The sequence below is a fragment of the Paraburkholderia sp. DHOC27 genome (genome assembly GCF_003429005.1).
Taxonomy (GTDB): Bacteria; Pseudomonadota; Gammaproteobacteria; order Burkholderiales; family Burkholderiaceae; genus Paraburkholderia.
The window spans coordinates 114,820-171,517 of sequence record NZ_QVQV01000005.1 but is presented as its reverse complement, the minus strand read 5'-3'; the positions used below and the strand labels follow the sequence as shown (position 1 = coordinate 171,517).

General features: G+C 63.2%; 51 protein-coding genes (2 of these 51 running past the window's edge). 18 read left to right on the top strand and 33 right to left on the bottom strand.

Annotation, left to right across the window (positions count from 1 at the left end; translation table 11 throughout):
• From D0B32_RS18625 to pdxH, 3 genes are all read right to left on the bottom strand, one after another.
• Window positions 1-850 carry the 5' portion of a DUF72 domain-containing protein gene (locus tag D0B32_RS18625; protein WP_404935564.1) on the bottom strand. The gene continues 572 nt to the left of window position 1, outside the view, so only the first 850 of its 1,422 coding nucleotides appear in the window; the start codon lies at window positions 848-850; its stop codon lies off the left edge, out of view.
• A gap of 67 nt (window positions 851-917) precedes the next feature.
• On the bottom strand, window positions 918-2,132 hold the full coding sequence (locus D0B32_RS18620) for a cyclopropane-fatty-acyl-phospholipid synthase family protein (protein WP_117335699.1): 1,215 nt from the start codon (window positions 2,130-2,132) through the stop codon (window positions 918-920).
• Window positions 2,133-2,280: 148 nt separating this feature from the next.
• Window positions 2,281-2,922 carry a pyridoxamine 5'-phosphate oxidase gene (pdxH, locus tag D0B32_RS18615; protein ID WP_117335697.1) on the bottom strand — a complete coding sequence of 214 codons (642 nt, stop codon included), beginning with the start codon at window positions 2,920-2,922 and terminating at the stop codon, window positions 2,281-2,283.
• A gap of 367 nt (window positions 2,923-3,289) precedes the next feature.
• Here pdxH and tcdA point away from each other — a divergent pair, with 367 nt between their 5' ends.
• On the top strand, window positions 3,290-4,162 hold the full coding sequence (tcdA, locus tag D0B32_RS18610) for a tRNA cyclic N6-threonylcarbamoyladenosine(37) synthase TcdA (protein ID WP_117335695.1): 873 nt from the start codon (window positions 3,290-3,292) through the stop codon (window positions 4,160-4,162).
• Here the strand turns inward: tcdA and trxA are convergent.
• Both trxA and D0B32_RS18600 read right to left on the bottom strand, forming a co-directional pair.
• Window positions 4,159-5,007, bottom strand: a complete 849-nt coding sequence (gene trxA, locus D0B32_RS18605) for a thioredoxin (RefSeq protein ID WP_117335693.1) — start codon at window positions 5,005-5,007, stop codon at window positions 4,159-4,161. The two genes, tcdA and trxA, sit on opposite strands and share 4 nt — an antisense overlap.
• A 137-nt stretch (window positions 5,008-5,144) precedes the next feature.
• Complete coding sequence (locus D0B32_RS18600) at window positions 5,145-6,026, bottom strand: pirin family protein (RefSeq protein ID WP_117335691.1); 882 nt, start codon at window positions 6,024-6,026, stop codon at window positions 5,145-5,147.
• Between the two features lie 141 nt (window positions 6,027-6,167).
• Here D0B32_RS18600 and D0B32_RS18595 point away from each other — a divergent pair, with 141 nt between their 5' ends.
• Window positions 6,168-7,049, top strand: coding sequence for an EamA family transporter (locus tag D0B32_RS18595; RefSeq protein ID WP_117335689.1), 882 nt, complete (start codon window positions 6,168-6,170; stop codon window positions 7,047-7,049).
• 125 nt (window positions 7,050-7,174) lie between these two features.
• Here D0B32_RS18595 and D0B32_RS18590 read toward each other — a convergent pair whose 3' ends face one another.
• The gene (locus D0B32_RS18590) at window positions 7,175-8,716 is read right to left on the bottom strand and encodes an N-acetylmuramoyl-L-alanine amidase (protein ID WP_117335686.1); all 1,542 of its coding nucleotides are present in this window, start codon (window positions 8,714-8,716) and stop codon (window positions 7,175-7,177) included.
• Complete coding sequence (gene tsaE / locus D0B32_RS18585; protein ID WP_117335684.1) at window positions 8,698-9,252, bottom strand: tRNA (adenosine(37)-N6)-threonylcarbamoyltransferase complex ATPase subunit type 1 TsaE; 555 nt, start codon at window positions 9,250-9,252, stop codon at window positions 8,698-8,700. Before tsaE ends, D0B32_RS18590 begins: the two co-directional genes overlap by 19 nt.
• A gap of 17 nt (window positions 9,253-9,269) precedes the next feature.
• Here tsaE and queG point away from each other — a divergent pair, with 17 nt between their 5' ends.
• The 5 genes from queG (at window position 9,270) to plsY (ending at window position 13,522) form a co-directional block, all read left to right on the top strand.
• Window positions 9,270-10,541 (top strand): tRNA epoxyqueuosine(34) reductase QueG, encoded by a 1,272-nt coding sequence (queG, locus tag D0B32_RS18580; protein WP_117335682.1) that lies wholly within the window; start codon window positions 9,270-9,272, stop codon window positions 10,539-10,541.
• 96 nt (window positions 10,542-10,637) lie between these two features.
• A complete protein-coding gene (locus tag D0B32_RS18575) occupies window positions 10,638-11,108 on the top strand; it encodes a methylated-DNA--[protein]-cysteine S-methyltransferase (RefSeq protein ID WP_117335751.1) in 471 nt (156 codons plus the stop codon).
• Window positions 11,105-12,040, top strand: coding sequence for a site-specific tyrosine recombinase XerD (xerD, locus tag D0B32_RS18570; protein WP_117335680.1), 936 nt, complete (start codon window positions 11,105-11,107; stop codon window positions 12,038-12,040). The genes D0B32_RS18575 and xerD overlap by 4 nt, the downstream gene beginning before the upstream one ends.
• Before the next feature lie 148 nt (window positions 12,041-12,188).
• On the top strand, window positions 12,189-12,680 hold the full coding sequence (ybaK, locus tag D0B32_RS18565; protein ID WP_117335678.1) for a Cys-tRNA(Pro) deacylase: 492 nt from the start codon (window positions 12,189-12,191) through the stop codon (window positions 12,678-12,680).
• A gap of 206 nt (window positions 12,681-12,886) precedes the next feature.
• Entirely contained in the window at window positions 12,887-13,522 is a 636-nt protein-coding gene (gene plsY / locus D0B32_RS18560; RefSeq protein ID WP_117335676.1) for a glycerol-3-phosphate 1-O-acyltransferase PlsY, read from the top strand.
• A 101-nt stretch (window positions 13,523-13,623) separates the two neighbouring features.
• On the opposite strand, the gene D0B32_RS18555 is transcribed toward plsY, so the two are convergent.
• Window positions 13,624-14,109, bottom strand: a complete 486-nt coding sequence (locus D0B32_RS18555) for a YajQ family cyclic di-GMP-binding protein (protein ID WP_117335674.1) — start codon at window positions 14,107-14,109, stop codon at window positions 13,624-13,626.
• Window positions 14,110-14,273: 164 nt separating this feature from the next.
• Here D0B32_RS18555 and murB point away from each other — a divergent pair, with 164 nt between their 5' ends.
• A complete protein-coding gene (gene murB, locus D0B32_RS18550) occupies window positions 14,274-15,320 on the top strand; it encodes a UDP-N-acetylmuramate dehydrogenase (RefSeq protein WP_117335672.1) in 1,047 nt (348 codons plus the stop codon).
• Between the two features lie 127 nt (window positions 15,321-15,447).
• On the opposite strand, the gene D0B32_RS18545 is transcribed toward murB, so the two are convergent.
• Complete coding sequence (locus tag D0B32_RS18545; RefSeq protein WP_117335670.1) at window positions 15,448-16,674, bottom strand: argininosuccinate synthase; 1,227 nt, start codon at window positions 16,672-16,674, stop codon at window positions 15,448-15,450.
• A 266-nt stretch (window positions 16,675-16,940) separates the two neighbouring features.
• A complete protein-coding gene (gene argF, locus D0B32_RS18540; protein WP_117335668.1) occupies window positions 16,941-17,870 on the bottom strand; it encodes an ornithine carbamoyltransferase in 930 nt (309 codons plus the stop codon).
• 419 nt (window positions 17,871-18,289) lie between these two features.
• Here argF and D0B32_RS18535 point away from each other — a divergent pair, with 419 nt between their 5' ends.
• Window positions 18,290-18,634 carry a DUF3579 domain-containing protein gene (locus D0B32_RS18535; protein WP_117335666.1) on the top strand — a complete coding sequence of 115 codons (345 nt, stop codon included), beginning with the start codon at window positions 18,290-18,292 and terminating at the stop codon, window positions 18,632-18,634.
• 286 nt (window positions 18,635-18,920) lie between these two features.
• Here D0B32_RS18535 and rpsT read toward each other — a convergent pair whose 3' ends face one another.
• Window positions 18,921-19,199: a 30S ribosomal protein S20 gene (gene rpsT, locus D0B32_RS18530; RefSeq protein WP_117335664.1), complete on the bottom strand. Its 279-nt coding sequence runs from the start codon at window positions 19,197-19,199 to the stop codon at window positions 18,921-18,923.
• Window positions 19,200-19,714: 515 nt separating this feature from the next.
• Between rpsT and murJ the strand changes: the two genes are divergently transcribed.
• Both murJ and D0B32_RS18520 read left to right on the top strand, forming a co-directional pair.
• On the top strand, window positions 19,715-21,265 hold the full coding sequence (murJ, locus tag D0B32_RS18525; RefSeq protein ID WP_117335662.1) for a murein biosynthesis integral membrane protein MurJ: 1,551 nt from the start codon (window positions 19,715-19,717) through the stop codon (window positions 21,263-21,265).
• On the top strand, window positions 21,262-22,113 hold the full coding sequence (locus tag D0B32_RS18520; RefSeq protein ID WP_117335660.1) for a SirB1 family protein: 852 nt from the start codon (window positions 21,262-21,264) through the stop codon (window positions 22,111-22,113). Before murJ ends, D0B32_RS18520 begins: the two co-directional genes overlap by 4 nt.
• Before the next feature lie 152 nt (window positions 22,114-22,265).
• Here D0B32_RS18520 and D0B32_RS18515 read toward each other — a convergent pair whose 3' ends face one another.
• The 5 genes from D0B32_RS18515 to lpxK all read right to left on the bottom strand — a co-directional run bounded on the left by D0B32_RS18515 (window position 22,266) and on the right by lpxK (window position 26,364).
• A complete protein-coding gene (locus tag D0B32_RS18515) occupies window positions 22,266-23,024 on the bottom strand; it encodes a 3-hydroxyacyl-CoA dehydrogenase (protein WP_117335658.1) in 759 nt (252 codons plus the stop codon).
• Between the two features lie 307 nt (window positions 23,025-23,331).
• Window positions 23,332-23,997: an adenylate kinase gene (adk, locus tag D0B32_RS18510; RefSeq protein ID WP_117335656.1), complete on the bottom strand. Its 666-nt coding sequence runs from the start codon at window positions 23,995-23,997 to the stop codon at window positions 23,332-23,334.
• Between the two features lie 216 nt (window positions 23,998-24,213).
• Window positions 24,214-25,023 carry a 3-deoxy-manno-octulosonate cytidylyltransferase gene (kdsB, locus tag D0B32_RS18500; protein WP_117335653.1) on the bottom strand — a complete coding sequence of 270 codons (810 nt, stop codon included), beginning with the start codon at window positions 25,021-25,023 and terminating at the stop codon, window positions 24,214-24,216.
• Between the two features lie 137 nt (window positions 25,024-25,160).
• A complete protein-coding gene (locus tag D0B32_RS18495) occupies window positions 25,161-25,367 on the bottom strand; it encodes a Trm112 family protein (protein ID WP_117335651.1) in 207 nt (68 codons plus the stop codon).
• Window positions 25,348-26,364, bottom strand: coding sequence for a tetraacyldisaccharide 4'-kinase (lpxK, locus tag D0B32_RS18490; protein WP_117335649.1), 1,017 nt, complete (start codon window positions 26,362-26,364; stop codon window positions 25,348-25,350). The genes D0B32_RS18495 and lpxK overlap by 20 nt, the downstream gene beginning before the upstream one ends.
• Before the next feature lie 544 nt (window positions 26,365-26,908).
• On the opposite strand from lpxK, the gene xseA reads away from it, so the two are divergent.
• The 3 genes from xseA to D0B32_RS18475 all read left to right on the top strand — a co-directional run bounded on the left by xseA (window position 26,909) and on the right by D0B32_RS18475 (window position 30,776).
• Complete coding sequence (xseA, locus tag D0B32_RS18485) at window positions 26,909-28,288, top strand: exodeoxyribonuclease VII large subunit (RefSeq protein WP_117335647.1); 1,380 nt, start codon at window positions 26,909-26,911, stop codon at window positions 28,286-28,288.
• 209 nt (window positions 28,289-28,497) lie between these two features.
• On the top strand, window positions 28,498-29,076 hold the full coding sequence (gene sodB / locus D0B32_RS18480) for a superoxide dismutase [Fe] (RefSeq protein ID WP_117335645.1): 579 nt from the start codon (window positions 28,498-28,500) through the stop codon (window positions 29,074-29,076).
• A gap of 581 nt (window positions 29,077-29,657) precedes the next feature.
• Window positions 29,658-30,776 carry a porin gene (locus tag D0B32_RS18475; protein ID WP_117335643.1) on the top strand — a complete coding sequence of 373 codons (1,119 nt, stop codon included), beginning with the start codon at window positions 29,658-29,660 and terminating at the stop codon, window positions 30,774-30,776.
• A gap of 178 nt (window positions 30,777-30,954) precedes the next feature.
• On the opposite strand, the gene D0B32_RS18470 is transcribed toward D0B32_RS18475, so the two are convergent.
• Both D0B32_RS18470 and clpP read right to left on the bottom strand, forming a co-directional pair.
• Entirely contained in the window at window positions 30,955-32,451 is a 1,497-nt protein-coding gene (locus D0B32_RS18470) for an NYN domain-containing protein (protein ID WP_117335641.1), read from the bottom strand.
• 106 nt (window positions 32,452-32,557) lie between these two features.
• Window positions 32,558-33,190 carry an ATP-dependent Clp endopeptidase proteolytic subunit ClpP gene (gene clpP, locus D0B32_RS18465; RefSeq protein WP_117335639.1) on the bottom strand — a complete coding sequence of 211 codons (633 nt, stop codon included), beginning with the start codon at window positions 33,188-33,190 and terminating at the stop codon, window positions 32,558-32,560.
• A gap of 301 nt (window positions 33,191-33,491) precedes the next feature.
• On the opposite strand from clpP, the gene D0B32_RS18460 reads away from it, so the two are divergent.
• Window positions 33,492-34,520, top strand: a complete 1,029-nt coding sequence (locus tag D0B32_RS18460; protein ID WP_117335637.1) for a sigma-70 family RNA polymerase sigma factor — start codon at window positions 33,492-33,494, stop codon at window positions 34,518-34,520.
• Here the strand turns inward: D0B32_RS18460 and D0B32_RS18455 are convergent.
• The 3 genes from D0B32_RS18455 to D0B32_RS18445 form a co-directional block, all read right to left on the bottom strand.
• The gene (locus D0B32_RS18455; RefSeq protein WP_117335749.1) at window positions 34,476-35,750 is read right to left on the bottom strand and encodes an EAL domain-containing protein; all 1,275 of its coding nucleotides are present in this window, start codon (window positions 35,748-35,750) and stop codon (window positions 34,476-34,478) included. The two genes, D0B32_RS18460 and D0B32_RS18455, sit on opposite strands and share 45 nt — an antisense overlap.
• 262 nt (window positions 35,751-36,012) lie before the next feature.
• Entirely contained in the window at window positions 36,013-37,473 is a 1,461-nt protein-coding gene (mdtD, locus tag D0B32_RS18450) for a multidrug transporter subunit MdtD (RefSeq protein ID WP_117335748.1), read from the bottom strand.
• A 72-nt stretch (window positions 37,474-37,545) separates the two neighbouring features.
• A complete protein-coding gene (locus D0B32_RS18445; RefSeq protein WP_117335635.1) occupies window positions 37,546-38,958 on the bottom strand; it encodes a PLP-dependent aminotransferase family protein in 1,413 nt (470 codons plus the stop codon).
• 157 nt (window positions 38,959-39,115) lie between these two features.
• Here D0B32_RS18445 and D0B32_RS18440 point away from each other — a divergent pair, with 157 nt between their 5' ends.
• Window positions 39,116-39,430 carry a DUF2917 domain-containing protein gene (locus D0B32_RS18440; RefSeq protein WP_117335633.1) on the top strand — a complete coding sequence of 105 codons (315 nt, stop codon included), beginning with the start codon at window positions 39,116-39,118 and terminating at the stop codon, window positions 39,428-39,430.
• A gap of 41 nt (window positions 39,431-39,471) precedes the next feature.
• Here D0B32_RS18440 and D0B32_RS18435 read toward each other — a convergent pair whose 3' ends face one another.
• Window positions 39,472-40,701 (bottom strand): citrate synthase family protein, encoded by a 1,230-nt coding sequence (locus D0B32_RS18435; protein ID WP_117335631.1) that lies wholly within the window; start codon window positions 40,699-40,701, stop codon window positions 39,472-39,474.
• Window positions 40,702-40,918: 217 nt separating this feature from the next.
• Here D0B32_RS18435 and D0B32_RS18430 point away from each other — a divergent pair, with 217 nt between their 5' ends.
• Window positions 40,919-42,310, top strand: coding sequence for a CoA transferase (locus tag D0B32_RS18430; protein ID WP_117335629.1), 1,392 nt, complete (start codon window positions 40,919-40,921; stop codon window positions 42,308-42,310).
• Window positions 42,311-42,368: 58 nt separating this feature from the next.
• Here the strand turns inward: D0B32_RS18430 and D0B32_RS18425 are convergent, their stop codons facing one another.
• Window positions 42,369-43,115 carry a GntR family transcriptional regulator gene (locus D0B32_RS18425; RefSeq protein WP_117335627.1) on the bottom strand — a complete coding sequence of 249 codons (747 nt, stop codon included), beginning with the start codon at window positions 43,113-43,115 and terminating at the stop codon, window positions 42,369-42,371.
• Window positions 43,116-43,337: 222 nt separating this feature from the next.
• Between D0B32_RS18425 and D0B32_RS18420 the strand changes: the two genes are divergently transcribed.
• Window positions 43,338-44,183, top strand: a complete 846-nt coding sequence (locus D0B32_RS18420; RefSeq protein WP_117335625.1) for an aldo/keto reductase — start codon at window positions 43,338-43,340, stop codon at window positions 44,181-44,183.
• A 284-nt stretch (window positions 44,184-44,467) separates the two neighbouring features.
• Here D0B32_RS18420 and D0B32_RS18415 read toward each other — a convergent pair whose 3' ends face one another.
• The 10 genes from D0B32_RS18415 to D0B32_RS18370 form a co-directional block, all read right to left on the bottom strand.
• Window positions 44,468-45,463 carry a hypothetical protein gene (locus D0B32_RS18415; RefSeq protein ID WP_117335623.1) on the bottom strand — a complete coding sequence of 332 codons (996 nt, stop codon included), beginning with the start codon at window positions 45,461-45,463 and terminating at the stop codon, window positions 44,468-44,470.
• A 538-nt stretch (window positions 45,464-46,001) separates the two neighbouring features.
• Window positions 46,002-48,083: an ABC transporter ATP-binding protein gene (locus D0B32_RS18410; protein ID WP_117335621.1), complete on the bottom strand. Its 2,082-nt coding sequence runs from the start codon at window positions 48,081-48,083 to the stop codon at window positions 46,002-46,004.
• A complete protein-coding gene (locus D0B32_RS18405) occupies window positions 48,080-48,943 on the bottom strand; it encodes an ABC transporter permease (RefSeq protein ID WP_117335619.1) in 864 nt (287 codons plus the stop codon). The genes D0B32_RS18410 and D0B32_RS18405 overlap by 4 nt, the downstream gene beginning before the upstream one ends.
• On the bottom strand, window positions 48,940-49,950 hold the full coding sequence (locus D0B32_RS18400; protein ID WP_117335617.1) for an ABC transporter permease: 1,011 nt from the start codon (window positions 49,948-49,950) through the stop codon (window positions 48,940-48,942). The genes D0B32_RS18405 and D0B32_RS18400 overlap by 4 nt, the downstream gene beginning before the upstream one ends.
• A gap of 39 nt (window positions 49,951-49,989) precedes the next feature.
• Window positions 49,990-51,645 carry an ABC transporter substrate-binding protein gene (locus tag D0B32_RS18395; protein ID WP_117335615.1) on the bottom strand — a complete coding sequence of 552 codons (1,656 nt, stop codon included), beginning with the start codon at window positions 51,643-51,645 and terminating at the stop codon, window positions 49,990-49,992.
• A gap of 318 nt (window positions 51,646-51,963) precedes the next feature.
• The gene (locus D0B32_RS18390) at window positions 51,964-52,482 is read right to left on the bottom strand and encodes a cupin domain-containing protein (RefSeq protein WP_117335613.1); all 519 of its coding nucleotides are present in this window, start codon (window positions 52,480-52,482) and stop codon (window positions 51,964-51,966) included.
• A gap of 261 nt (window positions 52,483-52,743) precedes the next feature.
• Window positions 52,744-54,849 (bottom strand): elongation factor G, encoded by a 2,106-nt coding sequence (fusA, locus tag D0B32_RS18385; RefSeq protein WP_117335611.1) that lies wholly within the window; start codon window positions 54,847-54,849, stop codon window positions 52,744-52,746.
• Window positions 54,850-55,249: 400 nt separating this feature from the next.
• Window positions 55,250-55,756 carry a DUF192 domain-containing protein gene (locus tag D0B32_RS18380; protein WP_117335609.1) on the bottom strand — a complete coding sequence of 169 codons (507 nt, stop codon included), beginning with the start codon at window positions 55,754-55,756 and terminating at the stop codon, window positions 55,250-55,252.
• A gap of 158 nt (window positions 55,757-55,914) precedes the next feature.
• Window positions 55,915-56,115, bottom strand: coding sequence for a hypothetical protein (locus D0B32_RS18375; protein ID WP_117335607.1), 201 nt, complete (start codon window positions 56,113-56,115; stop codon window positions 55,915-55,917).
• A 452-nt stretch (window positions 56,116-56,567) separates the two neighbouring features.
• Window positions 56,568-56,698, bottom strand: partial view of a pseudouridine synthase gene (locus D0B32_RS18370; RefSeq protein ID WP_117335605.1) — the 3' portion only. It continues 439 nt past the right edge of the window; the window shows 131 of its 570 coding nt (coding positions 440-570); its start codon lies beyond the right edge, outside the window; the stop codon is at window positions 56,568-56,570.

Genomic DNA, 56,698 nt, shown 5'->3' with positions numbered 1-56,698 from the left:
GCGAAAACTGGAACACCAGCGCGCCGGCTTTGGCACCGAGCCCGTCGAGACACGGCCGGACGAATTCATCGGTCGCGAGTTGCGCATTCAGGAAACACGGATTGAGCGAGACTGGCTCGCCGCGTTCGGCGCGCACGGTGGCATCCGTGACAAGGGCCGGCGCCTTGACGATGAAGCGGAACGTGTCCGGCACCTGCCCGGCGTAGCGCAGATAATCGGTGACGGTGAGCGGAGCATAAAACGAGCGGTCGATGCTGACCGTGCGCAGCAGCGGATGCGCGCCATAGGCGGTGAGGCCGTCGCGCGAGAGTTTGCTGTTGCTGTAGTCGTCGCCGTAGACGATGCCGTTCCAGCCGGGGAAGGACCATGACGAGGTACCAAGGTGCACTTGCGGCGGCAGAGCCTGGGCGAGCGCCAGTACTTCGGCAGACGGCTCGCTGGGCTGGACGTCACGCGCGCGGCGTCGGCCGGGCGCAGTCGCGACGGTGCGGGCAGGCGTGGCCTTCAGGAGCGTGTTGCTGGAGGAAGAGGGCGAAGCGTCGGCCGGTGAGTCGAACGGCGTGCTGGCGTCAACGGCGTCACCCTCGTCCTCATCTTCGTCCTGCCAAAGAGAGGCGTTGGGTTTGACGCGTGCCTGACGTGGCGACCGGCTGGGTGGTGCCGCATCGACGCTCCTGCTGTTGCTCGCCGGCTTGTCATGAGCCGGCGCGGCAACAACCGGCATCCCGAACAGATCGAATTGCCCGTCCACGGCAGCCGCTTCACACGTATCGTCGACCCGACCGGCAGCGTCGCCGCTGACCGACTCATCCGTCATTGCCGGAAATTTACCTGCCCCGCCTCGATCCATCTGTTTCCGTCTGACTGTCAAAAGTTACGCCGGAGCCGTTGCGCGGCTTCGCTCCGGCGCAACCGCGTCACAGCGGTTTGTCGTACATATAGCGGCGCGACCACGGCAAGGTCTTCGCGCTGCGACCCGCCTTGCGGCACACCACCTGGTAGATCGAAACGTCGTCGTTCTCGAACGCATACGCGCAACCGGCCAGATACACACGCCAGATGCGGAATTTCTCGTCGTCCACCAGCGTGCGGGCTTTTTCCGCGTGCGTTTCGAAGTTCTCCGCCCAGATATCGAGCGTGTGCGCATAGTGACGGCGCAGACTTTCGACGTCAACTGCTTCGAGCCCGCCGCGCTGCATGGATTCCAGCGCCAGGCTAATGTGCGGCAGCTCGCCGTCCGGGAACACATAGCGATCGATGAACTCGCCGCCGCCGAGCGACGTCTCGCCGCTGTCGGCATCCGACGACGTGATGCCGTGGTTCATCGCAACACCGTCGTCCACCAGCAGGTCGTGGATCTTCTGGAAGTACCCCGGCAGATTCTTGCGGCCGACGTGTTCGAACATCCCCACACTGGTGATGCGATCGAACTGGCCTTCGAGATCGCGATAGTCCTGCAGACGGATCTCGATCCTGTCTTCCAGACCGGCCGCCTTGACACGTGCGGTTGCCAGATCGAACTGGTTCTGCGACAAGGTGATGCCCAGGCACTTCGCGCCGAATTTCGACGCCGCGCGCATGACGAGCGCGCCCCAGCCACAGCCGATGTCGAGCAGACGCTGGCCGGGCTGCAACTGGATCTTGGTGAGGATGTGGTCGATCTTCTTGATCTGCGCCGTGGCGAGATCTTCGTCGCCGTTCTCGAAGTAGGCGCACGAGTAGACCATGTTCTCGTCGAGCCACAACTGGTAGAACTCGTTCGAGACGTCGTAGTGGTACTGAATGGCCTTTTTGTCGGAAGACTTGGAGTGATTGAAGTAGCGTCGCACGCGCGCCAGCTTGCTCGCGCTCGTCACCGTGCTGCGAGCCAGCGAGTAGCCGACATTGATGATGTCGGACAGCTTGCCCTCGATGTCGATCTTGCCCTTCACGTACGCCTCGCCCAGATTGTCGAGGCTCGGTTCGAGCAGATACGGCAGCGCGGTTGCGCTCTTCACGTGCAACGTGACCTGGGGCGCGGCAAACTGCCCGAAGTCATGTTGCTGGCCATCCCACAGCACGAGCCGTGCGGGCAGGTTGGCGTTGGCCCTTACTTCTTCCACCCACTGCGCCAGCTTCTTTTCCCAGAACATGCGATTCTCCGTGTCCGATGAAATACAAAGCAAAGCTGTACGGGTTGCTGCGTGCCCTGGCATGACTCCCATGCCGCGATGGACGCGTAACCCAGCCGGGTCCGGCGCTGCTTCTACGGCAACACGGGGCGCGGCGTTGTGTATAGGTTCAAGGCGATAGCCGGGCGATCTGCCAGTCGCTGCTATCAGCCGAACGGGTATAAAGCAGACGGTCGTGCAAACGCGACGGCCTGCCTTGCCAGAATTCTATGGCGTCCGGAATCAGACGGTAGCCGCCCCAGTGCGGCGGCCGTGGCGGATGCTCGCCGTATTGCGCGCTGATTTGCTGTTCGCGCGCTTCGAGCACTGCACGGCTTTCAATTACCTGACTCTGTTCCGACGCCCATGCCCCGATTCGCGAACCGAGCGGCCGCGAATGAAAATACCGGTCACTTTCTTCTGCGCTGGCTTTCACGACCGTGCCCTCGATGCGCACCTGGCGTTCGAGTTCGATCCAGTAAAACAGCAGGCTCGCAAAAGGGTTCTCTGCGAGTTCGCGGCCCTTGCGGCTTTCGTAATTGGTGAAGAACATGAAGCCGCGTTCGTCGACGCCCTTGATCAGCACGATGCGTGCGGAAGGGCGCCCACGCGAATCGACGGTGGCCAACGTCATCGTATTCGGCTCGGGCAACTGGGCTTCGACCGCCTGCGCAAACCATGCGTCGAACTGACGGAATGGGTTACGGTCGACGTCGGTTGCGTCCAGAGAACCGAGCGAATAATTTTTTCGAAGGTCGGCAAGTGAAGTCATGTTCTTATGCAAACACTACAGTTCGGCCAGTATAGCTAACTAACGAATTTTCTGCGTGTGGCATGACAGCGTGCGCGCCGCTGGCTGGGCCTGTCCGCACATTGCGTGGTGGTGTCCGTGCGTCCAGCGTTCTCTCGCGATCCCTCAGTATCTACTAAGGTAGCGCGATATGCGTTGTCGCGCGATCAGGCAAAATAGCGGGTTGTATCTGCGCGACTTATGAGCAGTGCCATGAGCAGTGCCGAGGCGGACGGCCGGATGCGTTTCTATCCGGCGTTTAACACCGCGCCAGTTTCGTGCTCGCCTGCCTGATTTGCCTGAGTCTGTCCGCTGATTGCCCTTGCCTGTTCACGCCGAGCCTTTGACCATGTCGACCCCAAGCCACACCGCGCCTCCCGATCTTACTACCAGCCCCGGCGGCTTAGAAGCCGCGGATCACGCGCGGCGGTTCGGCGGCATTGCACGCCTGTACGGCGCACCCGCGCTCGCGGCATTCGAAGGCGCTCATGTTGCGGTGATCGGCATTGGCGGAGTCGGTTCGTGGGTCGCCGAGGCGCTCGCGCGCAGCGCGGTGGGCGCGCTCACGCTCGTCGATCTGGACAATGTCGCGGAGAGCAACACCAACCGGCAGATTCACGCGCTCGACGGCAACTACGGCAAGCCCAAGGTCGATGCAATGGCCGAACGCATTGCTCAGATCAATCCGCAGTGCAAGGTGACGTTGATCGAAGACTTCATCGAGCCGGACAACTTCGTCACGGTGCTGGGCGGCGGCTTCGATTATGTGATCGACGCCATCGACAGCGTGCGGACCAAGACCGCGCTGATTGCCTGGTGCGTCGCCCAGCGCCAGCCGTTGATCACGGTGGGCGGCGCGGGCGGCCAGCTCGATCCGACGCGTATCCGCATCGACGATCTGGCGCACACCATTCAGGACCCGTTGCTTTCGAAGGTACGCGGGCAGTTGCGCAAGCAGCACGGCTTTCCGCGTGGCCCGAAGGCGAAGTTCAAGGTGAGCGCGGTGTATTCGGACGAGCCGCTGATTTACCCCGAAGCCGCGGCGACGGACCTCGACGAGGAAGCCGTGCACGTCACGACTTCACCGGGTCATACCGGCCCGGTGGGTTTGAACTGCGCGGGGTTTGGGTCGAGCGTGTGCGTGACGGCGAGCTTTGGCTTCGCCGCCGCCGCCCACGTGCTGCGCGCGCTGGCGCAGCGGGCGGCGAGCGCGGCGGCCTAGAACAGCGAGGCGCTCAGTTTGCGGCGCCACTGCGAGACCAGCTCCGGCTGATGCGCGGCCAGATCGAACACCGACAACATGGTCTTACGGCCGATGTCATCGCGGAAGGTCCGGTCGCGCTGCACGATGGCGAGCAGATGCTCCAGCGCGCCCGCGTAGTTGCGACGCGCAATCAGCGCGCTGGCCAGATCGAAGCGGGCTTCGAGGTCGCCGGGTTCGGCGGCAACGCGTGCTTCAAGTGCGTCGGTGGGCGGCAGATCGGCGGCGGCGTCGAGCGCGTCGAGGCGCGTCTTGATGGCGTTAAAGCGCGCGTCGATACCCTGGGTGGTTTTGGGCGACAGCAAATCCACCTCGTTGCGCGCTTCGTCGATCCGGTTATCTTCCAGTAGCAGTTCGATCAGATCCATGCGGGCTTCGTCGAAGCCCGGGTCGTAGGCGAGCGCGGCCTTCAACGCGTCGTACGCGTCCTCACGCCGGCCTTCGGCAAGCGCCACCTGCGCCTCGGCGCGGGCCGCATCCGCGCCTTGCGGCACGAGGCGGTCGAGGAACGCGCGGATCTGTCCTTCAGGCAACACGCCGACGAACTGGTCGACCGGACGGCCATCCGCGAACGCCATGACGTGCGGAATGCTGCGCACCTGGAAGTGCGCGGCGAGTTCCTGATTCTCGTCCACGTTGACCTTCACGAGCTGCCACTTGCCGGCGTACTCGGCTTCGAGCTTTTCCAGCATGGGGCCGAGGGTCTTGCACGGGCCGCACCAGGGCGCCCAGAAATCGACCAGCACAGGGGCCAGCGTCGATGCGGCAATGACATCTTTTTCGAAAGTGGCCAGAGTGGTTTCCATTGCATCCTCGTCGTATAACGGTTCGTCCGGTAGATGGGGACGAATGCGGTGGGTTCAATGTTGCCGCGTGTTCAGCCTTCAGCGCGTTTGGCGCTTCGCTTGCGCCTATCCAAGCTTCCGCCTGGTGCGGCTTGCGCTTATTGAGGCTTGCGCTCGGGCAGCGGAATCCATTCGGTTTCGCCTGGCACGTGGCCCATTTCCTGGTTCGTCCACGCGAGCTTGGCCTGCTCGATTTTTTCGCGCGAGCTGGCCACGAAATTCCATTCGATGAAGCGTTCACCGTCCAGCTTCTCGCCCCCCAGCAACATGACGGTAGCGCCGCTGCTGCTCGCGAGCGTGACGGTTTCGTCCAGCGCGAGCACGGCCATCTGGCCGGGCGCAAGCGGTTCGCCGTCGATTTCCAGATCGCCTTCCACCAGATACACGCCGCGTTCCTCGTGCTCGGGTTCGAGCGCGAACGCGCTGCCTGGCGTGAAATGCGCGGCCACATAGAGCGTGCCGGAAAAGGTCGTGACGGGCGCGGTCTCACCGAAGGCGGTGCCGGCGATCACCCGCAAGGTCACGCCATTGCGTTCGATCTCGGGCAGGCTCTCGGCCGCGTGATGTTCGAACGAAGGCTCGATGTCCTCGTCGTCGAGCGGCAGCGCGACCCACGTCTGGATGCCGTGCATGGTCAGACCGCTCGCGCGGTCTTCAACGGGTGTGCGTTCGGAATGGACGATGCCACGGCCGGCCGTCATCCAGTTCACGTCGCCGGGGACGATCTTCTGCTCCGAGCCCAGGCTGTCGCGATGCATGATCGCACCTTCGAACAGGTACGTGACGGTAGCGAGGCCGATATGAGGATGCGGACGCACGTCGAGTCCCACGCCGGGTGCGAGCGTGGCCGGGCCCATGTGGTCGAAGAAAATGAATGGCCCGATGAGCCGCGCAGCCATGGCCGGCAGCACGCGGCGCACGGTCAGGCTGCCGACGTCGCGCAGATGGGGCGTGAGGACTGCTTTGATCGAGGAGGACATGGGCAGGCTCAGTGGGTGGCGAATGAGGGTCATTCTACTGGTGCGAGGGGGATGGTGCAGGTAGGGCCGGGTGGCGCGCATGTGACGTTCCGTTAAACTGCGCCTTTTCGACCGGTCACGGTTCATCACGAGGGGACAGTCATGGCGCCGAAGGATCTGCTGCTCGCGCTGGTGGTAGTGATCGCGTGGGGCATCAACTTTGTCGTCATCAAGGTGGGGCTGCACGGCGTGCCTCCCATGCTGCTCGGCGCGCTGCGTTTCGTGCTCGCGGCGGTGCCCGCCGTGTTTTTCGTCAAACGCCCGCAGTTGCCGTGGCGCTGGCTGATCGCGTATGGCGCGACCATTTCGTTCGGCCAGTTCGCGTTTCTCTTTTCCGCCATGTATGTCGGCATGCCGGCGGGTCTCGCCTCGCTGGTGTTGCAGGCGCAGGCGTTCTTCACGCTGATCTTCGCCGGCATGTTTCTGCACGAACGCTTTCGCGCGCCCAGTCTGGCGGGACTCTTCATCGCCGCCTGCGGGCTCGCGGTGATCGGCATGCAGGGCGGTCACGCCATGACGCTGGCGGGTTTTGTGCTGACCTTGTGCGCCGCGGCGTCGTGGGCGCTCGGCAATATTGTCACGAAGAAGGTGGGCCAGATCGACCTGGTCGGCCTCGTAGTGTGGGGCAGCCTCGTGCCGCCGCTGCCGTTTTTCATTCTCTCGTATTGGTTCGAGGGCCCGCAGCGGATCGAGGCGGCGTTGTCGGGCATTGATATCACGTCGATTTTCGCCGTGGTCTACCTGGCATTCGTTGCCACGTTGCTGGGCTATAGCCTGTGGAGCCGTTTGCTGTCGCGCTATCCGGCCAGCCAGGTGGCGCCGTTTTCGCTGCTGGTGCCGATCGTGGGTCTCGCGTCCGCGTGGGGATTTCTCGGCGAGCAATTGACGGTGCCGCAAATCGTCGGCGCGCTGCTGGTGATGGCAGGACTCGCGGTCAACGTGTTCGGCACGTGGGTCATGCAGCGGCTGGCGCCGGCGCGGTGATGCTGGTTTACACAGCCGGTGTCATGCGCGGTGTGGAGCGGAGTGGCGCGTCGTTCGACGCTGTGAGGTGAGTGCAACGCGGCAGCGGGCGCGTCTCAACTGCACGTGCGCCGCTGCCGTTTCCATCACGTCATGCGGTTTTTCGCCAGCGGCGGATTGGCCGCGAAATAACGCTTGATGCCCTTCAGAATGGCGTTGGCCATCTGGTCGCGATAGGCGTCGTCGTTCAGGCGCTTCTCTTCGTCCGGATTGCTGATGAACGCGGTCTCCACGAGGATGGACGGAATGTCCGGCGCCTTCAGCACCGCAAACCCCGCCTGCTCGACCGAGCCCTTGTGCAGCTTGTTGATGTCGCCAATCTCGTTGAGCACGAAATTGCCGTAGCGCATCGAATCGCGGATCTGCGCGGTGGTGGACATATCGAACAGTGCGCGATTCACCGCGGCATCGTCCGACTTGATGTTGATGCCGCCAATCTGATCCGACGAGTTTTCCTTGTCCGCCATCCAGCGCGCCGCCGCACTCGAGGCGCCGTGCTCGGACAAGGCGAACACCGACGAGCCGCGCGCCGCCGGCGTGGTGAACGCATCCGCATGAATCGACACGAACAGGTCGGCGCCCACCCGACGCGCCTTCTGCACGCGCACGTTGAGCGGCACGAAGAAGTCGTCGTCGCGCGTCATCATGGAGCGCATGTTGGGCTGTGCGTCGATCTTTGCGCGCAGTTTCTTCGCGATGTCGAGCGCGACGTGTTTTTCGTACGTCCCGGCGCTACCGATCGCACCGGGGTCCTCGCCGCCGTGACCCGGGTCGATCGCCACGGTCAACAGACGCACCGTGTTGCTCTTGCCGGTCTTCGGGTTGGTGAAGGTGTAGGAGTCGTCGTCGTTTGCCGCGTTATTGCGTGCGATGGCAGTGGGCGGCGTGGCCGGCTTACCGAGCGAAGGCGAAGGTGAGGGCGTCGAAGTTGGCGCATGCGGAACGGGCACGACGTGCACCGGCGCGTGCGGTGTCTCCGGCGTAGCGCTGTTCTGCGCGTAGCGATCGAAAAAGGCTTCGCTGTTGTCGGCGGCGGGCGGGGTGGTGCCCGGCCCGCTCAGCGTAGCCGGCGGCGCCGCGTCTTCGTTCAGCTTCTGTTCCTTGCGCTCGGATTGCGCCAGCAGATCCATCAACGGATCGGGCGCGACCGCCGGATACAGATCGAACACCAGCCGGTACTTGTACGTGCCGACCGGCGGCAAGGTGAAAACCTGCGGCTTCACCGAACCCTTCAGGTCGAACACCATGCGCACCACGTGCGGTTGATATTGCCCGACGCGCACGGCCTCGATCTGCGGGTCATTCGGCGTGATCTTCGAGACCAGGTCCTTCAGCTCCTGATCGAGATCGAGACCGTTCAGGTCGACCACGAGGCGATCCGGTCCTTGCAGCAATTGCTGGGTGTTCTGCAGCGGCTGATCCGATTCGATCGTCACACGCGTGTAGTCGCGCGCCGGCCAGACGCGCACGCCGAGCACCGAACTCGCCCAGGCAAGGCGCGGCGCGACGAGTCCGAGCACAAGTGTGGATGCCCCGGCGCGCAGGATTTGCCGGCGCCGCCAGTTATGGGTAGCGGTCGCGGCGGATTCGATCGAGCGAAATGGCTTGATTAACATCTTTCTAGACATGCTTTTCCTGAGTCGCTGTACGCCCGGGCGATGAGCACCCGGCCGTCGCCGTCGACATCGAGCGAGAAAACGAGATCCGGCACGCCTAGCAGGCCGCCCGCGCGCTGCGGCCACTCGACGAGGCACACAGCGCCGCTGTCGAAGTACTCGCGAAAGCCGGCGTCGGCCCATTCAGCCGGATCGGTGAAACGGTAGAGATCGAAGTGATAGAGCGCAAGTTCCCCATCGGGCACGGCCACCGTATAAGGTTCGACGAGCGTATAGGTGGGACTGCGCACGCGTCCGGTGTGACCGAGGCCGCGCAAGGTGGCGCGCACGAGGGTGGTTTTGCCGGCGCCGAGGTCGCCGGTGAGCTGCACCTGCAGGCCATGAAATGCGTGGCCGCTGACCGGTTGCTGCACGTGGCGCAGGCTCTCGATGGCCTTTGCGAAGCGCACGCCGAAGGCGCTGGTGGCGGCTTCGTCCGCGAGCGTGAAATGACGTTCGAGCAGGACAGCGGCGGGCGGTTGGATCGAGAGATCGGAGTGGTCAGACATTCTCGTAAAATGGCGTGATGAACCGAAGTCCGGAGTTCCCCGTTTCCTGCACGCCTGCGTCCGATGACGATGCGCGTGCCATGCGTCCGCTCGATGAAGCGGCGCTGGCCGCACTTGCCCTGCGTATCAAGACGTGGGGCCGCGAACTGGGTTTCGGGGAGGTGGGTATCAGCGATACCGATCTCTCCGCTGCCGAAGCGCCCCTTGCTGCGTGGCTCGAAGCGGGCTGCCACGGCGAGATGGATTATATGGCTAAACATGGGATGAAACGCGCGAGGCCGGCGGAGCTTGTGGCCCATACGCGACGCGTGATCTCCGCGCGGATGGCCTATTTGCCGGCTGCCGTACTGGCGGAAGAGGGCGCGGCGAGCGCGCTGCCACATGACGCTCAAGTACCGGCAAATCCGGCCAATGCGCCCGCTACCAGCGGTGCGTGGCGCAAAAAGGAACTGGCGCGGCTGACCGATCCGTCCACGGCGGTGGTCTCGATCTACGCGCGGGGCCGCGATTATCACAAGGTCATGCGTAACCGTCTGCAACAATTGGCCGAGCGGATCGAAGCGGAAGTCGGCGCGTATGGATACCGCGTGTTCACGGATTCCGCGCCCGTCCTCGAAGTCGAACTCGCGCAAAAAGCGGGACTTGGCTGGCGCGGCAAGCACACGTTGCTGCTGGAGCGCGACGCCGGCTCGCTGTTCTTTCTCGGCGAGATCTACGTGGACCTGCCCTTGCCGACGGACGCGCAGACCGCACCGCAAGACGCCCCACAGAGCGCCGGCGCGCATTGCGGCAACTGCACGCGCTGCCTCGGCGCATGCCCGACTGGCGCGATCGTGGCGCCTTACAAGGTGGATGCGCGGCTTTGCATCTCCTACCTCACCATCGAACTGAAAGGCAGTATTCCGCCGGAGTTGCGGCCGCTGATCGGCAATCGCGTGTATGGCTGCGACGATTGCCAGCTCGTGTGTCCCTGGAACAAATTTGCGCAGGCGGCGCCGGTCGCCGATTTCGACGTGCGTCACGGGCTCGATCGCGCAAGCCTCACGGATCTCTTCGCGTGGAGCGCGGATGAGTTCGATACCCGCATGCAGGGCAGCGCGATTCGCCGCATCGGCTACGAGTGCTGGCTGCGCAATCTGGCGGTGGGCATGGGCAACGCGCTGCGTGCCGATCGGGCCAGCATCCAGAGTGGCGCGCGTGACGCCATCGTGGAGGCACTGCGCGCGCGTGCCGACGACCCGTCGCCGCTGGTGCGCGAGCATGTGGAGTGGGCGCTTGAAGCGGCCTGACGAGGCGGCGTACAGTAGCGGGATTTCCGGCGCGGCCATTGCTGCGCGCGGGGCACGCTCATGGAGCAACAACCAGGCAAAGCGGGTGAAGCCATCATGTTCAACGCAGTGATCGACGCGCCGTTCGGCAAAGTCGGCATTCGTCTCGAAGCCGACGCGGTGCGCGAGATCGTCTATTTGCCAGATTCGGCGCGTAACATCGCGCCCGACACGCCATTGGCAAAAGACGCGGTGCAGCAGATCGAGCGCTATCTGGAGCGTGCTTCCGCGCGTTTCGATCTGCCGCTCGCCGCCGTTGGCACCGCTTTTCAGCAGCGGGTATGGGCGGCGATCAGCGAGATTCCGCCCGGCGTCGTGCTCACTTACGGACAGTTGGCCAAACGCATTGGCAGTGCACCGCGCGCAGTCGGCCAGGCGTGCGGCTCGAACTATTTCCCGATCGTGATTCCCTGTCATCGTGTGGTGTCCTCGAGTGGCATTGGCGGTTTTGCTCATCACGCGGACGACGGCTTTTTCCGCAAGGTAAAGCGCTGGCTGCTCGCGCACGAAGGTGTGCCCTACGCATGAGCGAACTCCTCAACGCAGAAGACGCCGCCCAGTCACCGCTTTTTCTCAGCAGCAGCGCGTCCATCGACGCGTTCTGCGACGCCCTGTGGCTCGAACATGGCTTGTCGCGCAACACGCTCGACGCGTATCGGCGCGATCTGCGTCTCTTCTGCGAGTGGCTGGCGCAGAGCCGCAACGCGTCGCTCGATACAGCCAGCGAAGCTGATCTCACCGCCTACAGCGTGGTGAGGTTGAAGGACAAGGCGACCTCGGCGAACCGCCGCCTTTCCGTGTTCCGGCGTTACTACGCATGGGCCGTGCGTGAACACCGTGCTGCCGTGGACCCGACATTGCGCATCCGTTCGGCCAAACAGCCGGCGCGCTTTCCCGCCACCTTGAGCGAAGCCCAGGTCGAAGCGCTGCTCGGTGCACCGGATATCGACACGCCGTTGGGCCTGCGCGATCGCACCATGCTCGAACTGATGTACGCGAGCGGCCTGCGCGTCACCGAACTCGTCACGCTGAAGACCGTGGAAGTCGGTCTTAACGAAGGCGTGGTGCGCGTGATCGGCAAGGGCTCCAAGGAGCGGCTGATTCCGTTCGGCGAGGAAGCGCACGGCTGGATCGAGCGATACCTGCGCGAGGCGCGTCCGGCGTTGCTGGGCGCGCGTGCAACCGACGCGCTGTTCGTGACGACGCGGGCCGAGGGCATGACGCGTCAGCAGTTCTGGAACATCATTAAACGACACGCAGCCGCAGCCGACGTGCACGCACCGCTGTCACCGCACACGCTGCGGCACGCGTTCGCCACGCACCTGCTGAATCACGGGGCCGATCTGCGCGTGGTGCAATTGCTGCTCGGCCACACGGATATTTCGACCACGCAGATCTATACGCACGTTGCACGCGAGCGCCTGAAGTCGCTGCACGCGACGCATCATCCACGTGGTTGAGTGCCGGGGCAGGGCGCGCTTCACGTTCGATCAATGGGTACGATCGTGCCAGTTGGGCGGACGGTGCACAATTGGCCGAATGGCCTGGCCGTTTGGCTAACCCATTCGGCCAATAGCGGACACACAATCTCGCCCTTACAATGCGCCGATGAGCAAATCCAGACACGTCTCCGAAACGCCCGCCACGCAGTTTTTGCGCCGTCATGGCGTGGCATTCGGCGAGCATCCTTACGACTACGTGGAGCATGGTGGCACGGCGGAGTCGGCGCGCCAGTTGGGCGTCGACGAACATCAAGTGGTGAAGACACTGGTCATGGAAGACGAGCATGCCAAGCCGCTCATCGTGCTGATGCACGGCGACCGCACCGTCTCCACCAAGAATCTGGCGCGGCAGATCGGGGCGAAGCGGGTCGAGCCGTGCAAGCCCGAAGTGGCGAACCGGCATTCGGGCTATCTGATTGGCGGCACGTCGCCGTTCGGCACGCGCAAAGCCATGCCGGTGTACGTGGAGTCGAGCATTCTCGAACTCGACAAGATCTGGCTGAATGGGGGGCGGCGCGGCTTTCTGGTCAGCATCGCGCCTGCGGTGCTCGGTACGTTGTTGCAGGCGAAGCCCGTGCAGTGTGCGAGCGTGGACTAAATCGTTTCCGCGCTGCGCGCGTGGATTACGCTGGCAAGCGTTCGAAGCCACGTGCTGCGCGGCCGCCTGTAGAGGGTTGGTACGAACGGATTGCTACAAAGGGCCTGGCTGTGTGGGCGCGGTTCGGTAGAATGCTCGCCATTTCGTTCGTGCTGTCCCGTACCGTTTGCAACCGGTGCGCTTTCCGATACCTATAAGAGTCCCAGATGGAAAACCTGATCGTTGCCGTCGTCGCCTATCTGATCGGTTCGGTGTCGTTCGCCGTGATCGTCAGTTCCGTGATGGGGCTGGCCGACCCGCGCTCGTACGGCTCGAAAAATCCCGGCGCCACCAATGTGCTGCGCAGCGGCAACAAAACCGCCGCGATCCTGACCTTGCTCGGCGACGCCTTCAAGGGCTGGCTGGCCGTCTGGCTCGTCAGTCACTTCGGTGCGCGCTACGGGCTCGACGACGATGCGACCGCGCTCGCCGCCATCGCGGTATTTCTCGGGCATCTCTACCCGGTGTTTTTCCGCTTCAAGGGCGGCAAGGGCGTTGCCACGGCTGCGGGCGTGCTGCTCGCCATCAACCCCGTGCTTGGCCTCGCGACCATGCTGACGTGGCTGATCATCGCGTTCTTCTTCCGCTATTCGTCACTCGCCGCGCTGGCGGCAGCCGTGTTCGCACCGCTTTTCGACGGCTTTCTGTTTGGTGCGAACATCATTGCGCTGGCTATCGTCGCCATGAGTTCGCTGCTGGTCTGGCGCCACCGCGGCAACATTGCGAAGCTGATGGCGGGGCAGGAAAGCCGGATCGGCGACAAGAAGAAAGCCGAGGCGCAGGCAGGGGTCAAACGGCGCTGAGTGAGCGGCATGGCCGCCGCCCAGGGTTGAAGGCGGCGGTCTGTGGCACGGAAGCGGTCTGGCGGCTCGCGCGCCGCGCGCCCGGCTCAACGGCCTGGGACTTAGTCGCGGAAGTTGTTGAAGTCGAGCGGCGTGTCCGTCACGTCTTTACGCAGCAGGGCAATCACACTTTGCAGATCGTCGCGCTTGGTGCCCGACACGCGCACCGCGTCGCCCTGGATGCTCGCCTGAACCTTGATCTTGCTGTCCTTGACGAGGCGGACGATTTTCTTTGCCAGATCGCCCGAAACGCCTTTCTTCACGGTGACGACCTGCTTGACCTTGTCGCCGCCAATCTTCTCGATCTTGCCGTAGTCCAGGAAGCGCACGTCCACGTTACGCTTGGCCATTTTCGAAACCATCACGTCCTTGACCTGGCCGAGCTTGAAGTCGTCGTCGGCAAACAGGGTGAGTTCGTGTTCCTTGTGTTCGACACGCGCGTCCGACCCCTTGAAGTCGAAGCGGGTGGAAATTTCCTTGTTGGACTGCTCGATCGCGTTCTTGACTTCGATCATGTTCGCTTCGCAGACGACGTCAAACGATGGCATTGCTTTCTCCCAATAGTGCGGCGATGCGCGGCGCGGCCGGACGGCTGCAGACGCTGCACTCGCTATAATCACGGACCGGACGTCATTTTACCGACGCCTTTCTCTTTTGCCCAAGGCCGTCGCGCAAAGCCGCCCGGCCCGCTCCAGACGGCCTCCACATTCCGATGTCCCAGTCTTCCTCCAACACTCTTACCCTTCTTGACCGCTATCCGCTGCGGACGCACAACACCTTCGGCTTCGATGTCCACGCGCACGTGGCGTGCCGGGTCGAGAGTGAGGATCAGTTGCGCGCGGCGCTGCGCGATCCGCGCGTGGCGGAACTGCCGCGACTGGTGCTGGGCGGCGGCAGCAATGTGGTGTTGACGCGCGATTTCGACGGTCTGGTGTTGCTGGTGGCGCTACATGGCCGGCGCATCACCCATGAGGACGACGACGCATGGTACGTCGAGGCCGCCGCCGGCGAAAACTGGCACGAGTTCGTCGCGTGGACGCTCGCACAGGAAATGCCGGGGCTCGAAAACCTGGCGCTGATTCCGGGGACGGTTGGCGCGGCGCCGATCCAGAATATCGGCGCCTATGGCCTCGAGATGTGCGAGCGCTTCGCCTCCTTGCGCGCCGTTGAAGTGGCGACCGGCGAGACGCACGAACTCGACGCGAACGCCTGCCGGTTCGGCTACCGCGACAGTTTCTTCAAGCGTGAGGGGCGCGATCGCTTCGTGATTACCTCGGTGACGTTCCGTCTGCCTAAAGCGTGGGTGCCGCGCGCCAGCTACGCGGACATTGCCCGCGAACTTGCCGCCGAAGGGCTCGGCGACGCTTCGCCGAACGCGCAGGCCATCTTCGATGCGGTGGTCGCGGTGCGGCGCGCCAAACTGCCCGATCCGCAGGAACTCGGCAATGCGGGAAGTTTCTTCAAGAATCCGGTGATCGACGCGGCGCAATTCGAAGCGTTGCAGCGTCAGGCGCCGGAAGTGGTGGCGTATCGGCAGCCAGATGGCCAGGTCAAGCTTGCAGCCGGCTGGTTGATCGACCGGTGCGGCTGGAAAGGGCGTGCAATGGGCGCGGCGGCCGTGCACGAGCGGCAGGCGCTGGTGCTGGTGAATCGCGGCGGCGCGAGCGGCGCTGAGGTGCTCGCGCTGGCACAGGCGATCCAGCAGGACGTGCGTGAGAGATTTGGCGTGGAGCTGGAGGCCGAGCCGGTGTGCCTGTGATGCGCATGTGACCTGGGCGCGGCTTCCCGCAGAAAGAAAGCTCAATGCAAATAAAAAAGCGCCAGGATCACTCCTGGCGCTTTTTTTGCGCTTACGTTCGGGCCGCTAAAACAGCGCCCGCCCGCCGTTACCCGCGCTGACGACGCGCGTTTTCGGCAATCCGCATACGCAGCGCGTTCAGCTTGATGAACCCGCCAGCGTCGGCCTGGTTGTAGGCGCCGCCGTCATCGTCGAAGGTTGCGATGGTCTTGTCGAACAAGGTTTCCTTCGAATCACGCGCCACCACCGACACGCTGCCCTTGTACAGCTTCACGCGCACCCAGCCGTTGACCTTCTCTTGCGTGTGATCGATCAGCACCTGAATCGCACGACGCTCCGGGCTCCACCAGTAGCCGTTGTAAATCAGCGCGGCGTAGCGAGCCATCAGGTCGTCCTTCAGATGGGCCACTTCGCGGTCCAGCGTGATGGATTCGATGCCGCGGTGCGCCTTGAGCATGATGGTGCCGCCCGGCGTTTCATAGCAGCCGCGCGATTTCATGCCGACATAGCGGTTCTCGACCAGGTCCAGACGGCCAATGCCGTGCTTGCCGCCCAGGCGATTCAGTTCCGTGAGCATTTCAGCCGGCGAGAGACGCTTGCCGTTGATCGCAACCGGATCGCCGTGCTCGTATTCGATGTCGACGTATTCGGCCTGATCCGGCGCCTGTTCGGGCGAAACGGTCCAGCGCCACATATCGGCTTCGGCTTCCGCCTTCGGGTCTTCCAGGTGACGGCCTTCGAACGAGATGTGCAGCAGATTGGCGTCCATCGAATACGGCGCGCCGCCTTGCTTGTGCTTCATTTCGATCGGAATACCGGCCTTTTCCGCGTAAGCCAGCAGCTTTTCACGCGAGAGCAGATCCCATTCGCGCCACGGTGCGATCACCTTGATGCCCGGTTCCAGCGCGTAGTAGCCGAGTTCGAAGCGAACCTGGTCGTTGCCCTTGCCGGTTGCGCCGTGCGAAACCGCTTGCGCGTCGGTGGCACGTGCGATTTCGATCTGACGCTTGGCGATCAGCGGACGCGCGATCGACGTACCCAGCAGGTATTCGCCTTCGTAAATCGTGTTGGCGCGGAACATCGGGAACACGAAGTCGCGCACGAATTCTTCGCGCAGGTCTTCGATGAAGATGTTGTCCTGCTTGATACCCAGTTGCAGGGCTTTCTTGCGCGCCGGTTCCAGCTCTTCGCCCTGACCGATATCGGCCGTGAACGTGACGACTTCGGCGTCGTAGTTGTCCTGCAACCACTTCAGGATGACGGAGGTGTCGAGGCCGCCCGAATAGGCGAGCACGACTTTCTTGATATCGCTCATGATGAACTCGTAGCTGGAGAAAGCGGGAAAACAAGGCGCGCCGACCACATTGGCGCGCGGCAAAAACGTTATTTTGACACTAAACCGCGGCGCCCCCCGTTTTTGGGCGGGGCGGCCCGGCCGGTGTGCCGGCGTTCGTCAAGGGCAGAGTGTTGCCGGCGAACGCGTTACGGCGTTACGGTGCAAGAGGTAAAGCGGGGCGGCGTAGCGCACGGGCAGATACGCCTCGTACCCGAAAGCCCTGTTGCGCCGCGCGCAGACGTCACTCAGTGGTTCAGCTTGCCGAGCAACAGAAATTCCATCAGCGCCTTTTGAACGTGCAGACGGTTTTCCGCCTCGTCCCACACGACGCTCTGCGGACCGTCGATGACTTCCGCGCTCACTTCCTCACCGCGATGCGCCGGCAGACAGTGCATGAACAGCGCGTCGGCGTTGGCGCGCGCCATCATGTCGGCGTCGACGCACCAGTCGGCGAACGCCTTCTTGCGGGCTTCGTTTTCAGCCTCGAAGCCCATGCTGGTCCAGACATCGGTGGTGACCAGATCGGCGCCGTCACAGGCTTCGTGCGGATCGTCGAATTCTTCGTAGAACGGGGCGCTTTCGGCCGCGACCAACGCGTGATCGAGCTTGTAGCCCGGCGGCGTGGACAGGCGCAGCTTGAAGCCGAGAATCTGCGCCGCCTCGATCCACGTGTAGAGCATGTTGTTGGCGTCGCCGACCCATGCCACCGTCTTGCCGCGAATCGGACCGCGATGTTCGAAATACGTGAAGATGTCGGCCAGCACCTGGCAGGGGTGATATTCGTTGGTCAGCCCGTTGATGACCGGCACGCGCGAATTCTCAGCGAACAGCTCCAGGATATCCTGGCCGAACGTGCGGATCATGATGATGTCGACCATGCGCGAGATGACCTGCGCCGCGTCTTCAATGGGCTCGCCGCGCCCGAGTTGCGTGTCGCGCGTGCTCATGAACACCGCGTGACCGCCCAGCTGGAAGATGCCTGCTTCGAACGACAGACGCGTGCGCGTCGAGTTTTTCTCGAAGATCATCGCGAGCGTGCGATCGTGCAGCGGGTGATATGTCTCGTAGTTCTTGAACTTGTTCTTCAGAATGCGAGCGCGCTCGAGCACGTACTCGTAGTCTTCCAGCGAGAAATCCTTGAACTGAAGGTAATGGCGAATTTTCTTGGCGGTCATGAAACAAATACGGCGGTCTCACCCGGCAAAGTTGCCGGACTGCGCCGCCGTCGTTTGTGGTAACTGTCTGGAGCATAAAGGATTTTGACGCTTTTGACGAGTGAGCGAAACGGTTCGGCAATTGTTCCTGGCGGGCGCGACAGTGAGTTAGGACAAGTCTTATGTGCAGTGCGGGAAAAGGAGCCCTGAGATATAATCTTGGCGTTTCCTAAAAGCCCGGCAAGCAGGCTTCGTGCTTGTGGGACACGGCTCGCGCGCCCGGAAAGCTTTCCTCGCGGTGCGCCGTCATGACAGTAGTCGCGTGGTGGCCCAGTGCCCAACCGCGGCGCCCGGTGGCGTGCTCCGCGGGGTCGTGTACGACGTGTTCAGGCAGCCGCATTCGCTGGCAATTCGCTGGGCAGTCACACAGGTATCCCTACATGGCCGAAACACCTCCAACCGAATATTTCATTCAGGGTATTACCAAGAGCGGGAAGAAGTTTCGGCCTAGCGACTGGTCGGAGCGCCTCGCCGGTGTGATGTCCATGTTTGGTCCAGGTGCCAAGGGCCCCAACGCTTACCTGCAATATTCGTTGTACGTGCGTCCCACTATGCTGGACGATCTGAAGTGCGTGATCCTCGATTCGCGCCTGCGCGATATCGAACCGATGGCGTTCGACTTCGTCATGAACTTTGCGAAAGACAACGACCTCGTCGTAACCGAAGCGTGTGAACTGCCGCACGAGCATCCTGTGCAGCAGGCCCGCAAACGCGCATTCCTCTAAGCCGAGGTTCCACTCGGAGATTCAGCGCATTACGCGCTTGACTCACAGTGTGGACAATGAAAACGACAAAACCCGCCTAAGCGGGTTTTTTTATTGGCGTCACGCATTGATGGCGCTCACTGTTGAGTGAAGCCAGGTGGCAATGGAGTGAAGCCGCGTGCGATGCCAAAAGGCGAAGAAGCGGGAGCAACGCAAAACAACGCGCGGAAACAAAAAAGCCCGCCGAAGCGAGCTTTCATGACGCAGCGGAAACAGGAGGTCGCCCACCGAAGTGGGCTGGCCGGATTTACTGCGCTGCGGGCGCCTGCAGACCCTTGATGGCTGCAGCCAGGCGGCTCTTATGGCGAGCTGCCTTGTTCTTGTGAACGATTTTCTTGTCGGCGATGATGTCGATGGTCTTCGACGACGCCAGGAAGATCTCAGCGGCCTTAGCCTTGTCGCCGGCGTCGATTGCCTTGCGAACGGCCTTGATTGCCGTGCGGAACTTCGAGCGCAGCGCCGAGTTGTGCGAGTTTGCCTTCGCGGCCTGACGGGCGCGCTTGCGTGCTTGTGCGGTGTTAGCCATGACGGTTCCTTATCCTGTTCCTGTTTCCAGTACCTGACCTTCAAACGAGGCCGGGCGCTGCTTTTAGATCGAACTCCTGGAAGCGATTGCCCAAGAGCGCAAAGTAACGAAATTACTGATTCAGCGAGGCGAATCAGGCTCGTTCAGCGGGTGCCGGGTTGCGGCTTGATTGCGCCTTCGTCGCACCTAGGCGGGCAAGGTTGCGCGGCCTGAATGCTTCCCGAAAACGCTTCCCGAAAATTGAGCGAGCGTCGAAACCGGCGATTATAGCAACAAAATCAGGCACGTGGCAATCAGAAATGAGTGCGTCCAGTCACGGCGGGTGACTCGGCTTCACTGCCAGGCGCGTGCAAATCGAGCCGTCATGGCACCGAATCCGCACCCTCAGCGTGCCGGTAACGCGCCACGAAGACTCGCCGGAAGCCAAAACTCCGCGAACGTCTGCACGGCAAATCGGTCGGAAACGGGTTCAGGCTCGTCGTCCGCACTTGCGGCACCCGTATAATAAGCGCCCCATGAATCTATTCCGAGCCCTGCTGACGGTCAGCGGCTTCACGCTGCTGTCCCGCGTGACCGGACTGGCCCGCGAAACGCTGATCGCCCGTGCGTTCGGCGCCAGTCAATACACTGACGCGTTCTACGTCGCCTTCCGTATTCCCAACCTGCTGCGCCGCATCTCCGCTGAGGGGGCGTTCTCGCAGGCGTTCGTGCCGATCCTCGCCGAGTTCAAGAACCAGCAGGGGCACGACGCGACCAAGGCGCTGGTCGACGCCACCTCCACGGTGCTCGCCTGGGCGCTGGCGGTGCTGTCGCTGCTCGGCGTGCTGGGGGCGTCCGGCGTGGTCTACGTGGTGGCCTCGGGTCTCGCGCATGACGGCGCGGCATACCCGCTCGCCGTCACGATGACGCGCATCATGTTCCCGTACATAGTGTTCATTTCGCTGACGTCGCTGGCGTCGGGCGTGCTGAATACTTACAAGAACTTTTCGCTGCCCGCCTTCGCGCCCGTGTTGCTGAACGTGTCGTTCATCGGCGCGGCCGTGTTCGTCGCGCCGCATATGAAAACGCCGGTCTACGCGCTGGCGTGGGCGGTGATCGTAGGTGGCGCGCTGCAGTTTCTGGTGCAGCTGCCGGGCCTCAAGAAAATCGATATGATCCCGCGCATCGCGTGGAACCCTGTGCGTGCGCTCGCGCATCGCGGCGTCAAACGGGTGCTGTCGAAAATGGTGCCTGCCATGTTCGCGGTCTCGGTGGCGCAGATCAGCCTGATCATCAACACCAATATTGCGTCGCGGATCGGGCCGGGCGCCGTGTCGTGGATCAATTACGCCGACCGCCTGATGGAGTTTCCGACCGCGCTGCTGGGCGTCGCGCTCGGCACGATTCTTCTGCCGAGCCTTTCCAAAGCACACGTCGACGCCGATCCGCACGAATACTCTTCATTGCTCGACTGGGGTTTGCGGGTCACGTTTCTGCTGGCCGCGCCGAGCGCCATCGCGCTGTTTTTCTTTGCTGAGCCGTTGACGGCCACACTGTTCCACTACGGCAAGTTCGACGGACATTCCGTCGTGATGGTGGGCCGCGCCCTGTCCGCGTACGGGGTCGGCCTGATCGGCCTGATTCTGATCAAGATTCTGGCGCCGGGCTTTTATGCCAAGCAGGACATCAAGACGCCCGTGAAGATCGGCGTGGGTGTGCTGGTTGTCACACAGTTGAGCAACTACGTGTTCGTGCCGATCTTCGCGCACGCCGGCTTGACCTTGAGCGTCGGGCTTGGGGCTTGCGTGAACGCACTGCTGCTGTTCATCGGCTTGCGTCGACGCGGCATTTACATGCCATCGGGCGGTTGGCTGGTATTTTTCGTACAGATGATCGGCGCCTGTCTCGTGCTGGCGGGTGTGATGCACTGGTTTGCTATCAGCTTTGACTGGATCGGCCTGCATAGCCGGCCGTTGGAGCGGGTGGTGTTGCTGGCTGCGTGCCTCGTCCTGTTTGCTGCGCTATATTTCGGTATGCTTTGGCTGATGGGCTTCAAATACGCGTATTTCAGAAGGCGAGTGAAGTGATCACGACGACGCGGGTTCTCGACTATTTCAGCACGCTGGTCGCCGAAGACGACAGTCTGCCCTTGACCGAGGCGGCGCTTTCGCTTGCACAGGATGCGTACCCCGATCTCGATCTGCAAGGCACGCTCGCCGAGATCGACGAACTGGTGTTGCGTCTGCAACGCCGTATGCCCGACGACGCCGATATCAAGCAGAAAGTCGGTATCCTCAATCGCTTTTTCTTTCGCGAACTGGGCTTCGGCAGCAATCTCAACGACTACTACGATCCCGACAACAGCCATCTGAACGTGGTGCTCAAGCGGCGTCGCGGCATTCCGATTTCGCTCGCGGTGCTGTATCTGGAGATGGCCGAGCAGATCGGCATTCCGGTCCGTGGCGTGTCGTTTCCCGGTCATTTCCTGCTACGCGTGACGACGCCCGAAGGCGATGTCATGCTCGACCCGACCAGCGGGCATTCGCTGTCCGAGTCCGAAATGGTCGAGATGCTGGAGCCCTACGTGGCGACGGCGGGCGAGTCGGTTGGCCGCGCGCTGCGTATGTTGCTGCAGCCGGCCACGCGGCGCGAAATCATCGCGCGCATGCTGCGCAATCTGAAATCGACCTATCTCCAGACCGAACGCTGGCAGCGGCTGTTGGCTGTGCAGCAACGTCTCGTGATTTTGTTGCCCGAGAGTATCGAGGAAGTGCGGGATCGCGGCTTCGCCTACGCACGGCTCGATTACCTGCGGCCGGCGCTGGAAGATCTGGAGCGTTATCTGGGCGACCGTCCGGATGCGGACGACGCCACGGTCGTCGAATCGCAACTGCATGAATTGCGTCAGCGGACGCAGCATAACGACCGGGACTGAAGCGGACGTGTTGCGGTTCTGGCGAGAAGGCCGCCGCAAGTCTTCGCAAAACAGCCTTCGTAAGTCAGCCGCAAAAAAACGCCTGCCACGCGCATCATTCGCACGGCAGGCGTTTCGCATTGCGCGCCGGGCTCAACCCACGGCGCGTCCACTCACTTAGGCTGCATGCGGATTGCGCCATCCAGCCGAATCACTTCGCCGTTGAGCATCGGATTGTCGACGATCTGCTTGGCGAGCATCGCATACTCGACCGGTTTGCCCAGCCGCGGCGGGAACGGCACCATCGCGCCGAGAGCGTCCTGCACTTCCTGCGGCATGCCGAGCAACATCGGCGTTTCGAAGATGCCTGGCGCGATCGTCATGACGCGGATCGCGTTACGCGACAGGTCGCGTGCGATGGGCAGCGTCATGCCTGCCACGCCGCTCTTCGAAGCCGCGTAGGCCGCCTGGCCGATCTGGCCATCGAAGGCCGCCACGGAGGCCGTGTTGATGATCACGCCGCGCTCGCCACCTGCGTTCGGCTCGTTCTTCGCCATCGCCGCAGCGGCGAGGCGGATCATGTTGAACGTACCGATCAGATTGATCGAGATGGTGCGCGTGAACGCGTCGAGCGGATGCGGGCCGTCCTTGCCGACGGTCTTGATGGCCGGCGCCACGCCCGCGCAATTGATCAAGCCGCGCAGCACGCCGAGTTGGGTGGCCGCTTCGACCGCCTGCGTGGCATCGTCTTCACGACTCACATCACATTTGACGAACACGCCGCCGAGTTCCTGCGCGAGCGCGGTGCCGGCTTCCTGGTTCAGATCGGCGACCACGATCTTGCCGCCTTCCGCCGCGAACATGCGCGCGGTAGCTGCGCCAAGACCCGACGCACCGCCCGTGATAAGGAATACGTTGTCACGAATTTCCATCTGTCTTCTCCTTCACTCCAGTTCAATAATCGTCGTGATCGAATATCTTTTCGATAGTCGATTGTAGCGGCTATGCTGCAGCGCGGAAAGCGAAAGGGGTGGAAAGTGAACGAGCGTACGCCGCGTAAAGGCAGGCTTGGGCATCTTACGGATAACTAATTATCAGGCGTGGCCTGTCAGCTTTGTGCGATTCGATCATCACAATGCTGAAGCGTCAAAACTCGTAGCCCCAAATAAAAACCCGCCCAATTGGGCGGGTTCGTATCGAGCAGACGCAAGCGCGAGATGCAAACGAGATTCGAGCGCGTTACTTCAGTGCGTCGAACACCCGCGTGCGGATTTCGTCCACGGTGCCGAGACCGGAGATGGCACGGTATTGCGGCGCCTTCAGGCTGCTCGACGCATCACCGTTTTTGGCCCACGTGTTGTAGTACTCGATGAGCGGCTTCGTCTGCGCGACATAGACGTCGAGACGTTTCCTGACCGTTTCTTCCTTGTCGTCTTCACGCTGGATGAGCGGTTCACCCGTGACGTCGTCGACATTCTCGACTTTCGGCGGATTGAACTTGACGTGGTACGTGCGACCCGAAGCGGCGTGCACGCGGCGCCCGCTCATGCGCACGATGATCTCGTCGAACGGCACGTCGATTTCCAGCACGTAGTCGATTGCCACGCCGGCCTGTTTCATCGCTTCAGCTTGCGGCAGCGTGCGCGGAAAACCGTCGAACAGATAGCCGTTTTCGCAATCGCAGTCCTGCAGACGCTCTTTCACCAGGTTGATGATCAATTCGTCCGGCACGAGTTCGCCGGCATCCATGAAACGCTTTGCTTCGACGCCGAGCGGCGAGCCCGCCTTGACCGCTGCACGCAGCATGTCGCCTGTGGAGATTTGCGGAATGCCGAATTTTTCTTTGATGAAGGTGGCCTGAGTGCCCTTACCAGCCCCGGGGGCACCCAACAGGATCAAACGCATGTGATATCTCCAGAACTATGTGAATTCTTGCGCGTTGCGACGAAGGACATCTGCGCGCTCAGCAAAGGGGCCCGCTTCGAATGGCCCGCGCCATACCTCGCGCGGCTCGTCGAAGACGACGGCGCTGCAAAGGGAGCGGTGGGACAACTGGGGGCAAACCCTGGCAAACGAATACAGCAGATGATGCGCACGGCCATTTGATTATGCCACGGGTTTTTACGCCGACGGACCGAATAAAGCCTGTACGCGCGCGAGATCCGCGGGCGTGTCGACGCCCGGCATCGGCGCGTGCGCAGTGACGAGGACCGCAATGCGCTCGCCATGCCACATGGCGCGCAGTTGCTCGAGCGCCTCGGTCTGCTCGATAGGCGACTGCGTCAGGCTCGGGTAGGTGCGCAGAAACTTGGCGCGGTATGCATACAAACCGATGTGCCGGTAGACCGTCGCGGGGGCGGGCGGTGCGGGCATGGACGCGATGTCCGGCCAATGCGTCTGCCAGGCGTCGCGCGCCCAGGGAATCGGCGCACGCGAAAAGTACAGCGCCACCCCGCGCGCATCGAGTACGACCTTGACCACGTTGGGATTGAACACTTCGGCCGGGTCCGTGATGGGATGCGCGGCAGTGGCCATTGCACAACCCGGATTGGCGGCAAGGTGCGACGCTACGCCGCACACCAGATCGGGGTCGATGAGCGGCTCGTCCCCTTGCACATTCACCACGATCGTGTCATCGCTCCACGCGAATTGCGCCGCCACTTCCGCGAGACGGTCGGTGCCGGAGGGATGATCGGGGCGCGTCATGACGCCCTGGATGCCGTGCTCACGCGCGACGTCGATGACCGACTGCGCATCCGAGGCGATCAGCACGTGCTGCGCGCCCGAAGCCAGCGCGCGTTCCGCGACGCGTACCACCATCGGCTTGCCGCCAATATCGGCGAGTGGCTTGTTGGGCAGACGCGTGGAAGCGAGCCGGGCGGGCACGACGGCAATGAAGGGCGGCGTGGAGGTAGCGGTGGTTGGGATCATCGTCGGAGCGGCGGCAAGAGCGGAAGAGGGCACACAGCGCGCGGCAGTGTGTGCCGAAAGAGAGCGGGTTGGGGCGAGTGACGTACCTGCTGCAAACGGTCTTGAGGCAGCGGACGACCGGCTGCGGCCGGCCGGTATCAGGCGCCCGTTGCCGGATTCAGCGGCTCGACCGGCGTACCTTCGACCGTTTGACGCGCTTCGTCCACCAGCATGACCGGGATGCCGTCGCGGATGGGATACGCGAGCTTGTCCGCGTTGCAGATCAGTTCCTGCGCGGGACGATCGTAGCTAAGCGGGCCCTTGCAGATCGGGCAGACGAGAATTTCAAGCAGGCGAGCGTCCACGGACTTTCTCCACGACTAATTCAATGAGGCGATGATCCAGCGCAGCTTCAACCGGGACAACCCAGATGCGTGCATCGTGCCAGGACCCTAATTTTACCGCATCCTTTTCGGTGATCAGGATGGCATCGGCATCCACATCCGTAAAGGGATTGCTGGTGAACGCGTAATGATCGGGCAGGGCGCGGGTTGCCGGGTTCAGGCCGGCGGCGCGCAGGGTGGCGAAGAAGCGCTCGGGGGCGCCGATACCGGCTGCGGCCATCACGCGGTCACCGCCGAATTGCGCCAGCGGACGGCGCAATTGCGGATTGCCCAGATGCCACGCGTCGCCAGGCGTCAGTTGCAGCGCGAAGGTGTTGGGCCAGGGCGGCAGCGTGCGTTCATAGGGGTTGTTGATAAGCGTCGCGTCACGGCGGCGCGACAGCGGCTCACGCAACGGGCCGGCCGGCAGCAGAAAGCCGTTGCCGCCCAGACGGTCGTCGAACACGACCAGTTCAGCATCGCGCGCGAGGCGGTAGTGCTGCAACCCGTCGTCGCTGACGATCACATCCACATCGCGATGCGCCGCGCACAGCGCCTGTGCGGCTGCCACGCGGTCCGGCGAGACCCAGACGGGGGCGCCGGTGCGGCGCGCAATCAGCAACGGCTCGTCGCCGGCGGCGCGCGGCGACGATGCGGCGGTGACCGCCGTGGGTCGCACGATGCGCGCGCCGTAACCCCGCGAGACGACACCCGGCTGGAACCCTGCCGCGCGCAGCGCTTCCACCAGCGCGATGACAGTAGGCGTCTTGCCCGTTCCACCCACCGTGACATTGCCGACCACGACGACCGGCACGCCGACGCGCACCGATTTCAGCCAGCCAAACGAAAACGCGGCGCGCCGTGCGGCCGCGATGGCGGCGAAGATGCCGGCGAATGGCAGCAAGGCCCACGCGAATGGACCGCGCTGTTGCCATTCGCGCGCAATGCGCGCTTCGAGCGGGCGGGTGGCTTCGCTCATGCAGCGAACGCCGCCGCGCTGAGCCGCGACGGCAGCAGGGCTCCCCCGGCGGCTTCACGCATGGATCCAGACAACACGATGCACGGGGCGCAGCAGGTAGCGAAAATCAACGCGTTTCTCCGGGCAAGATGAACGGGGCGGGGCAACGCTCGTGATGCCCTTGAAACCCGGCACTCTAGCGCGCCAGCGTCATCAACGGCAAGTCGCCAACTGGCTGGCCGGGGCGAAAAACTGGCGTTTGTCTGCGGATCAGCCTGTGGATAACTTTGTGGAAAAGCTGCCGTCGCCAAGGCTGAAAGGTCCGCGCCGAGCGGGTCCTGTCGGCAGGCATTCATATTAACGAGATATAAAATCCATACAAATCAACATGTTGCATCGGACTTATGAGGTTCTGCGAGCCATTCGGCTGGGTCTCCCGAGATTGATCCCGTCATGTGGACACTTTTGACAATTTGTGCAACTCGCTGGACGCAGATGGCCGGTCGGTCTATCGTCTGTCCGGCCTATATTTCGTTCGCGCCACTCGTCCTTTCTCTGCCCTTGCATGCCATCCGATAGTCCTTTCTCGTCCCCGGCCACCTCAGGTGGCGAAGTCGTCGTACCCGTTTCCGCGCTCAACCGGGCCATTGGCTCGATGCTGGAACGCTCGTTTCCGCTCGTCTGGGTGGCCGGTGAGGTGTCGAACTTCACGCGCGCCGCGAGCGGTCACTGGTACTTCTCGATCAAGGATAGCCAGGCGCAAATGCGCTGCGTGATGTTCCGTGGACGCGCGCAACACGCCGAGTTCACGCCGCGCGAAGGCGACCGCATCGAAGTGCGCGCGCTGGTGACGATGTACGAGCCGCGCGGCGAACTCCAACTGAATGTCGAAGCGGTGCGCCGCACCGGACAAGGGCGGCTTTACGAAGCGTTCCTGAAACTCAAGGCGCAGCTCGAAGCGGAAGGGCTGTTCGCCGTCGAGCGCAAGCGGACACTGCCGACGCATCCGCGCGCGATCGGTATCGTCACCTCGTTGCAAGCCGCCGCGTTGCGCGACGTGCTGACCACATTGCAGCGCCGTGCGCCGCATATTCCAGTAATCGTCTACCCGGCGCCGGTGCAGGGTGTGGGTGTGAGTGCAAAGCTCGCGGCGATGGTCGAGGCAGCCAACGCGCGGCGCGAGGTGGACGTGCTGATCGTATGCCGCGGCGGCGGCTCGATTGAAGATTTGTGGGCCTTCAACGAAGAAGTGCTGGCGCGCGCCATCGCGGAGAGCCGCGTGCCGGTAGTGAGCGGTGTCGGTCACGAAACCGACTTCACGATTGCCGATTTCGCTGCCGACGTACGGGCGCCCACGCCGACCGGTGCCGCCGAGCTGGTCAGCCCGCAACGCGTTTTGCTATTGCGCGATCTCGACCACCGGCACGCCACGCTGGCGCGCGGCTTTGGCCGCATGATGGAGCGCCGCGCGCAGCAACTCGACTGGCTGGCGCGCCGTCTCGTCTCGCCTGCCGAGCGGCTCGCGCGGCAACGTACGCATTTGCAGCAGTTGAGCGTGCGGCTCGCGTCGGCGGGAGCACGTCCTGCGCGCGACGCCCGAGCGCGGTTTTCGCTGCTACAGATGCGCTGGCAACGCTGGCGTCCGGACCTCGTCGCGCATCGCACCGCCGTGGATGCGCTTGCCCAGCGTCTGGACAGCGCGGTGTTGCGACAGCACGAGCGGCAGACGGCGCGTGTCGCGTCGCTCGCGGCACGTCTCGAGGTGCTGAGCCCGCAGCGCACGCTCGAACGTGGCTATGCCGCGTTGCTCGATGCGCAGAATGGTCGTGCGGTGCGTGCGCCGGCATCATTGAAGCCGGGGCGCCGCCTGACCGTGCATCTCGCGGAAGGGGCTGCAGATATCACGTTGGCCGACGTGCAAGCGCGTCTCGCGGACGGTTTCTGACACTTGTGTGAACCTGCCGCGCGCGCCATTTGCGGCGGCGTGGCACAGCGTTTGCGCACTCGTTGATGGCGTCCGTCATCAAGGCTTTTGACGATGCCGGACATAATGGCCGGTCGTTTGCGGGGTTATTCCAACTCGCCTACAATCGAGTGCTCTACAGCGTTATCCCGCAGACTGACTCCCCCACAAACAGATAGAAGGAAAGCACCATGGAACATACGCTCCCGCCGCTGCCGTTTGCGAAAAATGCCCTCGCTCCGAACATGTCGGAAGAGACGCTCGAGTATCACTATGGCAAGCACCATCAGACCTATGTGACCAACCTGAACAATCTGATCAAGGGCACGGAGTTCGAGAACCTGTCGCTTGAAGAAATCGTCAAGAAGGCATCGGGCGGTATCTTCAACAACGCTGCGCAAGTGTGGAATCACACGTTCTTCTGGAACAGCCTGTCGCCGCAAGGTGGCGGTGCACCGAAGGGCGCGCTGGCTGACGCCATCAACGCGAAGTGGGGTTCGTTCGACAAGTTCAAGGAAGAGTTCGCGAAGACCGCAGTCGGCACGTTCGGCTCGGGTTGGGCATGGCTCGTGAAGAAGGCCGACGGCTCGCTCGACCTCGTCTCCACCAGCAACGCTGCTACGCCGCTCACCACGGACGCGAAGGCGCTGCTGACCATCGACGTGTGGGAACACGCTTATTACATCGATTACCGCAATGCGCGTCCGAAGTTCGTGGAAGCGTACTGGAACATCGTGAACTGGGACTTTGCTGCGAAGAACTTCGCGTAAGGTTTCGGTGCTGTGACAGTGATGTACGGCAACTGCCGTACAGCATCAGTCTCGAGAAAAGGCCCTCGTTTCGAGGGCTTTTTTACGTTTTGAAGGTTCGGTCTCGCTTGCTTGTTGCCGAGCATTGTTGCCGACCAGGCCATGACCGTGTCGAAGCAGGTCTGTCGTGGCGATCTTTTAGTTTGGCATCCTACGCATTGAAGTGACCGACTTCGCGGAACACGCGCAACGTCGAACCAGCCCCTTTCTGCTCCGCGTTTTTTACCTCCGGATACCGCGCAGACCTCGACCCTTCCGCTCAGAGGCCGGCCGCGCAGCCCCCGCCCCGCATCAGGGACAACCCTCGTATATGCGCGTTCTGCAAGCTCCGCATGAAAAGAATGCAATGGCTTTGTGGCGCGACTTGACTTCAAATTAGCACGCCCATTCTATTTGTTCACCTGACCAGCGACACCACAGGGGAAAAATCAGGCGAATGTCCGCGTCCACCGGAAGGATTCGGTGTGCTGACGAGCGCGGCGCAGGAATCGCAGTAAGGCAATCAAGTCCGCTTAAGCGGCTATCAGAAAGAGGAGACATGCATGCGTTTGATCAGTCAGGGTATTTGCGGGGCCACACTGGCGCTCGCTGCCGGCAGTGCGATGGCGGCGGATTCGAGTGTGACGTTGTATGGTGTGGCCGATACGTTCGTCCAATACCTCGACAACGGCGGAACGCATTCGTATTCCGAACGAAGCGGCGGTGCAACCGGTTCGCAGTTCGGCTTGAAGGGCAACGAGAATCTGGGCGGCGGTCTGAACGCGCAGTTCGACGTCGAAACGGGCTTCAACATCAACAACGGCAGCCTGTTCGCTGATACGTCGACGCTCTTTTACCGGCAAGCATGGGTTGGCCTGAGCGATGACAGATACGGCTCACTGAGTATGGGCCGCCAGTACGAGCCGAGCTTCCGCGTGGTGTACCCCACGGATCCGTTTCGCGCCAACGAAGTCCTGTCGCCGTTTTCAGCAGACGTGCTGGCGGTAGACCGCAAGACGCTGTCCACCCAGTACGACTCGGGCCGCGCCAGCAATTCGATCCTCTATCAATCGCCGAACATGGCCGGCTTCCAGCTTTACGGCATGTACGCGTTCTCGTCCACGGTGACGCAGCCGGTGCCGGCGACCACCGGCAACATGCTCAACGTGGCCGCGAGCTATACCGGCTACGGCCTGTACGCGGGCCTCGCGTATGTGAACCAGCACCCGGGACAGGAGACGATCGCGGGTTTGCCGACCGCATTGAGCCTGCTCGGCACCGAGCACTTCATCGGCACGCTGGCCTATCGGCTCGGCATCGTGAACTTCCAGTTCAACTATTCGTATAACCGCGCACAAGATCCCTCGGCGAGATCGCTGGCAGCGGTACTCGGCACGGCGCACTCGCTTAGCATTGCTGAACTGGGTGCGACCATCCAGGCCACGGCGGCCGATACGATTGAAATCGCCGGCATTCAGCGCAATGTGCGGGGTGCGCATGACAACGCACCGGGCATCCAGATCGGCGCCGACCATGCGATCTCCAAACGCACGAGCTTCTACGTGCGGGCGGGGTATATCAAGAACAACGGCAGCTCCACCGTCAGCTGGCCGGGTGTGACGGTGAGCGAAGCGGGAACGAAGCAGGTTCTCGCCACGATCGGGATGACGCATCGCTTCTGAGCGGGACAAGCGGTGGGGGGATGGCGAACGGCGCGTCCAGGGACGCGCCGTTTTGCTTTGCTACTCAGGTTTCTCCTGCACGCCGCAGCGGTGCGAATTCATGGCGCGTTACGCTGGTGTACCACGCTTGAGCGGCTGAACGTCAAGCCGATGCCGCTCGCGCACCGCTCGCAATGGATCACTCCGTTTCAGCGGCCGCTGCCTTACGCGGCCGGCGACTACGTGCCGGCGCCTTACGTGCGGTCGTTTTACGGGGTGCCGGTGCTTCCGGCGTCACCTCGGCTTGCGGTTCGTGTTGCTGCGCGCTGACGTTTTCTGCGGTGGATTCCGCAGCAGGCGTTTCGGCAACCCGCTGTGCTTTCTTCGCGGCGGTCTTGCGACTCGTGCGTCCCGTGCGGCTCGTGCGAGTTTTCCGGGCGGCTGGCGCAGGCTCGACATCGGCGGTGTCGCTTTCCGCCTCCTGCGCTTCGACGGATTCACCCGCCTCGGACTCCGCCGCGAACAGCGCCGTCTGATCGTCCTGCTCGGCGACGAACACGAGTTGATCTTCTTCGTGATCTTCATCTGCGAAGACTTTGCCGCCATACACGGGGATTTCGCGCGGCGCGTCGGCTGGCGCGGGGTCCTCGTGCACGGGCACTGCCGCTGCCTCACGCGTGCTCTCCTGCGGCGCCTCGGACATCTCACGTGAGCCACTGCGGTTGCCGCGTCCGCGCCGCCGTGAGTCGCGCTGCTTGCTGCCGCCCGCTTCGCTTCTCTCGGCGCTGTCTGAAGGCGAGTTTTCCTGCGTCGCTTCCAACGGTTCACTGGCCGATTCGCTTGTGGTTTCACTCACGGACACCGCGGTGCTCCGATACACATACGCGCCCGATTTCTCGTCGCGTCCAAACTCGAGCAGGCCGCGCGCTTGCGCCTCTTCGAGCAGGTTGCCGAAGGCGCGAAAGCCGTAATACGTTTCGTTGAAATCGGGTTTGCGCCGCTTGATGGCGTTCTTCAGCACCGAGGCCCAGATCTTGCCGCTGTCGCCGCGCTCTGAGGCGAGTGCGTCGAAGGTTTGCACGGCAATCTCGACAGCCTTGGTCTTGCGGGTTTCCAGATCTTCCTTGGGGCGCTTCGGCTCATCGGGGGCGCGTTTGGCCGCGGGTTGCTGCTGGGTCGCGGGCCGTGCAGGTTCGCGTTTGACGACGTTACGCTGACTTTCGCGCACCAGATCGTCGTAGAAAATAAACTCGTCGCAATTGGCGATCAGCAGGTCGGAGGTGGACTGTTGCACGCCCACGCCAATCACCTGCTTGGCGTTTTCGCGCAGCTTCGAGACAAGCGGCGAGAAGTCGGAGTCGCCGCTGATGATCACGAACGTGTTGACGTGCGATTTCGTGTAGCAGAGGTCGAGCGCGTCGACCACGAGCCGGATGTCCGCGGAATTTTTGCCCGACTGACGCACGTGCGGAATTTCGATCAGCTCGAAATTGGCCTCGTGCATGGTCCCCTTGAAGCTTTTGTAGCGCTCCCAGTCGCAATACGCCTTCTTGACGACGATGCTGCCCTTGAGCAACAGACGCTCCAGCACCAGCTTGATATCGAACTTTTCATACTTCGCGTCGCGCACGCCGAGGGCGACGTTTTCGAAGTCACAGAACAGCGCCATGCTGATCGTTTCGTTGGATGACGCCATGTAATTCTCCAATGAGGCGACCGTCGAACCAGACGGATTGCGACCATGATAGCGATTCCTGTCCTCCGTTAACAGTTTTGTGTTCGGGCGTGCGCGGGCTTCGGCGTTAGCGCTGCTGCCCAATGGTCTCCCGTGTCTGCAGCACATCGTCGATCAGGCCGTATTCTTTCGCGTCCTCGGCGGACATGAAATTGTCGCGATCGGTGTCCTTTGCGACCTGCTCGATGCTGCGGCCGGTGCGCTCGGCCGTGATGGCGTTCAAACGGTGACGCAGATACAGCACCTCTTTCGCGCGGATTTCGACATCGGCTGCGGTGCCCTGACCGCCGCCGGAGGGCTGATGGATCATGATGCGCGCGTTGGGCAGTGCATAACGCTTGCCGCGCTGGCCCGCGTTCAGCAGAAACGTGCCCATGCTGGCCGCGAATCCGGTGCATAGCGTCGACACTTCGGGCTTGATGAACTGCATGGTGTCGTAGATGGCAAGGCCATCGTAGACCGAGCCGCCGGGCGAGTTAATATAAAACGAAATATCCTTGTCGGGATTCTCGGATTCAAGGAACAGCAGCTGGGCGACGATCACGCTCGCCGACTGTTCGTTGACCGGCCCCACCAGGAACACGATCCGTTCTCGCAACAGGCGCGAGTAGATGTCATAGGCGCGCTCGCCGCGCCCGGACTGTTCGACGACGGTGGGAACGAGGCCGAGGCCGGTGATGGAGGAATGATTGGCGTACATGCGCGTCTCGCGTTCGGAAAGTGGTGGCGGGGAGAGATCGAATGGCGCCGCGTCACGCAACGCGGCATTGATGCCATTGCCCCTATGACGAGCGCGCGAACCGCCGCGTGACAGAAGAATTTTTGGGCGCACCTGTCACAACATGGGTGGCTCGAACGTCTGGTTGGAGAGGGCGCGGGTTTTACTCTGACGCCGGGCAGGTTTCTGCCTGGAAGATGCGAGCCGGGCCGCGTGCAACACCTGCGCACGCCGCGTTTGATCGAAGCACTCTGCCGCATTTACGTTTCTGGGAGCAGCACGCATGAGGGAACAGGAAACCGACAACGCATCCACATTCGAAGCGGCGCGCGCCAGGCTGCTCGCGCTCGCCTACCGGATGCTCGGCAGTCGTGCGGAAGCCGAAGACGTGATGCAGGACGTCTGGCTGAAATGGCACGCCGCGGACACGCGTGAGGTCCACACGCCGCTGGCGTGGCTGACCACGATCACGACGCGCGCGGCCATCGACCGCTTGCGGCATCTGCAACGCGAGCGCGCGACGCAGACCGCGCCCTGGTTGCCGGAGTGGTGGCTCGACGAGACGGCGCCATCCGCGGAAGAGCTGGCGCTACGTTCGTCGCAGATGTCGTACGGTTTGATGCTAATGCTCGAGCGTCTCAAGCCCGATGAGCGGGCGGCCTTCGTGCTGCACGAAGGTTTCGATTGCGACTACGCGGAGATCGCACGCATTCTGGACCGCACGCCGGCATCGTGCAGGCAGATCGTCCATCGCGCGAAGGAGCGGTTGCAGCGGGCGGGCGAGCCGTTGCAGCGCCCTGAGCCCGCCGCGCATGCCCGACTGGTCGAGCGACTGCGCACGGCGCTGGAAGAACGGGATACGGTGGGATTGTTGGCGCTGTTCGGCGACGCGCCGCAAGTCGTCACGGATCTGCCGGAGCCGCTCAGCCGGCCTGTTAATGAGCCTGTTGTTGAGCCCGCTAATAAATCCATTACTGAGCCCGTCGCGGCAACAACCCCGCATGAAACGGTGGCCATGCTGGCTTCGTTCTATGCCGAGGCGCAGGTGGATCGTGCCGAGCCGATGTGGCTCGACGGTGCGCAGGGCGTGGCGCTCCTGCGTGACGGCGAGATCGTTGCGCTCCTTGATGTGACACAGCGCGCGGGCCAGATGACGGCGCTGCGCCTCATCACGAATGGCACGTATCTGATGGCCGCCAATCGCATCTACGGACTGTCAGCGGTCCGGCGGCTGCTCATGGGCGTGAGCCGGCGGACGCCGCGCGCTCTAGTTGCGATGTGCGGCAACTTCCCAGTTGATATCGACGCATAGCACCTGCATCCCGTGCGGCGTCTCCGCGGCGATCGAAGCGGTCACGCACAGGTGCGCTTCGTTGATCGACAGATACGGCGGCGTCACATGCACGCGCCCCGGCGTGCGCATCGCGCCGATGAAATACGGCCGGCGCTCCCAGCTCGCGCCTTCCGAATGCAGCAGCGGCCGGAAACGCTTGGCGCGCTGCGACGCGCGACCGGACGGCAGCACGTTGTCGCCGATCTGCCGCCCCGACCCATCCAGCACGAAACAGCGCGCCGTTTCGCCGAGCGCGAGCAACGGCGCCGTGGCCTGGGCGACCGATTCGCCCGCCACGAGCTGCGCGCTCGCGGCTTCGAGCGCGGCCAGATACGGCGCGAGACGGGTGGACTGTGCCCGTTCGCGGCAGGCCACGCGCTCGCGCAGCGCGGCGGAGAGCGCGTCCATCAGTCCAGCCGCCACTTGCGGCTGCACGGGTTCGACGCTCGGGCCGGCGAAATAGGCGCCCTGCACGAAATCGACATTGCATTCGAGCGCGATCAGCGCGTCGCGCTCCGTGGAGAGGCCGCCCATCAGCACCAGTTGCCCCGACTCGTGCAGCAACGACACGAGGCCCGGCAACACGCGTTCGATATGCGAGTGTTCGCTGGCTTGGGCCAGGATGCAGCGGTCCAGCGTGACGATGTCGGGCCGCAGATTCCACACGCGGTCGATATTCGAATGCTTGGCGCCAAAGCCATCCAGCGCGATCAGAAAGCCCGATTTACGCAACGCGTCCACGATTTCCGCGAAACGCGTGGTTTCGCCGCCGGCCTGCTCCGACACTTCGAGCACCACCCGCTGCGGCGGCAGGCCGAGCGCCTTCAGACCGGCCAGCAGCGCGTCGCCGTAGCTGGTATCCATCAACGCGGCGGGATGCAGGCTCAGAAAGAGCCATTCGTCGTGGCTGTCGAACGCATTGAAGTTACCGAGATGCAGCGATTCGGCAAGCCGCCCCAGTTCGAGCAGATCGCCGCGTCGCGCAGCCTGCGTGAAAACTTCATGGGACGGCACCTGCTGGCCGCGTTCGTCGCGCGCACGCAGCGACGCGTGATAGCCGATCGCGCGCCGGTGCGACACCGAAAATACCGGCTGAAACACGCTGAACACCGTGTAGCCGCCGTACAGGACGGTGCGCCGCGAGCCGTCGTCACCCGCCACGGGGCGTGGTGGCTGGAAGCCGGGGGGATCGAGTTCGATCATGCTCATCATGTGTCAGTCGTGTGTATAGGGTCCGCGCTGCGTCGATAACGCGCGCGTGAAGCGCCAGTTTACAGGATAGGTAAGCATGAAACCGAGCAAGAACCATGCGCAGGTCGGATTCGGACTTCGCGCACTGGGTAGTACGGCAGGCAGCGTGGCTTGCCGCCTCATTGTGCGCCGGGAAGCGCGCCCCGGCTACGGCTCGCACAGCCGTGGTGCGCGCCGCACCGCATTTGCGGATCAAATGGTTCGCGCTGTCAGGGCGTTTTCAGGTCCGTTCCGACGGATCGGTTTTCTTCACGGCGCGGCGGATATCAGGGGAGAGCTGCGCAAAGATCCACGAGGAGCAGGCGGTGATGATGCCCACGCACAGAAAGGTCGCGTGAAACGCGGGCAGCGTGTTGGCGGCGGTGACCTTGTGAATCAGACCGGTGAAGGTGGCGAGCAGGGCGCCCGCCACGGTGACGCCGAGACTCATCGAAAGCATCTGCACCAGCGAAAACAGGCTGTTGCCGCTACTCGCGCCGCCGGTGCCCAGGTCCTTGAGCGTGAGCGTGTTCATCGCGGTGAACTGCATGGAGTTCACCGCGCCAAAGAACGCCAGTTGGACGAGGCGCAGCCACAGCGGTTGTCCTGCGCTCGTCAGCGCGAAGCTCGTCATGGCGAGGCCGACCAGTACCGTGTTGGTCACGAGTACACGCCGATAACCGTAGCGCGTGATCAGCGTGGTGGCGAGACGTTTGGAGGTCATGCCGGCGGCGGCGACCGGCAGCATCATCAGGCCCGCTTCGAAGGCGCTATAACCAAGACTCACCTGCAACAGCAGCGGAATCAGATACGGCATCGCGCCGCTGCCAATGCGCGCGAACAGATTGCCGAGCAGTCCTACGCTGAAGGTATGGATCTTGAACAGATCGAGCGAGAAGAGCGGATGCGGTTCGCGCACCGCGTGCAGTCCGTAGGCGACGAAGCACGCGAGACTCAGGATCAGCAGCACTAGCACGGTGGCTTGCTGGATGCCGAGTTCGGTGCGTCCGTCGAGCGCGAACGAGATCGCCACCATACCGACCACCAGCAGCAGATAGCCCTTCAGATCGAACTTCGCGGTGTCCGGATTGCGACTGTCGCGCATGAAAATGAAGGTGGTCACGCAGCCAATCACGCCCACCGGCACGTTGATGAGAAAGATCCAGTGCCACGAGGCAATCTTGATCAGCCAGCCGCCCAGAGTCGGACCGAGCAGCGGCCCGATCAAACCCGGAATGGCCACGAAGGCGAGCGCCGGCAGGTAGCGTTCGGCAGGAAACGTGCGCAGCACGGCGAGCCGTCCCACCGGCAGCAACATGGCGCCGCCCACGCCCTGAATTACGCGGTAGACGACCAGTTGATCGAGCGTCTGCGCATTCGCACACAGCAGCGAGCCGATCGTAAACACGAGGATGGCGCTGAAAAACACCTTGCGCGTGCCGAGCTTGTCCGCGAGCCAGCCGGATACCGGGATCATGACGGCCATCGTCAACGAGTAGGCGATCACCACGGACTGCATGCGCAACGGCAATTCGCCGAGACTCGTCGCCATAGCGGGCAATGCCGTGTTGACGATGGTCGAATCGAGCGTCTGCATGAAGAAGCCCGTGGCGACCAGCCACAGCATCACGATGAGGGCGCGCTCGGAAGGTTGCGCGGGAGTGGCAGGCGTTGCTGAAGCGGCGGTCGGTGGATTGGACATGGAGATCGGCTGCTCGCGCGCACCGGACGGCTGGGGAGGCTCCATTCTAGGTAAATCCAGCGCGCCGTGCGTTCAGGATTCGAGTCGCGCCGCCGCCTCGAAAAAGGCCAGTGCGCGCGGGTCACCGGCGTAGGCCGCGTTGATGCGGATCCACGGACTCACCTCGGCATTGGGCCGGAAGTAGCTGCCGGGCGCGACTGTCACGCCGAGCGGCGCGCCGAACTCGACGAGCCGCGCCGAGTCGCTCACCTGCGGCAGGCGTGCCCATACGAACTTGCCGCCAAGCGGCCGTTCGAAGACTTCCCAGCCATTTGCCTCGAGCGCCTGGACCGTCGCGCCGAGCGCATCGCGCATGCGTCTGCGCAGCCGTTCCAGATATTTGCGGTAGGTGCCGCGTTCGAGCAGCGCAACGGCAACGGCCTCGGCAAAGCGCGAACCGCCGATGCTCGTCAGCATCTTGATGTCCGCGAGATCCTTGATGATGGCGCGATCCGCGACCACGTAACCGATGCGCAGCGACGACGACAGCGTCTTCGAGAGCCCACCGATATAGATGACGTTTTCGAGCTGGTCGAGGGTGGCGAGGCGATCGGTGAGGTCGGTCTGGAAGTCGGCGTAGATATCGTCCTCGACGATCCTGAAGCCGTGTTCGCGCGCGAGTTGCAGCAGGCGAAAGGCCACTTGCGGCGCAACGGTGGAACCGGTCGGGTTATGAAACACCGTGTTGATGAAAAACAGCTTCGGCCGATGCTGCCGCAACTGCGCCTGCAGCACGTCGAGATCGGGACCCTGGCGGGTGCGCGGAATGCCGACCAGGTTCACGCCGTGCAGCTTCAGGAGTCCGTACAGATTGTAGTAACCGGGGTCCTCGACGAACATCGTATCGCCGGCCTTCAGCATGTAGCGCATCAGCAGATCCAGCGCCTGGCTCGCACCGTTGGTGATCAATAGCTGGGACGCCTCGGCTTCGATGCCGAGTTGCGCGATGCGGCCTTGCAGATGTTCGCGTAACGTGGGATTGCCGAGCTGGGTGGCGTAATCGATCAGGCTGGCACTGTCCGTTCGCGACACATGGCGGATGGCCTGGCCGAGACTGTCCATGTCGCGCCACGCTTCCGGAATGAAGCCGCTGCCGAGTTTGAGGCTCTCGCCCGGGTGATTGAACTGCTGAAGAATATGCACCGCTTCTTCTTCCGCGCGGCGCGGGTCCGAGGTGCCCTGGCCGCCCGTCATGCCGCGCTGCCGTTCGGACACGTAGAAGCCCGAGCCGTGGCGCGAGTCCAGATAGCCGAGTGAGACCAGCCGGTCGTAGGCTTCGATCACCGGGAAGCGGCTCACGCCGTAGTCCGTCGCGAACTGGCGGATGGACGGCAGCTTGGCGCCCGGGTGGGCCGCGCGCGAGCGAATCCACGCGGTGACGCCGCTCACGATCTGCTCGGTGAGCGGCACGCCGTTCTCGCGGTCGAGGTCAATGTCGAGTTTCATGGGGCGGTGCGCTCCGCGACGCGAGACGCAGCGTCTCGCAACTGTCAGCTTTTTCAACTGCACAGTTCCGCGATAACTGTCCGGAAGTGTGCATGGGAGAGACATCATCGCACGGCAATAATCGGATCACCAGCAAAGCCTTTCAAGGAGCAGTGCGATGCGTGAAATCCGGACTTTTGAACTCGAACACGGCGAACCTGCCGCCGCCTGGCGTGTCACGCAGCCGCTCGTCTTGCAGGTGATGGCCGGCGAGCTTTGGCTCACGGTAGAGGGTGATGCGCAGGACTACTGGCTGACCGCTGGTGACACCTTCGAATTGAGCCGTGGGGCGACGGCATGGGTGAGCGCGGGGCAGCGCGGTGCGCGGCTCTCGCTGGCGTTCGCGAGCGGCGGGGCATATGAGCGGCCAGCGGTGAAGACGAGACGGACCACGCCGTGGAGCTGGATGCCGCGGTGGTGGCAGACCATTTGAAGCGGGCAGCGGGCGCCTGTGGGTGCTTTTGCTTCACACCTTCAGCGCGCCGCTTCCACTTCACCGATATACCTTGCCCGTGGGCGGATCAAACGTCCGTCTGCGCTTTGCTCCATTGCGTGAGCGATCCAGCCCACCACCCGCCCCGCAGCGAACAACGTGAACGCGGCGCCGGCAGGCAAGCCGAGCACGCGTTCGATGGCCGCGAGCGCGAAGTCGACAGTCGGCTCGGCGCCGGTCGTATCGTGCACCGCGCGCGCCAGCGCGTGGATTTCTGTCATCGGTGAGCGGGCCGGCGCGCTCTCCAGCAACATCTCCAGTAGCAGACGGGCGCGCGGATCGCCCTGCGGATACAGCGGATGCCCGAAGCCCGGCAACACCGCGCCATAGCGGCCGTCCTCGTGATGGGCGAGACGCGTGGCAAGGTAGCGATCCAGATCCGGCGAGCGGGCCGCTTCGTCGAGCAACGCGGCGACGCGCGCCGTTTCGCCACCATGACGCGGTCCGGAAAGGGCCGCGAGACCTCCCGCCACTGCGCCAAACAGATGGGTGCCTGTGGAGGTGATGCAGCGTACCGTGAAGGTCGAGGCGTTCAGTTCGTGATCCGCGCAGGCCACCAAAGCGGCGCGCAGCACGCCGGTTTGCTGACGGTTGCGCACGCCCCACGCAGCCGCGAGTTGGCGATGCAGCGGATCGTTCGATGGCGCCGCGGACATCATCGCCGCAGCCAGCAGCCGCATGACACCGCACGCCGTATCGAGCTGCGCGTCACGGCCTTGCGCCCAGACGCGTGGCATCTGCGCGGCAGCGGCCGGCAACAGCACGAGGGCGCGGTCGAGTGGCGTGCTGTCGCCCCACAGCTTCAGCCACGCGGCCCATTGCGCCATGCCGAGCGGCGCACTGGGCGCCTCCGCGATGCGCCGCGCGCTGCACTCCCACAACAACGCGGCGACATCTTCCAGCGAAGCCGCGCGCGCCAGTTCGATCGCATCGTGCCCGCGATACAGCAGACGGCCATCGGCAATCAAGGTGATGGACGATTCGAGCACCGGGACGCCCCAGTCCAGCACCTTCTGCGCCACTTTGCCGGCACGCTTGCCATCGGCCTTGCGGCGCGCGAGCCGACGCACTTCGCCTGCGTCGTAAAGACGATGCTTGCCATGCGCATCTGGCGAAGAAGCGAGCATGCCGCGGCTCACGTAGGCATACAGGGTGGGCACGCTGATGCCGAGCAGGGCGGCGGCCTCGGTGGCGGTGAGGTGAGTGGACATGGGTATAAGCGAGGTATAAGCGCGCGAGAAAACCTGAGAAATCAATATATATTGATTATGTTAATCAAGATTGATCGGGCTGGGGCATAAATCTAGACTTGGGGCGTGACCAAAAGCTGCCCAATGGTTTGCTCAGTGGTTTGCCCAGCGCTGCGGCCGTAGCTTGCCGCGATGTTCCGCAGCGTTGCCCTTGAACGAAATGCCACGCCCTTTGCCCATGACGCCCCTTCTTGCTCTCGATCATCTCTGGACCGCAGCGGGCTGCGATCCCGCCGCGCTCGATTCGGTCTCGCTGCCCGGTGACGATCCCGGTTTGCCTTCGGTGTATCGGGTCGGCACGCTGGCCACGGCCACCATCGGCGCGGCCGCATTGGCCGCTGCCGAATGCTTTCGACTCCGCACAGGTTGCCGTCAGCGGGTGGACGTGGAGATGCGGCGCGCGCTGGCGGCGTTTCGCAGCGAACGTTATTTGCGGATCGACGACGGTCCGCCGCCCGCGCTGCGTGACCCTGTGATGGGCTTCTATGAAACGCGCGATGGCCGGTGGATTCAGTTGCACACCAACTTTCCGCATCATCTGGCGGGTGTCCTGAAGGTGCTGAACTGCGCGAACGATCGCGCGGCGGTGGCCGAGGCGATCAGGCAGTGGGACGGTGCGAAGCTGGACCAGACGCTCGCCGAAGCGGGCCTGTGCGCAGCGCTGATCCGCTCGCCGCGCGAGTGGGCCGCGCACGAGCAGGCTAAAGCGATCGCCAATCTGCCGCTGTTCGAAATCATCCGCATCGGCGACGCGCCACCTGAGCCGGCGGGGCGCGGCGGCGCGGACCGGCTGCTGGCGGGCGCACGCGTGCTGGACCTGTCGCGCATCATCGCGGGGCCTGTTGCGGGACGCGCGCTGGCGCAGCACGGCGCCGAGGTGCTGATGATCAATGGACCGCATCTGCCCAATATTGCGCCGCTGGTGATCGACAACGGGCGCGGCAAACGCTCCGCCACACTCGATCTGCGCGACGACGCGGGACGTGAGCGTCTGCGCGAACTCGTGGCCGGGACGGATGTGTTTCTGCAAGCCTACCGGCCAGGTGCACTGGCAGCGCGTGGCTTTGGACCCGAGGCGCTGGCGCAGATTCGGCCCGGCATCGTGTACGTGTCGGTGTCCGCTTACGGGCACATGGGACCGTGGGCGCAGCGGCGCGGCTTCGACAGCCTCGTGCAATCCGCGAGCGGCATTGCGTGGACCGAAAGCCAGGCGGCGCAGAATGATGGGCCAAAGCATCTGCCCTGTCAGGCGCTCGATCACGCAACCGGGTACCTCGCCGCGTTCGGCGCAATGGTCGCGCTGGCGCGCCGTGCGACCGAAGGCGGCAGCTGGCACGTGCGGGTGTCGCTTGCGCAAACCGGACGCTGGCTACAGTCAATGGGGCAGATCGAGAACGGCTGGCGTGCGCCCGAGGTCACCTACGCGGACGTGCAGGATTGTCTGGAAAGCGTCGTGTCGCCGTTCGGCGTGATACGCGGCACATCGCCGGCCGAACGCATGTCGGAGACGCCGCCGTTTTATGGGCGGCCTCCTGTGCCGATCGGTACGGACAGCGCTGAGTGGGAGTGACGCGGCGTCGTGATTGGCGTGGGGTTTTACCTGCGCCAGGACTGCGTCGCGCCCGCGTCTATTTGCGCAACTCGGCGACGAAGTCGTAGTAATCGTTGCGGCAATACGTGTCGGTCAATTCGATCGCGCGTTGGTCCGCGGTGTAGCCGACGCGCGTGATCAGCAGCAGCGCGTCGTTGGGCGCAATGCTCATCTGTTGCGCGATCTCGTCGCTCGCGTTGACGGCGCGGAAATGCTGCAGGGCGCGCACGATGCCCAGCCCACGTTGTTCGAGGTAGGTGTACAGCGAATCCCCGATGGCCTGCGGGTCCGGAATCAGGGCCGCCGGAAAGGTCGAATTCTCTACCGCCATCACGATGCCGTCCGCGAGCCGCAGACGCCGCAAGCGCGTCACCGCCGCTGCCGGCGACAAGCCCAACTGGATCACTTCGTCGCGATTGGCCGGCAAAATCTCACGTGCGATCCATTGCGAACTCGGACTGAAGCCACGCCGCCGCAGCATCTCGCTGAAGCTCGTGAGCCGCGAGAGCGGGTCTTCATAGCGCGGCGTGATGAAGCTGCCCGCGCCCTGCGTACGGCGAATCAAACCCTGTTCGACCAGCAGTGCGATGGCCTTTCGTGCGGTAATGCGCGACACGCCGAGCGCTTCCGACAACACCCGTTCCGAGGGCAGCGCCTCGCCCGCGTTCCAACGGTTTTCATGTATCGCGTTGCCGAGCTTGCGAGCAAGTTGCAGATAAAGCGGCGTATCGTTTTGCGGGTCCGGACGCAGATCGCGCCAACGGTCTTCCGAGGCAGAGTTCATGTGGCAGACGCAAGAAGGGCAGGGGGCAATTCTATGACATTGGCGCGCTGCGTTATAGCGGGCTTTTGCCTGGTGGCCAATTCGATATTCGTCTGGCGGATAAACTGGTCGTGCAGACTGCAGTTTGCCTTTGATGACCGGTTCAATGCAATGCGCTCGCTCCATGCGGCCTCATGCGACCCGGTCCTCGGCCACTGATTGTTCGAACCCGAAGGAGAAACCATGACGACCGACATCGCCACCGTGAGCTTGCCCGACGGCGAGCGCATTCCGAAGCTGGGCCAGGGCACCTGGGAGATGGGCGAACAGCCGGCACGCCGTGCGGCCGAGATCGCGGCACTGCGCGCGGGCGTCGAACTCGGCATGACGCTGATCGACACCGCTGAAATGTACGGCGATGGCGCCACCGAATCATTGCTGGGCGAAGCACTCGCCGGATTGCGAGAGCAGGTGTTCCTCGTCAGCAAGGTGTACCCGCACAATGCCGACCGGCGCGGCGTACAGGCGGCCTGCGAGCGCAGCTTGCGACGCCTGAAGACCGACCGGCTCGATCTGTATCTACTGCACTGGCGCGGTTCGGTGCCGCTCAGGGAAACGGTCGAAGCCTTCGAGACGCTGCGCCGCGCAGGCAAGATCCGTCATTGGGGTGTCAGCAATTTCGACGCCGCGGACATGGAAGAACTGATGAGCGTGCCGGGCGGCGACGCGTGCGCGACCAACCAGATTCTCTACAACGTCGCGCGGCGTGGTCCGGAGTTCGATCTGCTGCCGTGGCTGCGTGCGAGGGACATGCCGGCGATGGCCTATAGCCCCGTGGATCACGCGCGCTTGCCGAAGCGCTCGCCGCTCGACGACATCGCCGATGCACGCGGCGTTTCCGTGTTCCAGATCGCACTGGCGTGGGTGCTGCGACAGCCCGAAGTGTTTGCGATTCCGAAGGCCGGCAGTGTCGAGCACGTGCGCGACAATCATCGGGCAATGGAATTGAAATTGAGTGCTGAGGAATGCGCGGCCATCGACGCTTACTTCAAGGCGCCGCGCAGCAAGCGGCCGCTGGAGATGCTGTAGGTTTCTTCAGGTTTCGTGGGTGGGGGCTTGCATGACCTTCGGGCAGAGAGCGCGCCGTTGAAAGCGCCGGTGCGTTCTGCTTGACTGTGCTTGCCCGACTGGGGCTCATGGATGAGCGTGAATGCGCTGTGCTCGTGATGCTTGATCGCTGCCTGTCCCGGTTGTGGCGGTGACGTTCGACCGGGGGATCGAAACATCACCGCCAACATAGACCGGGAGGAGCTTGCCAGGGCCGGAGGCCGCGAGCGGCGTGGGAACGGATCGGGGGCTCCGTTCCCATTGCTCTAATGACCGTTACCGCCGCCGCTACCACCGCCACTGCCGCTACCACCCTTGCCTCCGTGACCGCCACTGCCGAAGCCTCCGCCAAAACCTCCGCCGAAGCCGCCACCGAAGCCTCCACCAAACCCACCACCAAAGCCGCCGAAACCACCGCTGGGGCCACCACTCGGACCACCGCTCGGGCCACTGCCGCAACCGCAGCCACTGCTACCACCGCCACCGTTGTTTCCGCCACCGCCGTTGTTGCCACCGCCACCGTTGTTTCCGCCACCGCCGTTATTGCCACCGCCACCGTTATTACCGCCACCGCCGCTATTACCACCACCGCCGCTGCTTCCACCACTGCTACTGCCGCTGCTACCACCACTGTTGCCGCTGCCTGCAGCCGCGGCGCCCGCGCCCTTGCCGCTCGCGCTCGAACCGCTGCTGGTGCCGCCCGTGCTGGCGCTCGCGCCTGCACTGCCCGAGCCGTTGCCGGTGCCAGCGTTGGCACTCGCGCCGGCTACCCCTGCGCCGCCGCGCAGAGGCGGTTCGCATTGGCCCGATGGCGTCATGCGGCACTCGGGATTACGAAAGAGAGCAGCGGCGTCATCCGCGGCTGTCGTTTCGTTTGACGCGATGCCGGTTGCAGTGCCAGTCGCAGCAATGGTTGCGGGGCCGGCTGCATTGCCCGTTGTGTTGCCTATTGTGTTGCCCGCGGTGTTGCCCGTGGCGGCACTGGTCGCGGCGCCGCTTGTACCACCACCTGTAGCACCGTTCGAAGCCGGTCCGCTCTGCGTCACCAGATCGGGCGTCGCGATACCACCGGTCAGCTCAGACGTCGCGCTCACCCCGCTCGCCTCTTTCGGCGCATCGATGCTGACGATGAGGCGCGAGACGACGTCGGCTGTCGGTGTAGCGTGTGCGGCCTGTACCGTCAGCAGACCCGCACCTGCTATCAGTGCCACCATACCCCGTGATGCTCTGTAGTACTGCTGAGTAAATATTCTGGCTTTCATCGCTGCTCTCCCGAGCGAACCCCGGCGCCTCGATGCCGATGTCTCTCACGCTGCATTCTTGCGGCGGGTCCGTCGAACTGCGGGCCTCATCGCTCCCCGAGTCTGTTTGGCACATCGCCTGCGGCCGTCCGCCACTGTCTGAAGCGAGCCATGCAGGCGAAGTGCTCGAAATGCTGTCACCCCTTCCCGGTCAAAAGTTGGCTCCAGCTCGCGTAAGCGACTCCTCCCTTGCTTCCGGCACTTGCGCACAGTTCGCCGTGGACAGGTGCCCCGCATCATCGCGTTTGCAGGGCGGCAGGGCTTGACCACTGCGCGCCTGGCTCGCTCGTCGCGGGCTGGATGCCGACTCTTACTTAGCGATAAGCGTGCCACTGCGCGCAAAGTGCTGTCGCGCTGGACACAAAGCCGCTACGTGTTGTGCAAATGCCGCTGAATCGATGAAAAACGTTTCGTGGATGAAACGTCTGTCGAATTCAGGGCCGTATACAAGAAGAGCCAGGAAGAGACATGAGCCGGGCGGAAAGCCCGGCGTGTCACGTTACGCGCTGTTTCCGGCCCGTTGCAGGGTACGCAGTTCGGCGACCGGGATATGGCAGCGGATGCGGTGGCCGTCACCGGCATCCGCGAAAGGCGGCTCCTGCTCCTCGCAGATGGCGCCCAGCTTGCGGGGGCAGCGCGTATGGAAGATGCAGCCGGAAGGCGGCGCGGCCGGGCTCGGCAGATCGCCCGCCAGACGAATGCGCGCAACGCCCGGCGCGGCACCCAGCGCCGGCGCCGCCGACACCAGCGCTTCCGTGTACGGATGGTGCGGGCCGTCGAACACGGCGGCAGCGGGGCCGATCTCCAGCAGACGTCCCACATAAAGCACGGCGATGCGATCGGACAGATAGCGCACCACGTTGAGATCGTGCGAGATGAACACGTAGCTCACGCCGCGTTCGCGTTGCAGGTCGGCGAGCAGATTGAGGATCGACGCCTGCACCGAGACGTCGAGCGCCGAAGTGGGTTCGTCGCACACCACCACGCGCGGCTCGCCGGCAAAAGCACGCGCAATCGCGACGCGCTGCTTGAGGCCGCCCGACAGTTGCCGCGTGCGCGCGCTCAAGTACCGGTCCGGCAGTCGCACCGCTGCCGCGAGCGATACAAGCTTTTCCTCTTGCGCCGCGCCGCGCAGTGCCGCGAGACGTGACAGCGCGCGGCCAATCAAACGTTTGACTGAATGCGAGCGGTTCAAGGCCGAGTCGGGATTCTGGAAGACGATCTGCAGCGACTTGACCTGCGCGTCGTTACGGCTTGTCACGCGCGGCGGCAAGGGCGTGCCGTCGAGTTCGAGGACACTGCCGGCGTCGGGCGCGAGCAGTCCGAGCAACAGCTTCGCGAGCGTGGTCTTGCCGCTGCCCGATTCGCCGACCAGCCCGAGCGTTTCGCCGCTCGCCAGATCGAGCGAGACATCTTCGACTGCACGCACGCTCGCACCGGCCACGTGGAAGGTCTTCGAGACACGCTCGGCGCGCAGCACCAGCGAACCGGAGGCGGTTTGCGTGGCCGCAGCGGGCGCCGGCTCGGCTGTGGCACGCGGCAGTTCCGAGGCGCGCTCGTGGTAGTGGCAACGCGACATCTGATCGCCGTGCGCGGCGGCGACCCGATGCGGTGGCGGGGTCTCGCGGCGGCAACGCTCGTCGGCGAGGCGGCAGCGGTCCGCGTAAATGCAGCCTTGCGTCACGGTGCCCGGTGCGGGCAGTTGGCCCGCGATCGTGTCGAGCCGTTCGTCGGCCTTGCTGCGGCCCGCAGCCGGCAAACAACGCAGCAGACCCACCGTGTACGGATGACGCGGCCTCGCGAACACGTCTTGTGTCGCGCCTTCTTCGACCAGCCTGCCTGCATACAGCACGCCGACCCGTTCGCACATGCGCCCGATCACGGCGAGGTTGTGACTGATGAACAGCACAGCGGTGCCGAGCTCCTTGCGCAGTTGCGCAATCAGGTCCAGCACTTCGGCTTCGACAGTGGCGTCGAGTCCGGTGGTGGGTTCATCGAGGATCAGCAAGGCAGGATTGGACGCGAGCGCCATGGCGATCACGACGCGCTGCTGCATGCCGCCGGACAGTTGATGCGGATAGCTTTCCATCACCTGTTCAGGGGCTGCGATGCGTACGCGCTTGAGAATGTCGAGCGTGCGCGAGAGCGCTTCACGACGGTTCACGCCGGCGGCTTCGAAGGCCTCGCTCACCTGGCGGGCAATGGTGAGCGATGGATTGAGCGCGCGTCCCGGGTCCTGATAGACCATCGAGATTTTCGTGGCGCGCATGGCGCGCAAGGCTTCGGCGTCGAGTGCCTGCACGTCCTGACCGGCAATCAGGATCTTGCCCGCTTTGACCTTGCCGTTGCGCGGCAGGTAGCGCAGCGCGGCCATCGCCATGGTCGACTTGCCGCAACCGGATTCGCCGACCAGCCCATAGGCCTCGCCGCGTCGAACGCGAAACGACAGGTCTTGCAGCACTTCGCGATCACGGCCGCGAATCCGGTAGGTCACGGTCAGGCCGAGGACGGTGAGGGCGTCGGTGCGCTCGCTCTTCGAAACGTCGAAGGCGGGGAAAGAGGCGGTGGGTGGGCCGTTCATCGGTCGAGGACACCTTGTACGCTATCGGCGATCAGATTCACGCCTACCACCAGCGACGCAATCGCTGCCGCGTCGAACACCACGGTCCACCAGGCACCGCCGGCCATCAACGTGTACGACTCGGACAATGCGAGTCCCCAGTCGGCCGAGGGCGGCTGAATGCCGAAGCCGAGAAACGACAGGGTCGCCACCGCGAAGATTGCGTAGCCGAGTCGCACGGTGGCTTCGACGATGATCGGCGCCAGCACGTTCGGCAGGATCTCCACGAACATGATGTAGGGCGCCCGTTCGCCGCGCAGTTGCGCTGCCGCGACGTAGTCGAGATGGCGTTCGGAAAACACCGCCGCGCGCACGGTACGGGCCGTGATGGGCGTGAAGGTAATGCCGATCACGAGAATCACGGTGAAGTTCGACGAACCGACGGCAGCGAGCGCCAGTAGCGCGACGATCACGAGCGGTAGCGCGAGCACCGCGTCGATGGCACGCCCCACCACGTTATCGACCCAGCCCTCGAAGTAGCCGACCACGAGACCCAGTGCCGTCCCTGCCACGGTGCCGAGCAGCGTCGCGAGCGGGGCGATGGTGAGGATGTCGCGCGCGCCGACGATCACACGCGAGCAGATATCGCGGCCAAGTTCATCCGTGCCGAACCAGTGGGTATGATCCGGCGGCAGCAGCGAATTGAGCGGGTCCGAGGCGTAGGCGTCGTGTGGTGCGATCCATGTTCCTGCGATGGCGCACGCCACCCACCACAGTACGATCACCGCGCCCACCACGAAGGTCGGCGAGCGCAGCAACGCGCGCCATTGTTCGAAGCGCGGTTCTGCGGGTGCGCTGGTGGCGGGAACGATCGTGCTCATTCTTCGCTCCTCACGCGCAGGCGCGGATTGAGCAGCACGTGAAGTGCGTCGGCAATCAGGTTGGCGACGGTATAGACGACGCCGATGGTCAGCACTCCAGCTTCGAGCATGGGAAAGTCTTTCGCCTTGGCGGCGTTGTAGATCAGCGAGCCGATGCCCTGATAGTGAAACAGCGTCTCGACCACGACGAGGCCGCCGATCATATAACCGAGTTGCGTGGCGGCTACCGTGATGGTGGGCAGCAACGCATTGCGCAGCACGTGTCGCCAGATCACGATACGGCGCGGCAAGCCTTTGAGGATGGCGGTGCGCGTGTAGTCGGCATCGAGTGCCTCGACAGTGCCCGCTCGCGCCATGCGCGCAATGTAGCCAAAGAACACCAGCACCAGCGGCAGTACGGGCAGCACGAGATGCTTCAGTTGTACGAAGATATTTGCGTCAGGCGGATACGATGCCTCGATCGGCAACCAGCGCAACCAGACGCCGAAGATCAGGATCAGCGTGATGGACGAGACGAACTCCGGCACCACCGTGGCAGACAAACCCGCAATGCTGATGGTGCGATCGAGCCAGCGTCCCGCGTGCATGGCAGCCCACACGCCGCCGGCAATGCCGAGCGGCACCACGACGACGAAGGCAAGCAGACCGAGCTTCGCGGAATGCGCGAGCGCGGCACTGATGAACGGACCCACGGGCTCGCGATACGCGTACGAGAGGCCCATATCACCGCGTACGAAATGCGTGATCCACTGCACGTATTGCGTGAGCAAAGGCCGGTCCGCGCCGAGTTGATGATTCAATGCGGCCACGGCACGCGCGTCGGCAAGCGGCCCGAGAATCGCGCGGCCGATATCGCCTGGCAGCAACTGACCACCTGCGAACACGATCACCGAAAGCAGCCAAAGCGTAATCAACGACAAGCCGATGCGCGTGGCAAGAAAACGCGCCACCCGTCCCGCGTTGCCGGTGGCAGCACGAGAGGGAGTAGGCGTGAGTGTGGTCGACATGATGAGATCAGGTTCGCTGCGGGCGTCGGCTGGCGCGCGTTACGCGGCCAGCGTGACCTTGTCGAAATACAGTTGCGCCAGCGCGGTGAAACGCATGCCGTTCAGGTTCGAGCGCATCGCAATCAACTGGTCGTAGAAGAACGGAATGATCACAGGCGTCTCGTCGAGCAACAGCGTTTCGATCTGACCGGCAAGCTTGCGTTGCGAGCTGATATCCACGGCGGCCACGAATTGCGCGACCAGTTGGTCGTACTGAGGGTTCTTGAAATGCGCGGCATTCCATGTGCCGTTGCTGGTGAGCGGCGCATTGAGGAACACGTTCGGCACGCCACGGTGGCCGTAATCCGTAATGCCGAGTGGCGAGTCGAGCCAGTCCGATTTACCTGGCACGCCGGCGCCGTAGTACATCGACTGACTTTCCACTTTCAGATTGATGCGCACGCCAATCGCTTTGGCGGCGTTCTGCACCACGACCGCGAGATCCGGAATCTCCATGTACTTCTCGGTGGTGAGCGTCACGTCGAAGCCGTTGGCCAGGCCGGCCTGTGCCAGTAGTTGCTTCGCCTTGGCAATGTCGATCTTGCGTTGCGGCACGCCCGCATCCGAAGACGGAAACACCGGCGCAAACGGACTGTCGTTGCCAAGTTGCGCCTTGCCGCGAAAGAGACCTCGCACGATCACGTCGCGATCCAGCGTGAGCGCCATCGCCTGACGCACGCGCTTGTCCTTGAAATGGGGATCGTCGTTGCGCATGTGAATCTGCCGATGCGCGCTCGACTTCACCTCCATCACCTTGAAGTCCGGATTGTTCATGATGCCGAGGCCACCCTGCACGGTGAAGGTGCCCATCACATCGGCCTGATGTCCTTGCAGCGCGAGAATCTGCGCCTGCTCGTCGGCATAGAAGGAGAACTGCACGCGTTCCGGTAGCGCCTTTTCGCCCCAGTAGTCGGGGTTGCGCACGAACGATGCACCGACCTTCGGCGTGTACTTTTCGAGCTTGAACGGACCCGTGCCGATGAAGGTTTTCTCGTAGCCGCCCGCGTAGTTCGCCGGCAGGATCACCGCGTTGTAATTGTCCGAGGAAACGTAGTACGGGAAGTTGCCGTTCGGCGCGTCGAGATGGAACGCGACCGTATGCTCGTCCACCACCTTCGCGCCGCCTTTGGACAGCACGCCCTTCAGGACCGACAACGCGGCCGAACCGCTCGCCGGATCGGCGAGGCGGTCGAAGGTGGCGACCACGTCTTTGGCGCCGAACGGTTGACCGTCCTGGAACTTGACGTTGGGGCGCAGCTTGAAGGTCCACACGTCGCCTTTGTCGTTCGGTTGCCAGGACAGGGCCAGCGCGGGCTTGAGCACCAGATGCTCGCCGTCGTCGTCGATCAGGAATTCGCCGGTCTGCACGAGCAGCGCGAGACCACCGGCGTCGGTCACGGTGAGCGGATCGATGGCACCCGCCGGCGTCAGATGGGCCACGCGGATGGTGGCGTTGGCGCCGCTCTGGGCACGCGCCTGCGGCGTGGCGAGCACCCCGCCGCCCGCCAGTGACAGGCCGATCACGCTGGCATAACGCAGCAGGTCACGGCGCGACAGACGGCCGGCGAGGAATTCGTCTACAGCGTGATTGCCATATTGATCGGCGCTGCGGCGGGCCGTTTCGAGCGCGAGGCGTAGATCCGCGGGAGTCTTCATCGATGGCTTGTCCAGTCCGTTCTGTTTTTTGAGTGCGGCGTGACAGCCGCTTGGCGAGATGACGGTGCTGCGTTAGCGAAAAGCGGTTTCAGTGTAAGCGATTGACCACGGATTCGGAACAATTGGCGCGCGGGCGGTCGGGGCTTAATCGAGTGCGATTGTGCCTTAGCGGCAACGCGGCGTGACGCATGGTTAGGGGCACCTTGGCTTTCGCATCAAGATTGCCGCTGCGTCAGCAGCGAAACGGTCGTGTTGACGACACCTTTACCGCTTCGACGCAGCCAGCGGCACGAATGACGTCAGCGAGCTTTGCGCCGCTCAATGTTCGTGAGGATGCTTGTGAATCGGGTCCACCCAGTAGACCGCCTCGGGTGCTTCCACAGCGTCGATGTTCAGATTGACCACCACGGCTTCGTTGTCGCTGCGCACGAGTACGCATTCGAGCGGATCGTCGGTACTCGCGTTGATCTCCTGGTGCGGTACATAGGGCGGCACGAAAATGAAGTCACCGGGACCGGCTTCCGCCGTGAACTCGAGATGCTCGCCCCAGCGCATGCGCGCCTGACCGCGCACCACATAGATCACGCTTTCGAGCGCGCCATGATGATGAGCACCTGTCTTGGCGTTCGGATGAATCGTCACGGTGCCGGCCCACAGTTTTTGCGCGCCGACCCGTGCCGCGTTGATCGCCGCGGCGCGATTCATGCCCGGCGTTTGCGCGGTGTTGCTATCGAGCTGATCGCCCTTGATGACCTTGACGCCGTGCTCGCGCCAGTCGATTGGCTGAGACGCATGTTCCGTATGGTGATAGTGCGGGTGTTCGTGATCCTGGCTCATGGGGCGTCTCCTCACTGTCACGCGTTGCACGAATTGCGGCGCGTCTGGTGCGCCTGATCGGGCGCAAAAACGGGCCGCAGATGCTTCGCATTTTTGCACGTTCGAGGCCATCGCGTTTTTGCCATGCCGCAGATGCGATACGGGGCTGACGATGCGCGCGATGCGATGCGCAGAAAAAAGCCCATCCACAGGGGACGGGCTTTTGAGCATCAGGCTATACATGCAGCGGTACATCGAGCTGCATGTACGGCTTTCGCGGCGTTACTTCTGCTTTGCGTTGATCACCGCTTCCGCGACGTTGTTCGGCGTTTCCGCGTAGTGCTTGAACTCCATCGTGTAAGTGGCGCGGCCTTGCGTGGCCGAACGCAGCGAAGTCGAATAGCCGAACATTTCTGCCAGCGGCACTTCGGCGCGCACCAGCTTGCCGCCGCCGCCCGCGATGTCTTCCATGCCCTGCACGAGACCACGGCGTGACGACAGATCGCCCATCACGTTGCCCATGAAGTCCTCGGGCGTTTCCACTTCCACGGCCATCATCGGTTCGAGCAACACGGGCTTCGCCTTGCGCATCGCTTCCTTGAAGGCCATCGAACCAGCCATGCGGAACGCGTTTTCGTTCGAGTCGACGTCGTGGTACGAACCGAAGGTCAGCGTCACCTTCACGTCCACCACCGGATAGCCCGCCAGCACGCCGGCCTTCAGGGTTTCGGTGATGCCCTTGTCGACCGCCGGAATGAATTCGCGCGGAATCACACCGCCCTTGATGGCGTCCACGAATTCGTAGCCCTTGCCTTGCGGCGCCGGCTCCAGCGTGATGACCGCGTGACCGTACTGACCACGGCCACCCGATTGCTTGACGAACTTGCCTTCCACGTCTTCGACCTTGGTGCGCACCGTTTCGCGGTACGCCACCTGCGGCTTGCCGACCGTCGCTTCCACGCCGAACTCGCGCTTCATGCGGTCCACCAGAATTTCCAGGTGCAGCTCGCCCATCCCGGAGATGATGGTCTGGCCGGATTCTTCATCGGTCTGCACACGGAACGACGGGTCTTCCTGGGCCAGACGGTTCAGCGCAATGCCCATCTTTTCCTGGTCGACCTTGGTCTTCGGCTCGACAGCCTGCGAGATCACCGGCTCCGGGAAGATCATGCGTTCGAGGATGATCACGTTGTTCGGATCGCACAGCGTGTCGCCCGTGGTCGCTTCCTTCAGGCCGACTGCCGCGGCGATGTCGCCCGCGTAGACTTCCTTGATTTCCTTGCGCTCGTTGGCGTGCATCTGAAGAATACGGCCGAGGCGTTCCTTCTTTTCCTTGACCGCGTTGTAGACGGTGTCGCCCGAATTCACCACGCCCGAGTACACGCGGAAGAAGATTAGCTGGCCGACGAATGGGTCGGTCATGATCTTGAAGGCGAGTGCCGAGAACGGATCGGTGTCAGTCGGATGACGCTCGATTTCGCGGTCCTGCTCGTCGTGACCCGTGATGGCGGGCACGTCGATCGGCGAGGGCAGATAGTCGATCACCGCGTCGAGCATTGCCTGCACGCCCTTGTTCTTGAAGGCGCTGCCGCACAGCATGGGCACGATTTCATTGGCGATGCAGCGCACGCGCAGACCGTGCTTGATCTCTTCTTCAGTGAGCGTGTCGCCGCCGAGGTACTTGTCGAGCAGTTCTTCGCTGGCTTCCGCTGCGGCTTCGACCATCTTGTCGTGCCATTCCTTCGCGGTGTCGGCCAGTTCGGCGGGGATGTCCTTGTACTCGAACTTGATGCCCTGGTTCTCTTCGTCCCAGACAATCGCCTTCATCTTGACGAGGTCGACCACGCCCTGGAAGTGCTCTTCGGCGCCAATCGGAATCTGGATGGGCACGGCCACGCCCTTCAGACGATCGCCGATCTGCCGCTGTACGCGGAAGAAGTCGGCGCCCACGCGGTCCATCTTGTTGACGAACGCAATGCGCGGCACCTTGTACTTGTTCGCCTGACGCCACACGGTTTCGGATTGCGGCTGCACGCCGCCCACCGAGTCGTACACCATGCAGGCACCGTCGAGCACGCGCATCGAGCGTTCCACTTCAATCGTGAAGTCGACGTGGCCCGGCGTGTCGATGATGTTGATGCGGTGTTCCGGATAATTGCCGGCCATGCCTTTCCAGAATGCAGTCGTGGCAGCCGATGTGATCGTGATGCCGCGCTCCTGCTCCTGCTCCATCCAGTCCATCGTCGCCGCACCATCGTGAACTTCACCGATCTTGTGCGTCACGCCGGTGTAGAAGAGGATGCGTTCGGTGGTCGTGGTTTTGCCGGCATCGATGTGAGCGCTAATGCCGATATTCCGGTAGCGCTCGATGGGAGTCTTGCGGGGCACGTGAACCTCCTTGAATTGGCGCGCGAGGGGCGGGCGTCGAGCGGCGCACGACGCCGTCCGCGCGTTCTTGGTGCTGCGCTGAGATTACAAGGATAGCGCGTCGCAGGGGCTTTTGCAGGAATCTTGCCAGGCGGGGTGAAACGGGCGGCTGACGGGCAGGCGGCGGGGCGCCGGTGAAGCGCCGGGAGCGCGCTTCGAGAGGAATGTTCTATGGAGGCGGGGCGGGGTGGTCCGATGCGCGCCTCTCGTCGCTTTCTGGTCCCGTTCGCGCCTTGTGTTGCTGGAGGTTGCTGGAGACGGCTCACGTGGTTCAGCTGGCTCGGGGCTGCCCTCAGGGCGCGCCCCGCGTGTCAGGCGGTTTCCAACCCGAAGTTGAAGCAACCTGATCGAGCCGCACCACTTACTGCGCGGCGGGCAACCCCTGCATGACCATGCCCGGCTTGATGCCTTTCGATTCGAACCAGTTCTTGCTCATTTCCAGCGCATACGTGCCGTTGTTGCGAGGGCAATGATTGTTGGTGGTTTCAGCGTCCATCTCGTCGATGTCCGTGATCGTGCCGTCTGCACGAATGAAGGCAATGGACAGCGGAATCAGCGTGTTCTTCATCCAGAAGCAATGCACGGCGTTCTCGGGAAAGACAAACAGCATGCCTTCGTTCGGCGCGAGCTGGGTGCGGTACATGAGGCCCTGTTCGCGATCCGGATCGCTCGATGCAACTGCAGCGTCGATCACGAACATGCCGACCGTCAACTTGGTGCGCGGAAATTCGTTGGGTTGCTTCGCACCGGGTGGCATTTGCTGCGCGTACGCGCTATGGACCGGAGCAAGCGTGAAGGACGCCGCCGCCAGCGGCAACGCGACAGCAATCGCAAAGCGCGCTACCAGTGAGCGCAGGGAAATTCGCACGGCAGGACTCCAGGGCAGTAAATTAACCCGCGAATGTTACGCGAGCGCGTCAACGCACGTCAAAAACAAAAAGGCAGATCGCCTTGCGGTGATCTGCCTTTCAACGCCGTAAGAACGGCAAGTGAAGCTAGTTCTTGACTGCGTTTTCTACGACAAACTTATTCCGAAGCGCCCGAAGCTGCAGCAGCAGCTGCTGCCTTCTTCTTCGATGCCTTCTTGTGCGATGCCTTCTTCGTGGTCTTCTTAGCCGACGAAGCAGCAGCTGCCGGAGCTGCCGAAGCTGCGACCGGAGCCGAAGCTTGTGCGAATGCTGCCGTTGCGAAGAGGCCAGCGACCAGAGCGGCGATCAGTTTGTTCATTTTGTGAATCCTCAGCTTTAGTAAATTAACCAAATGACCCGGTTATGTATGAGTCATGTCGGTAAACGTGCCATCCACCTTTCGGTTGACACCCGTGTTGAACAATTTTTCAACACGTTTGTCGAGCGCTCAGACTCCCTGCACTGACCGCTAGAACGGCTTGCACAAAGGCCCTTAAGGCTGAATGCCGGATAGCTTCGGGCGGCATCTGCGTCGAATAACGCGTGAGCGCGCCGTACGGTTGACGTAATTTTTCTGGAATATTTATGCGCGCCGCTATCAAGCTGGATTCGATGCGCAATTACACCTTGAGCGCGATTTGTTTTAAAAGAAAAACGCTTGCGGATACAACGGCTTAGCCCGTGCATTGAAGATTTTTTTGCGCGCTCGATGATGCCGCGCGAGTAAGCAACGTTGCGCGTGCGATGACCATTTAAATGCTTGTTGTGGGTTCAAAACGCGCCATCCCACGGTGCGCGTGTCGGCAGTTCGCGCGATGCACCCGGTTCGAGTCCGAGTGCGAAGATGTCGAGCGCGCCGATGCCCACGCGTACGAGACGCAACGTGGGGAAACCGACTGCCG

Coding starts and splice junctions, on each gene's coding strand:
- D0B32_RS18595 (WP_117335689.1), top strand. CDS start 6,168: ATGGCGCCGAAGGATCTGCTGCTCGCGCTGGTGGTAGTGATCGCGTGG.
- D0B32_RS18390 (WP_117335613.1), bottom strand. CDS start 52,482: ATGAGCCAGGATCACGAACACCCGCACTATCACCATACGGAACATGCG.
- clpP (WP_117335639.1), bottom strand. CDS start 33,190: ATGTACGCCAATCATTCCTCCATCACCGGCCTCGGCCTCGTTCCCACC.
- murB (WP_117335672.1), top strand. CDS start 14,274: ATGTCCCAGTCTTCCTCCAACACTCTTACCCTTCTTGACCGCTATCCG.
- D0B32_RS18410 (WP_117335621.1), bottom strand. CDS start 48,083: ATGAACGGCCCACCCACCGCCTCTTTCCCCGCCTTCGACGTTTCGAAG.
- plsY (WP_117335676.1), top strand. CDS start 12,887: ATGGAAAACCTGATCGTTGCCGTCGTCGCCTATCTGATCGGTTCGGTG.
- rpsT (WP_117335664.1), bottom strand. CDS start 19,199: ATGGCTAACACCGCACAAGCACGCAAGCGCGCCCGTCAGGCCGCGAAG.
- D0B32_RS18435 (WP_117335631.1), bottom strand. CDS start 40,701: ATGTCCACTCACCTCACCGCCACCGAGGCCGCCGCCCTGCTCGGCATC.
- D0B32_RS18475 (WP_117335643.1), top strand. CDS start 29,658: ATGCGTTTGATCAGTCAGGGTATTTGCGGGGCCACACTGGCGCTCGCT.
- adk (WP_117335656.1), bottom strand. CDS start 23,997: ATGCGTTTGATCCTGTTGGGTGCCCCCGGGGCTGGTAAGGGCACTCAG.
- sodB (WP_117335645.1), top strand. CDS start 28,498: ATGGAACATACGCTCCCGCCGCTGCCGTTTGCGAAAAATGCCCTCGCT.
- ybaK (WP_117335678.1), top strand. CDS start 12,189: ATGAGCAAATCCAGACACGTCTCCGAAACGCCCGCCACGCAGTTTTTG.
- tcdA (WP_117335695.1), top strand. CDS start 3,290: ATGTCGACCCCAAGCCACACCGCGCCTCCCGATCTTACTACCAGCCCC.
- xerD (WP_117335680.1), top strand. CDS start 11,105: ATGAGCGAACTCCTCAACGCAGAAGACGCCGCCCAGTCACCGCTTTTT.
- D0B32_RS18620 (WP_117335699.1), bottom strand. CDS start 2,132: ATGTTCTGGGAAAAGAAGCTGGCGCAGTGGGTGGAAGAAGTAAGGGCC.
- D0B32_RS18455 (WP_117335749.1), bottom strand. CDS start 35,750: ATGAGCATGATCGAACTCGATCCCCCCGGCTTCCAGCCACCACGCCCC.
- D0B32_RS18400 (WP_117335617.1), bottom strand. CDS start 49,950: ATGTCGACCACACTCACGCCTACTCCCTCTCGTGCTGCCACCGGCAAC.
- kdsB (WP_117335653.1), bottom strand. CDS start 25,023: ATGATCCCAACCACCGCTACCTCCACGCCGCCCTTCATTGCCGTCGTG.
- lpxK (WP_117335649.1), bottom strand. CDS start 26,364: ATGAGCGAAGCCACCCGCCCGCTCGAAGCGCGCATTGCGCGCGAATGG.
- xseA (WP_117335647.1), top strand. CDS start 26,909: ATGCCATCCGATAGTCCTTTCTCGTCCCCGGCCACCTCAGGTGGCGAA.
- D0B32_RS18420 (WP_117335625.1), top strand. CDS start 43,338: ATGACGACCGACATCGCCACCGTGAGCTTGCCCGACGGCGAGCGCATT.
- murJ (WP_117335662.1), top strand. CDS start 19,715: ATGAATCTATTCCGAGCCCTGCTGACGGTCAGCGGCTTCACGCTGCTG.
- pdxH (WP_117335697.1), bottom strand. CDS start 2,922: ATGACTTCACTTGCCGACCTTCGAAAAAATTATTCGCTCGGTTCTCTG.
- D0B32_RS18460 (WP_117335637.1), top strand. CDS start 33,492: ATGAGGGAACAGGAAACCGACAACGCATCCACATTCGAAGCGGCGCGC.
- D0B32_RS18430 (WP_117335629.1), top strand. CDS start 40,919: ATGACGCCCCTTCTTGCTCTCGATCATCTCTGGACCGCAGCGGGCTGC.
- tsaE (WP_117335684.1), bottom strand. CDS start 9,252: ATGTCTGACCACTCCGATCTCTCGATCCAACCGCCCGCCGCTGTCCTG.
- D0B32_RS18470 (WP_117335641.1), bottom strand. CDS start 32,451: ATGGCGTCATCCAACGAAACGATCAGCATGGCGCTGTTCTGTGACTTC.
- D0B32_RS18395 (WP_117335615.1), bottom strand. CDS start 51,645: ATGAAGACTCCCGCGGATCTACGCCTCGCGCTCGAAACGGCCCGCCGC.
- D0B32_RS18405 (WP_117335619.1), bottom strand. CDS start 48,943: ATGAGCACGATCGTTCCCGCCACCAGCGCACCCGCAGAACCGCGCTTC.
- D0B32_RS18590 (WP_117335686.1), bottom strand. CDS start 8,716: ATGTCTAGAAAGATGTTAATCAAGCCATTTCGCTCGATCGAATCCGCC.
- mdtD (WP_117335748.1), bottom strand. CDS start 37,473: ATGTCCAATCCACCGACCGCCGCTTCAGCAACGCCTGCCACTCCCGCG.
- D0B32_RS18440 (WP_117335633.1), top strand. CDS start 39,116: ATGCGTGAAATCCGGACTTTTGAACTCGAACACGGCGAACCTGCCGCC.
- D0B32_RS18425 (WP_117335627.1), bottom strand. CDS start 43,115: ATGAACTCTGCCTCGGAAGACCGTTGGCGCGATCTGCGTCCGGACCCG.
- D0B32_RS18535 (WP_117335666.1), top strand. CDS start 18,290: ATGGCCGAAACACCTCCAACCGAATATTTCATTCAGGGTATTACCAAG.
- D0B32_RS18600 (WP_117335691.1), bottom strand. CDS start 6,026: ATGTCCTCCTCGATCAAAGCAGTCCTCACGCCCCATCTGCGCGACGTC.
- D0B32_RS18375 (WP_117335607.1), bottom strand. CDS start 56,115: ATGAACAAACTGATCGCCGCTCTGGTCGCTGGCCTCTTCGCAACGGCA.
- queG (WP_117335682.1), top strand. CDS start 9,270: ATGAACCGAAGTCCGGAGTTCCCCGTTTCCTGCACGCCTGCGTCCGAT.
- trxA (WP_117335693.1), bottom strand. CDS start 5,007: ATGGAAACCACTCTGGCCACTTTCGAAAAAGATGTCATTGCCGCATCG.
- D0B32_RS18555 (WP_117335674.1), bottom strand. CDS start 14,109: ATGCCATCGTTTGACGTCGTCTGCGAAGCGAACATGATCGAAGTCAAG.
- D0B32_RS18515 (WP_117335658.1), bottom strand. CDS start 23,024: ATGGAAATTCGTGACAACGTATTCCTTATCACGGGCGGTGCGTCGGGT.
- D0B32_RS18545 (WP_117335670.1), bottom strand. CDS start 16,674: ATGAGCGATATCAAGAAAGTCGTGCTCGCCTATTCGGGCGGCCTCGAC.
- D0B32_RS18415 (WP_117335623.1), bottom strand. CDS start 45,463: ATGAAAGCCAGAATATTTACTCAGCAGTACTACAGAGCATCACGGGGT.
- D0B32_RS18445 (WP_117335635.1), bottom strand. CDS start 38,958: ATGAAACTCGACATTGACCTCGACCGCGAGAACGGCGTGCCGCTCACC.
- D0B32_RS18575 (WP_117335751.1), top strand. CDS start 10,638: ATGTTCAACGCAGTGATCGACGCGCCGTTCGGCAAAGTCGGCATTCGT.
- argF (WP_117335668.1), bottom strand. CDS start 17,870: ATGACCGCCAAGAAAATTCGCCATTACCTTCAGTTCAAGGATTTCTCG.